We start from the raw sequence: 48451 nt of genomic DNA, 5'->3' as shown, positions 1-48451 counted from the left end.
CCGCCGGAGCAGCAGCTGCGCCGGAGCCGATGACGGCCAGAACGGAGCCGACCTCAGCCGTCTCGTCCTCGTTCACGCGGATTTCCTGCAGGGTGCCTGCAACCGGGGACGGGATTTCGGTGTCGACCTTGTCGGTGGAAACCTCGAGCAGCGGCTCGTCGATCTCAACGGTGTCGCCGACGGCCTTGAGCCAGCGGGTGACGGTTCCCTCGGTGACGCTTTCGCCCAGGGCCGGGAGGGTCACTTCGTGGCCTTCGCCTGCGGGGGCAGTGGCGGCCGGAATGGCAGCTGCCTCGGCGGCCGGGGCTTCCTCCGCGGCGGGGGCGGCGGGTGCAGCTTCAGCGGGTGCGGCCTCGGCAGCGGGAGCAGCAGAGCCGGAGCCGTCGCCGATGCGCACCAGGGGTGCGCCCACTTCGGCGGTCTCGTCCTCAGCGACGAGAATTTCCTCGATGATGCCGGCGATCGGAGAGGGGATTTCGGTGTCTACTTTGTCGGTGGAAACCTCGAGCAGCGGCTCGTCGATCTCTACCCGGTCACCAACCTGCTTGAGCCAGCGGGTGACGGTTCCTTCGGTGACACTCTCACCGAGGGCGGGCAAGTTAACGGATTCAGACATGTCGTCCCCGTTCTCCTTATTGATCTTGTGGATGAATTCTTGGTTCGGTCCGGTGCGTCCGGCAGGTGGGCCGGACGCACCGGACCGTGGCTTGGGTGAAGTCTTAGCCGTGAAGCGGCTTGCCCGCGAGGGCAAGGTGGGCTTCGCCCAGGGTTTCGTTCTGCGTCGGGTGGGCGTGAACCAGCTGTGCGACGTCCTCCGGGTATGCTTCCCAGTTCACGATCAGCTGCGCTTCGCCGATCTGCTCGCCCATGCGGGAGCCGATCATGTGGATGCCGACGACGGGGCCGTCCTTCTGGCGGACAACCTTGACGATGCCGCCGGTGCCGAGGATGGAGCTCTTGCCGTTGCCGGCCAGGTTGTATTCCTGGGTCTCCACCTGGTCGTCACCGAACTTTTCCTTGGCGCCCTTTTCGGTGTAGCCGACGGTGGCGATTTCGGGCTCGCAGAACGTGACCTTGGGGATGTTCACGTCTTCAACGATGGTGGGGTTCAGGCCGGCGATTTCTTCGGCGACGAAGATGCCCTGCTGGTAGCCGCGGTGGGCCAGCTGAACGCCCGGGACGATGTCGCCCACGGCGTAGATGTTGCCTACGCCGGTGTGCAGTCGCTCGTTGGTGATGACGAAGCCACGGTCCAGCGTGATGCCGGCTTCTTCGTAGCCGAGGTTCGCGGTGACGGGGCCACGGCCGACGGCGACCAGGAGCAGCTCTGCTTCGAAGGTCTTGCCGTCAACGAGGGTGACCTTGACGCCGTTCTCGTCCTGCTCAACGCCCTGGAAGAAGATGCCCGTGCTGAACTTGATGCCGCGCTTCTTGAAGGCGCGCTCCAGGTTCTTCACGATGGAGGCGTCCTCGTTCGGGACGAGGGAGGGCAGGCCTTCAATGATGGTGACGTCCACTCCGAAGGACTTCCAGACGGAAGCGAACTCGACGCCGATGACGCCGCCGCCGAGCACGATGGCGCTCTTGGGGATGTAGTCCATCACCAGGGCTTCGTCGGAGGTGATGACCTTGCCGCCGATTTCCAGGCCGGGCAGCGAGCGCGAGTAGGAGCCCGTGGCCAGCACGATGTTCTTGCCGGTGTAGGCGGTGCCGTTCACAACAATGGTGTTGTTGCCCTGCAGCTTGCCCTCACCTTCGATGACGGTGATGCCCTTGGACTTGATGAGTCCCTGCAGGCCCTTGTACTTGCCGGCAACGATGCCGTCCTTGTACGCGTTGACGGCGGACATGTCGATGCCGTCGAACGTGACATTCACGCCGTACTTGCCGGAATCGCGTGCGTGGTCGGCGAGTTCGGCCGAGTGCAGCAGTGCCTTGGTGGGGATGCAGCCGTTGTGGAGGCAGGTGCCTCCGAGCTTCGCCTTTTCGATAAGGCCAACGGTGAAACCAAGCTGTACGGCCCGCAGGGCCGTGGCGTAGCCGCCGCTGCCGCCACCGAGTACCAGGATGTCGAATTCTTGCGCAGTTGCCTGATCGGCCACTTAAACGCTCCCTCGCGTGAATGATGACACGCGACAACGCGTCATCTGGTCTTGGAACTTGTTCTGCCGTGATTATGCCAGCACGAAAGTTCTCTTGCATTTGTGACTACCGTGGTTCACCTTAGCGAACCACCTACCCATGCTCCACCCTCCGCAGGCGTTTGTGGGGCGCTTGTGTCCAGACTCACGTTGAGTTGTGACACGGCAGCCACAATGCCCGCCGTTTCGCGGGTGCCGCAGGGGCCGCGGAGCTGTCCGCAGCCCCTGCGCACGCCCAGGAAGGGGGTCGGGATCTAGGCGGAAACCGCCAGGACGTCCTCCAGATAGGCAAGCAGCGTGCGGACGGTGCAGCCCGTTCCCTGCTTGGGCGTGTAGCCGTAGGGGCTGCCGTTGTTGAACGAGGGGCCGGCGATGTCCACGTGCGCCCACGGGATCTGCTTGCCTGCAGCGTCCTTGCCGACGAACTCGCGCAGGAAGACTGCGGCGGTCATCATGCCGCCATGTTTTTCGCCGATGTTGGCCAGGTCCGCCACCTGGGAATCCAGGCTGGCGCGCAGTTCTTCCGGGAGCGGCATGGGCCAGACCAGCTCGCCCGCGCGGTCGGCTGCCGACTTCAAGGCGGCAGTGACGCTGTCGGAACCCATGACGCCGGCAGTGCGGTTGCCCAGGGCGATCAGCTGCGCGCCGGTCAGCGTGGCGACGTCGATGATGGCGTCCGGCTGCTCGAGGCTCGCGGCCACAAGGCCGTCCGCCATGACCAGCCGGCCTTCGGCGTCGGTGTTGAGCACCTCCACGGTCTTGCCGCCGTAGACGGTGAGGACGTCGGCGGGCCGCTGCGCGGCACCGGAGGGCATGTTCTCGGCGATGCAGAGCCAGGCGGTGACCTTGACGGGCAGGCCCAGTCCGGCGACCGCCAGGACGGTGTTAAGCACGACGGCGGCGCCCGCCATGTCGCTCTTCATGTCACCCATGCCGAGGGCCGGCTTGATCGAGATTCCACCCGTGTCAAAGGTGATGCCCTTGCCCACGAGGGCGATCTTCTTGGTGGCCTTGGCCGGCGCGTACTCCACCTTGACCAGGCGCGGCTGGCGGGTTGAACCCTTTCCGACGCCCAGGATGCCGCCGAAGCCTTCCTTTTCAAGGCGCTTTTCGTCCCACACCGTGATCTTGACGGGCAGGCCCTTGGCGAGTTCCTTGGCAGACTCCGCGAACGACTCGGGGTAGAGGTGGCTCGGCGGTTGGTTGACCAGGGTGCGGGTCGCATTGACGGCACGGCCGAGCAGCCGGGCACGGTCGATGACAGGCTGGGCGTCCTTGGCGGTGACGTCCGTATAGATGACGGCCTTCGCGACGGGGTCCTTCAAGCCATCCTTGCTGGAGCGGTGCTCCGTGTAGGAATAGGCACCCAGGGTGGCGCCTTCGGCGACCGCCGCGACGTCGGCGAGGGCCGCCGTCGGGAAGGCAAGCGTGACAGTGGCGAGCCCGGCGAGCTGGCGGATGGCGGATCCGGCGGCGCGGCGCAGGGCTTCTTCGGCCAGGGCACCGTCCTCCAGTTTGCCGACGCCGGCCAGGACCAGGACACCGGCACCGGTTTCGGGCAGGCCCGGCAGGCGGTGGGCCTGGTCGGCGGCGCCCGTCACGCCCAGAATCTCCAGGGAACCGGCCAGTGTCTCCGCTGCCTTGGCGCTCAACGGGTTCGCCAACAGCACGGGCCCGTCCGCACCTTGCGCCACTCCGATGACGAGCGCGTCACTGGGGGACTTCTTGAGGTCCTTGGCGATAACGGCCAGGGTGATGTCAGTAGTCTTGACCACGAGGATCTGTCCTCACTTCTCTCTGCGTTGCATGGCGGGGGGCTGCATGTTTGGCGCCCGCCCCGGGTGCGCGTCCGCCGTCCTCCTGCGACGACGGCCTTCGTCTTCAGGGCCGCCTGGGCGGCCCGCTTCGATCGTAGTCTCTCGACTGCGCCGGACGGCAATTAAATGAGAGCTGCAGCACATCCGCGCTCAGGAATGCCTGCCCGGCGCATGGCGTTGTAAGAATACATAGAGCTGCGCAGGCCTTCGTCGGTGTGAAACCCAGGCGTGCGGCGGCTACCCCCGAACTTGCCTACGCGAAAGGACCATGCCGTGTTTGAACGGATATCCGGCTCCCTCCTGGACCCCGAGGCGCTCTACGCCAGCAACATCGAACTGTTCCACAGCCCCGAGCTTCGGGGGCTGAACATACTCATGGGATTCACCGGCTTTGCCGACGCCGGGCATGTGGTCAGGCAGATCAACGCCGAACTGCTGGATGGGCTCGACGCCGACGCCGAGGTGGTGGCGGTGTTCGACGCCGACCAGCTGATCGACTACCGCTCCCGGCGCCCGCACATCAGCTTTGTCGAGGACCACCTGCAGGACTACCAGGCGCCGAAGCTGGCGCTCTACCGCCTGAAGGACGGCCTGGGCCAGTCCTTCCTCCTACTCGCGGGCTTCGAGCCGGACCTGCAGTGGGAGCGCTTCTCGCGTGCCGTCGTCGGGATCGTGGAAAAGCTGGACGTCAACCTGGTGACCTGGATCCATTCCATCCCCATGCCGGTGCCGCACACGCGCCCCGTAGGTGTCACGGTGCACGGCAACCGTCCGGAACTCATCGAGGGCATTTCAAGCTGGAAGCCCACGGTGGAGGTGCCGGCGGCCATCGGCCACATCCTCGAGCTCAGGCTCACCGAGGCGGAACGCAACGTGGCCGGCTACGTCATCCACGTGCCGCACTACCTCTCGGAAGCCGAATATCCGCCCGCCGCGGTGGCCGGCCTCGAGTACCTGGGTGCGGCAACGTCCCTTATGCTGCCCACGGACCGTCTCCGCGAGGCAGGACGGGAAGTCGGCCGCCAGATCGCCGAACAGATCGAGGCATCGGAGGAAGTCCAGCAGGTGGTTGCCAAGCTGGAATCCAGCTACGACGAAAAGGCCGAGGGTACGGTCCGCCGTTCGCTGCTGGCTGACGAAAACGATGAACTGCCCAATGCCGAGGACATCGGCGCCGCAGTGGAGGCCTATTTGGCACGAAAGGACTCGCGTCCTTAAATCTGGTTTTAACAGCGGGCTGGCATAATTGAGGGGTGAATGCTCCCCGCGCCTGGCTCATCTGGACAATCGGGGTGTTCGCCTATCTGGTGGCGGTCACCCAGCGGACATCGTTCGGCGTGGCCGGGCTCGAGGCGACCGAGCGCTTCCATGCAAGCGCAGCGGCCATCTCCTTCTTCACCGTGCTGCAGCTTCTCGTCTACGCAGGACTCCAGATTCCCGTCGGCGTCCTGGTTGACCGCTTCGGCTCACGCGCCATGGTGGCCGGCGGAGCCGTGCTCATGGCGCTGGGCCAGCTGCAGCTCGCCCATGCCGACAGCATTCCCGGCGGAGTCATGGGCCGGGTCCTGGTGGGTGCGGGCGACGCCATGACCTTCATTTCGGTGATCCGGCTCATTCCGCTGTGGTTCGCTCCGGCCAAAGTGCCGATCGTAACCCAGCTGACCGGCATGAGCGGTCAACTGGGCCAGCTGTTCAGCGTGGTGCCCTTCGCGCTGATGCTCCAGAGCGTGGGCTGGACACCGGCCTTCCTTGGCCTCGCCGCAATGTCGGTGGTCGCCCTCGTGCTGGTCCTGGCCGTCATGCGCGATGCGCCTCCGGGCCACCCTCCGCGGGAGCCGGGCCAGGGCCTGCGCGCCACCGGCATCTCCCTGTCCCGGGCCTGGAAACAGCCTGGCACCAGGCTGGGCCTCTGGAGCCACTTCACCATCCAGTTCAGCGGCAACGTCTTCGCCATGACCTGGGGGTACCCCTTCCTTATTTCAGCCCAGGGGCTGGACACTGCCACGGTCTCCGGGCTCATGGCACTGTTTGTGGCCACCGCCATCGTGGCCGGCCCTGGCTTCGGCCGCTTCGTGTCCAGGCACCCCATGCGGCGCTCCGCCATGGTCCTGCTGATCACTCTCGCCACGGTGCTGGCCTGGGCGGCCGTGCTGGCCCTGCCGGACAGGGCACCCTTGTGGCTGCTTGCCGTCCTGGTGGTGGTCCTGGCCATCGGCGGGCCCGGATCCATGATCGGCTTCGATTTTGCCCGCACCTTCAACCCCTCCCACCGGATCGGCACGGCCACCGGCATCGTCAATGTGGGCGGGTTCATCGCCGCACTCGTGGCCATCTACCTGATCGGCCTCATCCTCGACGTGCTGAACGCCACGGGCTTCTCAGGCGGAGAGCTCTACGGCCTGGCCCCTTTCCGGATCGCCTTCAGCGTGCACTTCCTGCTTCTTGGCCTCGGCACCGTGCTGATCGTGGTGACCCGCCGCAAGGTGCGCCGGCAGATGGCGGCGCAGGGCGTCCACGTACCGCCGTTGCTGAGCACGCTGCTGGAACAGCGGCGCAGCAGGATTGAACGGCGCCGGATCCGTTCCGACAAGCAGGACAGCCCCACGGCATAGCGGCCGAAGGCGCGGTGTGGCGGCAGGTGGAGGACGCCGGACCCGTCCTCCACAACAGGCTTTCTTTTGCCTTGTCCACATAGGGCGGCTGCAGTCTGTCCGGCCCCGCCGGCGCTGCCGATGCTGGAACCATGACTTCCAAAGAGCGCATGACCATCAGCCAGCCAGAGGACGTTCTGGGTTTCATTCCGCACGTGCTGGGCTATTGGCCCGCCGACAGCCTCGTTGCCATCACCATGCAGGGCAACACTCTGGGCGCCACCTTGCGGGTGGACTTGCCCGCCAGCGGATCACGGAGCATCCTGCCGCTCTTTGCCGCCCGGGTACGGGACTACCTCGCCGCCGATGAACGCGCCGACGGCGTCCTGCTGGCCGTCTTTACTGATGCGGGCTGGCAGGACGGAACCTTGTTGGAACGCAATATGCCCTTGCTGGCGGAGCTCCAGGAAGTGCTCGGCGGCGGACCCTGCGTCCGCGAGGCCTGGTTTGTCGGATCCGAGTACTGGCGGAGCGCGTATTGCACCGACGCTGAGTGCTGCCCGGCGCCGGGACGGCCGGTCGAGCAGATCCGGGACAGCAGGCTCAACGCCGAAATGGTGTACCGGGGGAGCAATGTGGCCGCTCCGCTGTTCACGGGCATGCCGCGTGGCGCGGACCCACGCAGCCGCGGCGCCTTGGATTCCGAGGAGCGGCACCTTCTGCAGATGCTGCGGCGTTGGCGGAGCCGCCGGTCCCTGGACGCCGTGCTGGAGCTCTGGTGCCGGGTCCTCGACGGGCCGGGCGCCCCGTTGACGCCGGAGCTGCTTGGCTTCCTGCGTGCCAGCCTGCGGGTTCCGGCCTGGCGGGATGCCGTGGCGGTGATGGCCGCCGCGGGCACCGCAGCGGCCCGCGGCGGAGCCGAAGCCTTCGGGTACTTCACCGCCACTGACGACGAACCGCCCCTCGACATTCCGGACCTGGCAGGCGCGGGCGAGGCTGCCGGTTCTGAGACCGCCGGTCCCGAGACTGCGGGTGCCGAGACTGCGGGTGCCACGGACGAGGACGCCGGTCCTCTCAGCTACGGAGATGTACTCCTCGGGCTCCGCCCCGACATCCCGGACTGGCCCCGGATGGAACGGCTGGAAACCGTCCTCTTCGGCCTGCGCGACGCCGGTGGTGGCGAAGCCCTCGCCGCAATCCTGACCCTGCAGGGATGGATCCACTGGTGCAAGGGGAGCGGTTCGTTCGCCCACGGCCACTTCGTCCGGGCCGACGCCGAACAACCCGGCTACCGCCTCGCCGAGCTCCTTGGCGAGGTGGTGCGGCGCGGGACGATTTGCGGCTGGGCGCGGCGGCGTGAGGCGGCATGGCGGAAGTTTGGCGGCACGGCCGCCTGAGTTGACGGCCGTGCCCCGCCTTCCGATTCGGAAAAACCGTGAGACAATGGTTGCCGAGACCCGGTTGGGTCCGTGTATCAAGTGCCCGAAATGCCCCTGAACCAGGGAACATTACGGTGCCGTCGGGAGTTCTACTTAGTGGCTCTGCAGGTGGCTCCCGCATTTGATGTTGATCGCGGACTTGACAGGGTCATAGTGGTGTTGCCCGTATGGTGATTCCACAGACCGCCGCTAGAAAGGTTTTCTGTGACCCCGTCTTCCGCCGAGAAGGAACCCGCCGCCCAGGCCGAACTGTCCGCCGAAGAAAAGAAGGCGGCTACGTCTGCGAAGCGCGCGGCGACACGTGCTGCCAACAAGGCTTCCGCTGAAGGCGCCAGCGCCGCGGACAAGCCGGCTCCCAAGAAGCGCGGGCCCAAGCCTGGCGCCAAGGCTGCGGCCGAAGCCGCAAGCAAGTCCGGCGATGTAGACGCCGAGGACGTTGACGTGGAGGACGAGGACTTCGACCCCGCGGCCCCCGATGTCGAGCTCAGCGAGGACGACGTCGAGGAAGGCGCAGCCGCCAAGGACAAGCCTGCCGCCACCGGTTCCGGTTTTGTCTACTCCGACGCCGACGACGACGACGCTCCCGTGCAGCAGGTCATGTCGGCCGGCGCCACGGCCGACCCCGTCAAGGACTACCTGAAGCAGATCGGCAAGGTTGCCCTGCTGAATGCCGAGCAGGAAGTCGACCTGGCCCTTCGGATCGAAGCGGGACTGTTCGCCGAGGAGAAGATCAACGCCGACGACGGTTCGATGGACGCCAAGCTCAAGCGTGAGCTCGAATTCGTCATCCACGACGGCAAGCGCGCCAAGAACCACCTTCTTGAGGCCAACCTGCGCCTCGTGGTCTCGCTGGCCAAGCGCTACACCGGCCGCGGCATGCTGTTCCTGGACCTCATCCAGGAAGGCAACCTGGGCCTGATCCGTGCCGTCGAGAAGTTCGACTACACCAAGGGCTTCAAGTTCTCCACGTACGCCACGTGGTGGATCCGCCAGGCCATCACCCGCGCCATGGCCGACCAGGCCCGCACCATCCGCATCCCGGTGCACATGGTGGAAGTCATCAACAAGCTTGCCCGCGTGCAGCGCCAGATGCTGCAGGACCTCGGCCGCGAACCCACGCCCGAAGAGCTGGCGCTCGAGCTGGACATGACCCCGGAAAAGGTTGTCGAGGTCCAAAAGTACGGCCGCGAGCCGATCTCCCTGCACACGCCGCTGGGTGAAGACGGTGACTCCGAGTTCGGTGACCTCATTGAGGACTCCGAAGCCGTTGTCCCTGCGGACGCCGTGAGCTTCACGCTTCTGCAGGAGCAGCTGCACTCCGTCCTGGACACCCTGTCCGAGCGCGAGGCCGGCGTTGTGGCCATGCGCTTCGGCCTGACCGATGGCCAGCCGAAGACTTTAGACGAAATCGGCAAGGTCTACGGTGTGACGCGCGAGCGCATCCGCCAGATCGAATCCAAGACCATGTCCAAGCTGCGGCACCCGTCCCGCTCCCAGGTCCTGCGGGACTACCTGGACTAGAGCGTCCCGGCTTTGAACGTGTGCGGGTCCCTCCGGAGTTTTCCGGAGGGGCCCGCTCTGTTTTGCCACCGTGATGCGTATTAAAAGCATCAGGGCCCCTCCTGGTAGGAGAAGCCCTGATGCTGTGAAGTTGTGTGCCGGCGTGGTGCGCCGGCGCCATCCCGTCTAGTCGACCGGGACGGGTGCCTTCTCGCTGAGGCGGCCCGTCTCATCGTGCCAGTCGGAGGTCATTGGCCGGAGCGTGGCCTCAACTGCGCGTGCGTGGTGGCCGCAGAAGAGCAGCTCCCCACCGGAGGATTCGAGTACAGCGCGGACATATGCTTGTGCCCCGCAACGATCGCACCGGTCAACTGCGTTGAGCGTGCGGTCTGCAACTGCTGTTGTCATGTCGGCCTCCTTAGTAGTTCTGTATATCCATATAACCAGTATTCGTAGCCAAACCATGCCAAGGATGGATCACGTTCGCTGTCCGCGTATCACATGTGCGTAACGCAGGGAAGTGGCGTCCGGCACGTTCGGGCGTCGCAGCCCATGCCACAAGGCCGGGGCGGCTAGCCTAGTATGAGCACTGTTTGCCTTGATATATCCCTGAAGGAGCGCACCGCGAGTGGCACCGAGTTCTGAATACAACGCCCGGCATCTGTCTGTGCTGGAGGGTCTGGAAGCGGTCCGCAAGCGCCCCGGCATGTACATCGGCTCCACGGACTCGCGCGGCCTCATGCACTGCCTCTGGGAAATTATCGACAACTCCGTTGACGAGGCCCTCGCCGGCTTCGGCCACGACATCAAGGTCATCCTGCACGCGGACAATTCGGTAGAGATCCACGACGACGGCCGCGGCATCCCGGTGGACGTCGAACCCAAGACGGGACTCACCGGCGTCGAGGTCGTCTTCACGAAACTGCACGCCGGCGGCAAGTTCGGCGGAGGCTCCTACACCGCCTCCGGCGGCCTGCACGGCGTGGGCGCCTCGGTGGTCAATGCCCTTTCCGGGCGCCTCGACGTCCAAGTGGACCGCGGCGGGAAGACCTACCAGATGGCCTTCCGCCGCGGCGAGCCCGGCCGCTTCAAGGACACCGGCTCCAAGCCGAACCCGGCCGCGCCCTTCGAGCCGTTCGTCGAAGACTCCGTGCTCGACGTCGTCGGCAAGGCCAAGCGCGGCGTCACCGGCACCCGGGTGCGCTACTGGGCGGACCGGCAGATCTTCACCCCCGACGCCAAGTTCTCCTATGACGAGCTCGCGGCCCGCGCCCGCCAGACCTCCTTCCTGGTCCCCGGCCTGAAGATCACGGTCCGGGACGAGCGCAGGCTGCCCGGCACCCCGGGCGAACACGGCAGCCACGAAGAGGTCTTCCACCACGACGGCGGCATCTCGGAGTTCGTCGAATTCCTCGCCGCCGACGCGGGCGTGACGGACGTCTGGCGGCTGCACGGCGCAGGCAAGTTCAAGGAGACCGTCCCCGTCCTGGACGAAAACGGCCACAGCAAGATTGCCGAGGTCGAGCGTGACTGCGAAGTGGACATCGCGCTGCGCTGGGGCATCGGCTACGAGACCACCATGCGCAGCTACGTCAACATCATTGCCACGCCGAAGGGCGGAACGCACCAGGCCGGCTTCGAGGCGGCGCTCCTGAAGACGTTCCGCAAGGCCGTGGAAACCAACGCCCGCAAGCTCAAGGCCGGCAACGACAAGATCGAAAAGGACGACGTCCTGGCCGGGCTCACCGCCGTGCTGACGGTCCGCCTGGCCGAGCCGCAGTTCGAGGGACAGACCAAGGAAATCCTCGGCACCTCCGCCGTCCGGGCGATCGTCGCCAAGGTGGTGGAGAAGGAGATCACCACCCGGCTGAACTCCGCCAACCGCAACGACAAGGCCCAGTCGGCCCTGCTGCTGGAAAAGATCGTCAGCGAAATGAAATCGCGCATCTCGGCGCGCGTCCACAAGGAAACCCAGCGGCGCAAGAACGCCCTGGAAACCTCCTCAATGCCCACCAAGCTTGCAGACTGCCGCACGGACGACGTCGGACGTTCGGAACTGTTCATCGTGGAAGGCGACTCGGCCCTGGGCACGGCCAAGCTGGCCCGCTCCTCGGACTTCCAGGCCCTGCTGCCCATCCGGGGCAAGATCCTTAACGTCCAGAAGGCGTCGGTGGGCGACATGCTCAACAACGCCGAATGCGCCGCCCTGATCCAGGTGGTGGGAGCGGGATCCGGCCGCAGCTTCGACATCGACGCCGCCCGCTACGGCAAAGTCATCCTCATGACCGACGCCGACGTCGACGGCGCCCACATCCGCACCCTGCTGCTGACGCTCTTCTTCCGCTACATGCGTCCCATGGTGGAGCAGGGCCGCGTCTATGCCGCCGTGCCGCCGCTGCACCGCGTGGAGGTCATCAACCCGGGCCAGAAGGCCAACGAGATGATCTACACGTACTCGGAGGCCGAGCTGCACGTGCTCCTGGCCAAGCTTGCCAAGGAAGGCAAGCGCTACAAGGAGCCGATCCAGCGCTACAAGGGCCTGGGCGAAATGGATGCGCAGCAGCTCGCGGAAACCACCATGGATCCGCGCCACCGCACGCTGCGCAAGGTGGGCATCGAGAGCGCCCAGCGGGCCGAGGAAGTGTTCGATCTGCTGATGGGTTCCGACGTCGCCCCGCGCAAGGAATTCATCATCGCCGGTGCGGCAACCCTGGACCGGGAACGCATCGACGCCTGACGGCTTTCCCGCGGGGTCCCCGATGTCGGGCCGGCGCGGCCGGGTCAGCCCAGCAGGCCGGGAACGATCAGCAGAGCCGTGGGCACTGCCAGCAGCATCGCCGACGCCGCCAGCACCAGGGCGCGCAGCCCTCTGGCAAGCGGCGGCTTCGGTGAGAGCAGGCGGCTGACGCGTGACGCCGTCGTACGCGGTGAATCGGCGCCGCCGGTGGCGCTCAGGGCGCTGTCCTCGACGCCGGTTCCCGCCATTGCCAGCGGCCCCCGCTCCGCGCCCGGTGCCGGGGAGCCGCTGGCGACGATGGCGATGGCCTTGATGAGCGTGCCTTTGCTTTCGGTCCGCAGCGCGACGTCGTCGGCGAGCATTTCGATCAAGGAGTTGACCGCCGTCTGGGCCAGCCGGGTGGTGGGGAACCAAGGAAGCGCCTGCCGCCAGGCAGCGAAGGCCCAGAGCAGGAGGTCGTGCCGCTGGCTCAGATGCGCGTTTTCGTGGATAAGGACGGCGCGGAGTTCGTCCGGCTCCAAGGCGGCCATGAGCCCGTCCGAGAGGACAGTCACTGACCGTGCGCCGCCCGGCAGGCAGTACGCCACGGGGGAGTCGTGGTTGATGACCACGGTGCCCGGGCCGTCGTCGGACGGTGACGCGAGCAGCTCCAGCAGCTGCCGGTGCCGGCGGCGCTGGCGCTCGATCTTGTAGTAGGTGAGCAGCAGCGTGAACACAAGGTGCGCGCTGAGCAGGGCCGCGGCCGACAGGGCGAAGAGGTGCCAGAAGCCCAGCGCGGTGGTGGGCTCGTTGCGCAGGACCATGCCGGCGAGTCCGCGGAGCCCGGCGATGAGGTTCTCGCCGATCGGTTCAAGCCCGTAGACGAGCATGGCGCCGATCATCGAGAGCCCACCGGCCAATGCGATCGCTTGCCACAGCACCATGGCCGTAAAGGGGGAACGTGCCGGCCATTGGGCCCGCGATAAAAGCACGGGCACAGGCCACGCCAGAATCAATGCCAGGACCGCCAGGAAGTATGAGGTCCAGAACATAGTGGCTAATTGTAGCCGAGCAGTTTGCGCAGTGTTGCGGCTTCGCCTTCCGTGACGGAACCGATGAAGCGGGCCAGTACGGCCTCGCGGTCCGGGGCGGATCCCAGGACCTCGTGCATGAGTTCGGCGGTGTGGTCTGCCCGGCTGGACACGGCCTGGTAGCGGTGCGGGCGGGTGCCCCGTTCGCGCTCCACCAGGCCCTTCTTCTCCAGGCGGGACAGCACCGTCAGCACGGTGGTCACCGCAAGATCCTTGCCCTGGTGGCCGGCGTTGCCGTCCACCGCGGCGGAGTCCTGCGCCAGCAGGTCGCGGAGAGTATTGGCTGTCGCGGCCTCGTGGCCTGCCCAGAGCAGGTCCATGACTGCCCGTTCCAGTTCGCCAAGACTTGCCATCTATACGTCCCTACCTTCCGTCTCCCGGGGCCGTTCCGGCCGCCCAAGAGGCGATGATCCAACATTCCACCATCAATCTACCGCTTTTCGGCCGTTGATTCTACGCGAGGTAGAACCATCGGCGTGGCGAGGGCGGGTTCGTGGCCCGCAGCGGCGGCCTCCGCCCGGCAATGCCTCCGCCCGCCCCCCTTGCGGCACTGTGACACCGCTTGAAGAATGGTAAGCGTGTGACGGCATTTGTTCTACACTGTGTAGAAGAGTAGTTTTCTACGTAACGTAGAAATAGGGAGGCCGCACTTCGGTCCACCGGACAAAGGACAGCCATGGACGCCTTGGAAATTGCACGCTGGCAATTCGGAATCACCACCGTCTACCACTTCATGATGGTGCCGCTGACTATCGGCCTGGGGCTGGTGGTTGCCGTGATCCAGACCATTTGGTACCGCACGGGCAGGCCCGAATACCTCCGGATGACCAAGTTCTGGGGCAAGCTCTTCCTGATCAACTTCATCATGGGCGTGGCCACGGGCATCGTGCAGGAATTCCAGTTCGGCATGGCCTGGAGCGAGTACAGCCGCTTCGTCGGCGATGTTTTCGGCGCACCGCTGGCCCTTGAAGCCCTGCTGGCCTTCTTCGTCGAATCCACCTTCCTGGGCCTGTGGATCTTCGGCTGGAAGCAGCTCAAACGCGGCGTGCACCTCGCGTGCCTGTGGATTGCCGTGGTGGGCTCGATCTTCTCCGCCTACTTCATCATCGTGGCCAACTCCTGGATGCAGCACCCCGTGGGCGTGGAAATGGTCAACGGCCGGCCCGTCATGACCGATGCCTGGGCCGTCTTCACCAACAACACAGCACTGGTGGCCGTGCCCCACACACTCTTCGGCGCCCTCGGCGTGGCCGGGGCCTTCCTGCTCGGCATTGCCTGGTACCACCTGTGGCGCCGCCGCCATGACGGCATCGACACGGTGGGCGCGGACGGCCGGGCCATCCCCGGCGAAACCGCCATTCCGGGCCGGGACACGACCGACTACCAGGTCTGGATCCGCTCCCTGCGCATCGGCGCCGTGGTCGCCATGATTTCCTTCGCCGGCACAGCACTCACCGGTGACCTGCAGGGCAAACTGATGTTCGAACAGCAGCCCATGAAGATGGCCGCCGCCGAGGCCGCCTGCCATGACGGCACCGGCTTCTCCGTCCTGAGCGTCGGCAACCTGGGTGCCAAGAACTGCGACGACATCGTGGCCGTCATTGAAGTACCGGGCATCCTCTCCTTCCTGGCCAAGGGCGACTTCACCACCGAGGTCAAAGGCGTGAACAGCCTGCTGGACCAGTACAAGGCCGACTACGGCACGCACCTCCCGGACAACCCCCTGTACGGCGAGCGCGCAGGCCAGGAAATCCAGTACGTTCCCGTGATGGAAGTGACCTACTGGGGCTTCCGCATGATGATCGGCTTCGGCGGAATCGCCGCGTTCGCCGCACTGCTGGCGCTCTGGGCCACCCGCAAGGGCGCTGTCCCGCAGTCCCGCTGGCTCATGCGCCTTGCCGTCTTCGGCATCCTGGCCCCCTTCGGCGCCAATGCGGCGGGCTGGATCTTCACCGAAATGGGCCGCCAGCCCTTCGTCGTGGCACCCAACCCGGATGCGAACGGCATCGACCAGGTCTTTATGTTCACCGCCGCCGCGGTCTCGCCGGGAGTCGGCCCCGGCGAGCTCATGACCTCGCTGGTGGTCCTGACCGCCATCTATGCAGTGCTGTTGGTGGTCGAGGTCCGGCTGCTGGTCAAGTACGTGCGCGGCGGCGTGGTCTCCGCGATGCCGGAGCTCGGCCATGGCCCGGAGGCGGCCGGCGACGGCGGAACGCCCGGCGCCCCGGGGCAGCACAAAGACGACGTCCTGGCATTCGCCTACTAGGAAGCAGAGGAATCTCGAATGGAACTGTTGCCTGCCATCTGGTTCGTGGCCATCGCCGTGCTCTGGACCGGCTACCTCTTCCTGGAGGGTTTCGACCTCGGCGTCGGAATGCTCATGAAGCTGTTCGCCCGTGACAACACGGACCGGCGCGTGCTGCTCAACACGATCGGCCCGGTGTGGGACGGGAACGAGGTCTGGCTGCTGACCGCCGCCGGCGCCACCTTCGCCGCGTTCCCGCTGTGGTACGCCTCGCTGTTCTCGGCCCTGTACCTGCCGCTGCTCTGCGTGCTGGTGGCGCTGATCTTCCGTGCCGTGGCCTTCGAATACCGGGGCAAGGTGGACACTGCGCGCTGGCGCACCGTCTGGGACTGGGCGATCGCCGTCGGCTCCTTCGTGGCCGCCTTCGGCATCGGCGCCGCACTGGCCCTGACCACCACAGGCCTCCCGCTGGACGCCAACGGCGACCGCAGCGGCGGACCCTTCGCCTGGTTCAGCGGCTACGCGCTGCTGGGCGGCCTCGGCGTGGTGGCCTTCGCCCTGGTCCATGCGCTGGCGTTCCTCGCACTGAAGACCGACGGCGATGTCCGGCACCGGGCACGCCGCTGGTTCGTGCGGCTGGTCCCCGTTGCCGTGCTGCCCATGCTGGGCTGGATGGTTTCCGTGCAGCTGCTCAGCGGCAAGCCCTGGACATGGGCCCTGGTGGCAGCCGGTGTGCTGGCCGTCTCGGCTGCGTGGATCCTGGCCCGGAAGGGCGCTGAGGGCAGGTCGTTTGCCGCGCTGGGCGCCTTTGTGGTCTGCGCAACGGCATCGATCTTCGGGGCAGCCTTCCCCGTGGTCATCCCGTCCACCCTGGACGCGGCCTTCAACCTGACCATCTCCAATGCCTCGTCCTCGGACTACACGCTGGGCCTCATGAGCATCGTGGCCGCGTTCGGCCTTCCCCTGGTGATCGCCTACCAGGCCTGGACCTACTGGGTGTTCCGCCGCCGTGTCAGTGCCGCCCACATCCCGCCGGCCCACGGCTTCCTCCCGGCCATCGCGGCCAAGGTCCTGGTGGCGAAGCCCGCGGCACCCGGCACCGGCGCCTCGGAGTAGCCCATGAAGCCCGAGTTCCCCGCCGGACCGTCCACCCGCGCCGCCCTGTACCTGCTGGGCCTGCTCGCCGCGCTCAAGGCCTTGTCGCTGGTCCTCATGGGCCAGGCCGTGGCCGCGATGCTGGCCGGCCTCGCCGGCGGGGGAGCCGGGTGGCGGGAGCAGCTCGCCTGGGGTGCCGCCGGTGCGGTGCTGCGCTCCCTCGCCGTGTGGGGCCAGGGTGTCGCCTCGCGCCGCGGGGCCCTGGGGGTCAAGGAGGAACTCCGCTCACGGCTGCTGGAGCGCTCGCTGCACAGCGGCGCGGCGGACGGTCGCGAGGGGATGAGCGACGGCGGACTCGCAGTCCTCGCGACGCGCGGCCTGGACGCGCTGGACAACTACTACACCCAGTTCCTGCCGGCACTGGTCAACTGCGCCGCCGTGCCCCTGCTGTTGGGGGCCCGGATCCTGTTCGCCGACTGGGTCAGCGCCGTGGTCATCGTGCTCACGGTGCCCCTGGTGCCGCTCTTCATGGTGCTGATCGGCCGCCACACCGAAGACCGCGTGCGTGAGGCCCAGGCCACCCTCCGCCGCCTCTCCGGGCACATCCTGGAACTGGCCAAGGGCCTGCCGGTCCTGGTGGGGCTGGGGCGGGCCAGCGATCAGCGCGCCGCCCTCGAGGACATTTCCGAGCAGTACCGCACCCGCACCATGGGCACGCTGCGCACGGCCTTCCTCTCCGCCCTGGCCCTGGAGCTCATCGCCACGATCTCCGTGGCGGTCGTGGCCGTGTTCATCGGCGTGCGGCTGGTAGCCGGGGACATGGGCCTGGAGGCCGTGCTGCTGGCACTGATCCTCGCCCCGGACTGCTACCTGCCCCTGCGTGAACTCGGCACGGCCCACCACGCCAGCGACGACGGCCGGGCCGCGCTCGCCGCCGCCAACGGCGTCCTGGACACCCCCCGCGCCCGGCGGCTGGAGTCCGCTTCCGGCACGCCCGACGACGGCAGGCCGGCCGGCGTCGACGTCACCGGGCTGTCCGTGAGCTACACGGGGAGGCGGACGGCCGCCGTCGGGCCTCTCGATTTCCACGCCCCGGCGGGGCGGATCACTGCCCTCGACGGGCCCAGCGGCGCTGGGAAGAGCACCGTACTGGGAGTCCTGGCCGGCACCATCGGCGACGGAGCGGGCGCCGCCGTGACGGGCCGGATCACCGGGATCAGCGAAGGCGCCGTGGCGTGGGTTCCGCAGCACCCGGCCATGGTCGCCGGCACGGTGCTCGAGGAGATCGTCCTGTATCTGGGTGGAGGAGACGAGGGCGGGGATGACGAGGCCGGGCAGCGCGGGGGCGCAGGCTCCGGCGACGCCGCGGCCAGGGCGGTCCTGTCCAGGGCGTCGGCGGCCCACCTGGCGGCGAAACACCCCGCGGAACTGAGCCCCGGCGAGCTGCGCAGAGTGGCACTGGCCCGCGGGTTGGCCCGCCTCGACGCCGGTGCCACTGTGCTGCTGCTGGACGAACCCACGGCCCACCTGGACCACGAATCCGCCCAGGCCGTGCGCTCGGCCATCGAGTCGCTGCGCGGCACGGCCACCGTGATTCTGGTGGCCCACGACGCGGAGACCAGGGCGCTCGCCGAGCACGTGGTAACGCTGGGCGCCGTCCCGGGCGGGACGTCCGGCACCGCGCAGGCCGTCCCCGCACGCGACGCTGTATCCCGAACGCTCCCTGCCGGGACCTCCTCCGCCCCGGCCACGGATTCCGCGGCGGCTGCCCTGGTCACGGCAGTGCCAGGCGCCGGACGGAGCCTGGCACGCATCCTCGGCCCGCTGTGGCTGCGCTTCACCGGTGCCGGCGCCGTGGGCGCGCTCGCGGCACTGTTCGCCGTGGCACTGTCCGGCCTGTCCGGATGGCTGATCATCCGCGCCAGCGAACAGCCGCCCATCCTCTATTTGCTGGGCGCGATCGTCGGCGTCCGGTTCTTCGGCATCGGCAGGGCCGTGCTCCGCTACTGGGAACGCCTCCTGACCCACGACGCCGTCTTCGCCGCCATGACACGGCTCCGCGGCTCGCTGTGGGCCACGCTCAGCCGCCGCGCCCTGTCCCTCCGGCGCCTGCTGCAGGGCGGTAATGTGCTGGGCGCGGTGGTGGACGACGTCGACACGCTCCGGGACCTGCTGCCCCGGGTGGTGCTTCCCCCGCTGACGGCGCTCGCCGTCGCGGCCTCCGGCGTCACCGCTGCGGCCCTGCTGGTGCCGGCCGCCGTGCCTGCCGTCGCCCTTGCCGCGCTCTGTGGGCTGGTGGTGGCTCCCGTGGCCGCACTGCTTGCGGACCGGAACGCGGCCCGGGCCGAACAGCAGCTCCGCTCGGTGGTCCTGGATGGCGTCGCCTCCGCCCTGGACGCCCGGGCCGAACTCAGCGCCAACGGCGTTGCGGCCCCGGTCCTGCGCCGGCTCCGCGGCAGCGACCGTGCCGCCACGGCAGCAGCCCAGCGCTCGGCCTGGGCCGAGGGGCTGGGCCAGGCAATCACGGTGCTCGCGTGTTCGCTGGCAGCCCTCTGGGCGGGCCTGCTCGCCGCGCCGGCCGTGGAAGGCGGTACAGCAGCGCCGGCCATTGCCGCCGTCGTGGTCCTCATGCAGCTCGCCCTCGTGGAACCGTACGCCGCCGTGGTCACTGCCTTGCGCCAGGCGCCGGCCCTCGCGGCGGTCCTCAATCGCGTGGCCGGCTCGGGCGCCCTGGAGGCTCCCGGCCGCAGCATCCCCGACGCCGGCGTCCGGCCCCTGCCCGACCGCCCCGGCAACGTCTCCGGGCTGCGGTTCGACAACGCCGCGGCGGCCTGGCCCGGGGGTCCGGCCGTGTTCAGCGGGCTCAGCGCAGAGGCGGCCCCGGGCCGCTGGCTCGCCGTCACCGGACCGTCCGGCTCCGGCAAGTCCACACTGCTCTCCGTGATGCTGGGCTTCCTCCCCGTGCAGGAAGGCACCACGCAGCTCACTGGCACGGCAGCCTGGTGCCCGCAGGAGGCCCACCTCTTCGACTCCACCATCCGCGGCAACCTCCTGCTGGCCCGGCCCGCCGGCAACAAGCCCGGCGACGACGCCATGCACCGGGCGCTGGCCGCCGTCGGGCTCTCCGCCCTGGTGGCGGGAATGCCCGGCGGGCTGGACGCGCGGATCGGCCCCGGCGGGGCCTTCCTCAGCGGCGGCGAACGGCAGCGGCTCGCCATGGCCCGGACCCTCCTCAGCGGAGCTTCGGTCCTGCTGCTGGATGAGCCCACAGCGCACCTGGACGCCGCCTCCGCGCGGACCATGATGGCCGAACTCCGTGCGGGACTGAAGGACGTCACGGTGGTCCTGGTGACGCACAACCCGGCGGACATAGACCCGGCGGACGCACGCCTGGACTTGGCTTCCCTGGATGCCGCTGTCCCGTATGCCGGCGGCGGTACGCCAGGCGCGCCGGAGCTGGTGGGACAGGGTACTTCTCAGTAGCCTGTTGGCATGTCTTCCACAGAGCAACCGTTCACTGCGCAACCGTTCACTGCGCAACCGTTCACCACGCACGCCAGGAAAGAAGCCTTCGCCGGGGCGGAATATCCGGACTCCGCTGCAACAGGACTGGACTGGCGCCCCGCCACGGCCTCGGACTTGGACGGCTGGGCCGCCCTGATTGCTCGCGCGGCCGCCGTCGAGCATCCCGTCTGGTTCGACAAGCACGCCGACCTGGTCCAGGTCCTGGAGAACAGCAAGAACGATCCGCGCACCCACACCGTGCTGGGGACCGACGGCGACGGCGTCCCGCGCGCCTATGGCCGCCTTGCCAAGAACCCGGACGGTGACAAGGCCCAGGGCATGGGATGCGTGGACCCCGGCTGGCAGCGTAGGGGCATCGGCACCGCCATTGTGGCCTGGCAGGAGCGGCTCGCCGTGGCGCGCTTTGCCGCGGACGCGAGCCCAGGTCACGCGCCGGTGCAGGCCAGGCTGCGGATCTTCAACGAGGAGGGCCAGCGGGGCCGTTCGGCGTTGCTACAGCGGCTGGGCTACACGACGGTCCGCTGGTACAACGAAATGCACCGGTCCTTGGCGGTCCCTCTCCCGGAAGTGCCAGTGACTGAAGGGCTGGAACTCGTCACCCTGGAGCCCTCGCTGCATGAGGCCGCGCGGCTGGCCCACAACGACGCCTTCCGGGACCACTGGGGGAGCGAGCCACGGGATGAGGAATCCTGGCGTTTCACGCTGGAGCACCCCCTGCTCCGGCCTGACTGGAGCACCGTGGTCCTTGACCCAGCCAGCGGCGAGGTGGCCGGCTACCAGCTGGCGAGCTTTGATCCGGACACGGCAGCCGAACGTGGCTTTACGGAGGGCTACACCGAACTCCTGGGCGTCCGGCGTTCCTACCGGGGGCGCGGGATCGCCCAGGCGCTGCTGGCCGATGCCATGCGCCGCTTCGCCGGCTCCGGCATGGACGTGGCCTCGCTGGACGTCGACTCGGAAAACCCCACCGGCGCCCTGGCCCTGTACATGGGCATGGGCTATACGGCGGTCAACCGTTCCATGTCGTGGGAGAAGCTGCTTTAGCCGTCCACCTTCAGCCGTCCACGTCGTGCAGGTGGTGGACCACATCGTGCAGGAAATACTGCCCGAACGTCAGCACCGTGAAGGCGGAGCCGTTGCTCCGGGTTCCGGTCCGCTGCCATTCGTCCTCGACGACGGCGGCGAACGTCGCGGCGATCTGCTCGCCTTCGGCCTGCAGCTGGTCCGCGACGGCACGGGCATCCGCGCCGGCGTAGTCGCCGTCGATCGCTGCCTGGTCCTGGTCCCAGTCGGCGAACGTGGCGCCCTCCTCGCTGAGCATCAGGTTGAGCCGCTGGTCGAACAGGCTGAAGACATCGCGCACATGGCAGGCGTACTCCAGCGCGGACCAGGTGTGCCCGTTGGGCCGCACGGCGACATCCTCGCGGCGCAGCACCTGGCGCCAGCGCGGCAGCATGTTGGTGACAGTTCCCGGCACGGTGGAAGGGGTGACGGTGGTGGCGTCGAAACCGCATTCGGGGCACGGCCGGGACAGCACCCAGGTCCAGTCTTTGTCGTCAGGCATGATCGGCATGCGCCCAGTCTAGGGCCCGCCTGCGCCGAACGCCGGGAGCCCGCAAAGTTGAAGCAATTTGCCCGGTACTTGCAGCGTCGTCAGGAGTAAAGTTCATCCCGGGGCAGAGCCCGGAAAGTGAACAGCCATGCTCAAGGATCTAAGCGTCGCGGCCGTACTGCCGGCCAGCGACATCAGCCGCGCCCGGGACTTTTACCGGGACAAGCTCGGCCTGGAACCGGACAATCCGGAAGCCACTGACAACCTGATGTACAAGTGCGGAAACGGCACGGCCTTCATGATCTATCAGACGCCCAACGCCGGGACCGCCAAAAACACCCAGATGGGGTGGCAGGTTGCCGATCTCGACCAGGAAATGGCCGATCTCAAGTCCCGTGGCGTCGTCTTCGAAGAATACGACTTCCCGGGGCTGAAGACGGAGAACGGCGTCGCCACCATGCCGGACGGCGAACGCGGCAGCTGGTTCCTCGATTCGGAAGGAAACATCCTCAGCATCGCCACGATGCCCTAGAAAGCACCAAGAGGCACAGGAACGGCAAGGCGGGGGCCGGCGGCAGAACCGCCGGCCTAGGCCTTTTATGCCGTGCCCCTAGCCCTCCGCCCCGGGGGCTCCGGTCTCCGCCCAGGCCATGCTCGGCCCGATTTCCTCCACGGGCTGGGACAAGGGGATGCCGGAGCCGTCGCGGCGGCCGTGTTCCTGCGGCAGGGCGCGCGCGACGCCGGCCGATGAGGAGGCCTTCGCGGGGCCGTGCCCGGCCCAGGCCAGCAGCAGCATGTCTTCGCCCTTGAGGAAGCGGTGCGCCCGCACGCCGCCGGTGGCGCGGCCCTTGGCCGGGTACTCGTCGAAGGCCGTAACCTTGGCCGTTCCCGGCGCGGTGCCCGGCAGCGCGCCTCTGGTCCCCGAAATGGTCACGACGACGGCGGCGGGGTCGTCCGCGCGGACGGCGCCGAAGTGGATGGCCTCGTCGCCGGCGGCGAGCTTGATGCCCTGCATGCCGCCAGCGGTGCGGCCCTGCGGGCGCACATTCGAGGCACTGAACCGCAGCAACTGGGCCTGCTGCGTCACGAACACGAGTTCGACGTCGTCGTCCTGGGCGGGCTCCACGGCGAGGACGGTGTCCTTGTCCTTGAGCGCGATGATCTCCCAGTCTTCCCGGTTGAGCGGGTAGTCCGGCTGGACGCGCTTGACCACGCCCTGGACCGTTCCGAGGGCCAGGACCGCGTCCAGCGGCACGAAGGCCACCAGCGTTTCGCCCTTGAGCAGGGTGATGAAGTCCTTGGCAGGCACGCCGCCGGCCAGGTTGGGGACACCGGAAACCGGGGGGAGCACCGGCACGTCCATGACCTGCAGCCGCAGCATGCGCCCCTGCGAGGTCACGGCACCGATTTCGCCGCGTGCGGTGGTCCTGACCACGGAACGGAAGACATCGTGCTTGCTCCGGGGCCCGGCTTCGGCCAGGGGATCCTGGGTGGAGGTGCGGGCAATCTGCCCGGAGGCACTCAGGAGCGCCCAGCAGGGATCGTCCGGAATTTCCATGGGCAGCGCGGCGGCCTTGCCCTTGGCGCCGGGGGCCGCGGCGAGCGCTGCGGCGACGGTGGGGGAGACGGCCTCGGACTCGAGCAGCACCGTGCGCCGCGGGGTCCCGTACTTCTCGGAGATCTCGGCGAGCTCGCCGGACACCAGCTCCCGGAGCAGCTCATCGGAGTCCAGGATGGCCTGGAGGGCGGCGATGTCCAGGCGCAGCTGCTCCTGCTCCTTTTCCAGCTCGAGGCGCGAGTACTTGGTCAGCTGGCGCAGGCGCAGTTCCAGGATGTGGTTGGCCTGGATTTCGCTGAGGTCGTAGATCGACATCAACCGTTCCCTGGCCGCGGAGACCTCGTCGGAGGAACGGATGATCTGGATGACCTCGTCTATGTCCACGATCGCGATCAGCAGGCCCTCCACCAAGTGGAGGCGGTCCCTCTTCTTGCCCAGGCGGAAGGTCGTGCGGCGGCGCACCACGGACAGGCGGTGCCCCACGTAGACCTGCAGCAGCTCGAGCAGCCCGAGGGTCTGCGGCTGGCCGTCCACCAGAGTGACGTTGTTGATGCCGAAGGAGTCCTCCATCGGCGAGTACCGGTACAGCTGCTGCAGGACGGCGTTGGGGTTAAAGCCGTTCTTGAGCTCGATGACGAGCCGGAGCCCGTGGTTGCGGTCGGTGAGGTCCACGACGTCGCTGATGCCGGTCAGCTTCTTTGCGTTGACGGCGTCCTTGATCTTCTCGATGACCTTTTCCGGGCCCACCATGTACGGCAGCTCGGTCACCACCAGGCCGGTGCGGCGGGCCGTGAGCTGCTCCACCTCCACCTTGGCGCGGGTCTTGAAGGAGCCGCGCCCGGTGGCGTAGGCGTCGCGGATCCCGTCCAGGCCCACGATGCGCCCGCCGGTGGGCAGGTCCGGGCCCGGAACGAACGCCATAATGTCCGCCAGCGTGGCATCCGGGTTCGCGATCAGGTGCCGTGCGGCCGCGATGACCTCCACGAGGTTGTGCGGGGCCATGTTGGTGGCCATGCCGACGGCGATGCCGGTGGCGCCGTTGACGAGCAGGTTGGGGAACGCTGCCGGCAGGACGTCGGGCTGGGTCAGCTGGTTGTCGTAGTTGGGGACGAAGTCCACCACGTCTTCGTCGAGGTGGTCCGTCATGGTCAGCGCAGCGGCCGCGAGGCGCGCTTCGGTGTACCGCGGCGCGGCCGGGCCGTCGTCGAGCGAACCGAAGTTGCCGTGCCCGTCGATGAGCGGCAGGCGCAGCGAGAAGTCCTGCGCCATGCGCACCATGGCGTCGTAGATGGCCGTGTCGCCGTGCGGGTGCAGCTTGCCCATGACCTCGCCCACCACGCGGGCGCTCTTCACATGGCCGCGGTCCGGGCGCAGGCCCATGTCCGACATCATGTACAGGATGCGTCGCTGCACCGGCTTGAGACCGTCGCGGGCGTCCGGAAGGGCGCGCGAATAGATCACCGAATACGCGTACTCCAGGAAGGAACCTTCCATCTCGGACGTGACGTCGATGTCGACAATGTTCTCGGTAAAGTCCCCTGCGGGTTCGCCGGTGCGTGCGGGGTTTTGGCTGCGGGCCATGGGGTCGGTGGATCCTTAAAGATGTACTGCGGATGTTTTGGCTAGGCTAAGCCTATGGTGGATCAGCCCGGCGTCGGCATTTATCCGGAATATTGGGAGGCCGACGTCGTCCTGCGCGATGGCGGAACGGCGCATCTGCGGCCGATCTCGCCAGCGGACGCGGAGGCCCTGCAGGCCTTCCATGCCAGCCAGTCGCAGGCCTCCATCTACATGCGCTTCTTCTCCTTCAAGCCCAAGCTGAGCGGCAAGGAGCTGCGCCGCTTCACCGAGGTGGACCACGTTGACCGCGTGGCGTTCGTCATCACCATCGGCGGCGAGATCCTGGGCATCGGCCGCTACGACCGCCTCGAGGACCCCAGCGAAGCCGAGGTCGCGTTCAACATTTCCGACGCCCACCAGGGCCGCGGCATCGGCTCCATCCTCCTGGAGCACCTGGCCGCGGCAGCCCGGGAGAACGGCATCCGCCGCTTCACCGCCGAGGTCCTCCCGGACAACCGCAAGATGCTGATGGTGTTCGCCGACGCCGGCTACGACCTCAAGCGGCACTTCGACGACGGCGTGGTGAGCGTTGAGTTCAATGTGGACCCCACCGAAAAATCCCGGGGCGTCATGGAGTCCCGGGAGCACCGCGCCGAGGCGCGCAGCGTGCGCGACCTTCTGGCGCCGTCGTCGGTGGCCGTCATCGGTGCGAGCCGCAAATGGGGGACCATCGGCTACCAGCTCCTCGAACACATCATCGAAGGCGGCTTCACCGGCCCCGTCTACGCCGTCAATCCTGAGGCCTTCGAGCTGGCCGGCATGCTGTCCTTCAGCCGGATCTCCGAGGTCCCAGGACCCGTGCAGCTCGCTATCATTGCCGTGCCCTACGCGGAGGTGGCCAAGGTGGTGGACGACTGCGCCGCCGCCGGCGTCAAGGGGATCGTGGTGGCAACCGCAGGATTTGCCGAAGACGGCGAACGCGGACTCGCGAATCAGCACGAACTCGTGCGGCGGGCCCGGGCCAACGGGATGCGCGTCATCGGACCCGAGTCGCTGGGCATCCTGAATACGCACCCGGCCGTCGCCCTGAACGCCTCGATGGCGCCCAGCATGCCCCGGCGTGGTGTCCTGGGCCTCTTCAGCCAGTCGGCAGCCATCGGCGTCTCCCTGTACGCCGCCGCGAGCCGCCGCCGCCTGGGCCTGTCCTCCTTCCTGTCCGCTGGGAACCGGGCCGACGTGTCCGGCAACGATGTCATGCAGTTCTGGGAGGATGACCCGGACACCGCCGCCGTTGGCCTCTACCTCGAATCCATCGGCAACCCGCGAAAGTTCTCCCGGCTGGCCCGCAGGCTCTCGCGGAGCAAACCGGTGATCGTCGCCAAATCCGACGTCACCGGGCTCCGGCTGCCGCCGGGCCACGAGGTCCGGACCACCCAGGCCCCCGCGGCGGCACTGGACGCGATGATGCGCCAGGCCGGGGTCATCCGTGTGGAGACCATCGAGGAGCTCATGGACGTGGCCCAGATCGTCTCCAGCCAGGCGCTGCCCAAGGGCCCGTCCATTGCCGTGTATTCGAACTCCGTGGCCTTTGGCAAGGTGGTGGCCGACAGCGCCGGCACGCACGGCCTGGACGTGGACCGCATCGAAACCGGCGTGGACCTCGACGCCGGCATGTCCCTGGCGCTGCCGGCCCTCCGCGCCAGCCTGCAGGCCACCCTGGCGGATGAGGCCGTGCACGCCGTCGTCGCGGCCCTGCTGCCCGCGCGCGGGCTGACCGTGGAGGCGCTGGCCGCTGTCCTGTCCGAATGCGCCGCGGAGGCGGGCAAACCGGTGGTGGCGGCCTTCTCCGGCATCCTGGACCCTTCGATCCTGGTGGAGGGCCTGCTTGGCGGCGACGGCGGCCAGCCGCTTTCGCTTCCGTGCTACTCGAACCCGGGAACAGCCGTGGCGGCGCTCGCAGCCGTGGTCCGCTACGCACACTGGCTGGACCGCGACCAGGGCATGTTCGTGGAACCGGAGGGCTGCGACGCCGAGGGGACCCGGGAGGAGTTGGACCGGCTGCTGGCCGCGGTGACCGGCGAAAAGCTCGTCAGGCTCGACGCCGGCGCTGCCGCCGGGCTGCTGGCCCGCTACGGCATCGCCGTGCTTCCTTCGCTCGGATTCGGCACCGAGGACGAGGCCGTCGAGGCGGCCGGGCACCTGGGCTGGCCCGTGGTCCTGAAGACCACGGATCCGGCCCTGCGCCACCGGCTGGACCTGGGCGGGGTCCGGCTGGACATCCAGGACCCCGCATCGCTGCGGCTGAACATCGCCCAGATGCGGCGGGCGCTGGAGCCCTTCGGCTCCCCGTCGCTCGAAGTCCAGGCCATGGCCCCCGTGGGCCAGGCCTGCACCTTCCGGGCCATCGAGGACCCGCTGCTGGGGCCCGTGGTCTCCTTTGGCCTGGCCGGCGACGCCGTCAACCTGCTCGACGACTGGGCGCACCGCGTCCCGCCGCTGTCCTCCGCGGACCTCCACGACTTCATCCGGGCACCCCATGCGGCCCGGAAACTGTTCGGCTACCAGGGCCTTCCCGCGGTGGACACCGCAGCCCTGGAGGACCTCGCCTCCCGCTTGGCGCGGCTCAAGGACGAGCACCCGGAAATCGCCCTGGTGGAGTTCAATCCGGTCCTGGCAGGCCCGTCCGGCGCGAAAATCCTGGCGGCCGAGGTGTGGATCGGAAACGCCGCACAACGCACGGACAGCGCCCGCCGCGCCATGCGCGGCTAGTCCCAGCCGCCTCCCTAGCCTTGCTTCGCTGCGGCCAGGGAACCTTGGCGCCGTGGGCCCAGCCGTCGGGCGCCACGCGGTTATGAAGTCCATGGCCGATCTGTGAAAATGGGGGATATGAGCACCAAGTCCCCGACGCCTCAGTCCCGCCCTGTCAACGGGCACCACACAGCGCACAACCACAGTTCGCAGGGACAGAGCCTGGACCAGGCCCTGCAGCAGGCCGGTTTCTACCCGCGGCTCGTGGCCGACGTCGTCGAGGACGCCCTGGACGGGCGCGACTGCCTGTCCCACCTGGTCCACCTCGAGACGCACTTCGACCGCGCCGAGGTCCGCCGCCACATCACCGTCCTGGTGCTCACCGAGGACATGCTGGTAATCACCCACGTGGACGACCAGCAGCTGGACGAGGCCGGTGAGCAGACCGTGGCCCAGATTTCCACGGAATCCGTTCCCGTGGCCCAGATCCGCTCCGTGGTCCTGAGCTACATGTACTCCCAGCCGCAGGACTACAAACCCTCGGATCCCGTGCGCGAGCTCACCGTGTCCATCGCCTGGTCCGGCGGCCAGCGCCTGGACATGGGCCCGGCGAGCTGCGGGGACCCCCAGTGCGAAGCCGACCACGGCTACAGCGGCACCATCGCCCAGGAAGACATCGTCCTGCGCATCAGTGCCGAAGCAGACGGGCTGCAGGCAGTCCAAGACGCCAAGGTGTTCGCCCGGGCGCTGCGTGCCGTCAACACCGGCACGGCGGCCCCCGCCCAGCACGCCACCCTCCCCGCGCCGCGACCGCGTTCCGGAGTCTTCGGTAACAGGCTCAGCCGCGGACACCAGCGCTGATGGGGCCCGCGCAGAGTCAGGCGCAGGAGACCGTCGGAGCGCCGGTTGCCGCGGCAGCAGCTGCTGAGCTGCCCGCTCCGCCGCTCTACGGCAGCAAGTCCATCGCGGAAGTCTTCACCAGTGCTGCGGCAAGCCTTGGGCTCCCCGGCTTCGGCAATGCCCTGAATCTGCCGGCAAGCCAGCGTGTGTGCGTGGTCCTCGCGGACGGCCTCGGGCGCGGCCTGCTCAAGCAGAAGGCCTCCCACACGCCGTTCCTGCGCTCCGTGGTCGCCGCGGGCCAGGGCGCGGTGCCCGTCTGGCTGGACTCGGCCTTCCCCAGCACCACCGCGGCCTCGCTGGCCAGCCTGGGCACCGGCCGCACCGCAGGCGAGCACGGCATGGTGGGCTACGACGTCCTGGACCCGGCCCAGGACAAGGTGGTCAACCTCCTGGGCAACTGGGACGCCGGCGTCGATCCGCAGCAGTGGCAGCCGCACCCCACGGTGTTCGAACGCGTTGCCGCCGAGATCGACGTCGTCACCATCAGCCTGCCCCAGTTCGGCAACTCGCCCATGACGCAGGCCGCCCTGCGCGGAAGCCGCTTTGTCGGTGGGACCTCGCTGCACGCGCGCACCGCCGCAGCGGCCGAGGCCATGTCCGGCGGGGGCCGTTCCCTCATGTACTTCTACGTCAACGAACTCGACAAGGCCGGGCACCGCTACGGCTGCCAGTCGGAGCGCTGGGAGCACCAGCTGGAGGAAGTCGACTCGACTGTCAAGAGGCTCTCGGCAAGTCTTCCGGCCGGCACCACCATCCTGCTGACCGGCGACCACGGCATGCTCGACGTCCCCGAGTCCCAGCGCCTCGACTACTCGGCGGAGCCGGCCCTCATTGACGGTGTCCGGCACACGGCGGGCGAGCCGCGCATGGTCCACCTGTACATGGAGCCCGACGCCGGTGCTTCCCGCCGTGACGCCCTGCTGGACGCCTGGCGGAGCCGCTTTGGGGAGCGGATCTGGGCGTTCACCCGTGAACAGGCCATCGACGCCGGCCTGTTCGGCACAGTACAGGCCGGGGTGGCACCCCGCATCGGCGACGTCATGATCGCGGCCCGGGACACCCTGGCCCTCTATGACACGCGCCGCGTCCGCCCCACGGCCATGGAAGTCGTGGGGCAGCACGGCTCCCTGACCAAGGCTGAACGCGAGGTGCCGCTGCTCTGCTTCCAGGCCGGAGGCAAGAAGGGCCGGCGTGGCTGAGCTCATCGTCTTTTCCGGGACCCTGGACTGCGGAAAGTCCACGCTGGCCCTGCAGATGGACCACAACCACCGGGCCCGCGGCCGGGGAACAGCAGCCGTTCAGCCGTAACGGCCGGGCTTCAGTCGCCGCGCGCCCCGAAGACGATTTCATCCCAGCTGGGGATGCTGGACCGCTTGGGCCGGGAGGGCTGGCGCTCGGCCGGGGCAGCCTCGCCCGGCTCCGTGTCCGCCTTGGCCTCGGGGCGCATGGCACCGCCCAAGAGCTCGTCCAGGCCCACGCGCTGGACGCCGTCCGGCGTCGTGACCGTTTCGGCGTCGGAATCTTCCGCCACGCCATCGTCGAGATCGGCCGCGGCTTCCCGGGGTGATCCGCCGCCAATCCGGTCAAGCAGCCCGGTCACGGGCCGCACGGGCCCGGCAGCGACCGTGATTTCGCGCGTGTCGGTGCTGACGCCGTCGTGAAGCCGCAGGGCCTCGTCCTCCGGGAAATCGTCAAGCCGCGGGGCCAGCGTCAACCGCGAAAGAATCGAAGGACGGCCGTCCTTGCGGCGTTCCCCGGCGTCCGTCCCCGACGCGGCCGGTGCGGCGTCGGGGACGGAACCGGCATCGTCAGCCGCGTCGGCGTCGTCCACGGCGCGGGGGTGGGCCGCCGGCACGCCTGTGCTCAGCAGCGCGGCGAGGGCGTCGTCGCTGTCTTCATCCATGCCCAGGCGCTGTCCGCGGCGCGAACGCAGCATGTCCAGGAGACTGTCGGAGTCCTTGTTCCCCGTGGCGGCACGGGCTGCGGATTCGGCGTCGGTTTCAAAATCAAAGGGACGGTCGGAAACCGCGGCCAGGCGGCGGGCCGGCACCGGGCCGTCCAGCGGCTCAAGTTCGCTGAGCTGCTGTGCCCAGCGGTTGGCGTTCTGCAGCGACTTGCGCGACGGGCTGAACGTCCACATCGCGGGCGGCTCCTCGCCGATGCTGTCCGGCGCGCCCAGGACGGTTTCAAAGCGTGCGACGACGGTCCAGGAACCGTCCGCGCGGCGCCACGAGTCCCACTCGACCGTGGAAGAGTCGATGCCGTGGGCTGTCAGGCGGTGGGCCACCATCTCGCCAAGGGTGGCGGGGTCATCGCCGAACGTGGAGCGGTATACATCATGGCCGGGTGCCGGGGAAGCAACCTCGACCTTGCGCGCCTGCTGGGCCACGTATTCACGCTCGGCCAGCACGGGTCCTTCGTAGCGCTGCACATTGGCCAGCGGCAGCCCGGACAGTTCGGCGACTTCCGCGGCCGTGGCCCCGGCCCGGATCCGCGACTGGATGTCCCGGGGAGACACGGCGATGGGGGTGATCGAGGCGCGGGCAGCCACCTGGGCGGGGGTCCGGCTTGCTGCGGCGCGCAGCGCCTCATCGATCGGGAGCCGGAACATTTCACCGCCGGTACCGCTCAAGAGGAGATGACCGCCGTCGTCGTGGACGCCTACCAGCCGTAGATCCTGCATAACACCCTCCACCATGGCATAACTGACATTCGAAACTCTGCCATCCGCAGGGGCCATTTCCTACTAGGACAAAGGGCGTGCCGCGATATTCCGCGAAAAGCAGCCGGGGGAGTGGGAGCCCCGCGTCACGGCCCCGCCGTTCGGAGCTATGGACTTTCGGGTGTCAGGAGAGCACAATGTGGCCGATATCGGGCACAAATCCGGGGCTTCCGGCGTTACACCGATACACCGGCGAGCGGGCGCAGGCCCGGTCCCGCCGGCTTCGATCCTAAGTGAAGCGGAGGACAGGGAAGCACCATGGCCACGGACTACGACGCCCCTCGGAAAACCGAGGAAGACGTCAGCGAAGATTCCATTGAGGAACTCAAGACACGCCAGGCCGGCAAGCAATCCTCGAGCGTCGACGTCGACGAGGCAGAACTGGCGGACGGCTTTGAGCTGCCCGGCGCGGACCTGTCCGGCGAGGAACTCCTGATACGGGTCCTGCCGCCCCAGGCCGACGAATTCACCTGCTTCAACTGCTTCCTGGTCAAGCACCGCTCACAGATCGCCCGGGAAAAGGACGGTCATCTCTACTGCAAGGAATGCGAAAGCTAGGACTTCGCCGGCGCGGTCAGGGCGGCGACGAGTTCTTCCGGCCGCCGCGAGGACGCAAGCCAGTAGGGGGTGCGGTCCGAAGGATCCGTGATCTCGATCTTGACCACGGCGTCGATCCAGCCGCGGAAGCACATGAAGGCGAGCCCGTTCAGGCGGGGCCCCCGTTCGGCGGTGGCTTCTTCCTTGCGGAAGGCCTCAACGGAACCGACGAAGCGGCGCTCGATGGTGGCCCGGCCCACCCGCAGCGTGTCCGGGGTGACCGAGATGGTGGGCGTGGACAGCACCAGCATGATGGCCATGATCGCGAACAGGACCGCTGCAGCCGTGATGCCGACGCCGAAGCTGATGGGCGAGAACATCAGGATGCCGGCCCCGGACAGGCCCACCACCACAACCCAGATCCAGGCCGAGGGCCAGAGTTTCTCGGTGTACAGCACCGTGGATGCGCTGGCGGGGTCGTTCCGGGCAGGGACGGGTGCGGCGGGGTCAGGCGTAGGCATGGTCCCAGCTTATCGGCACGGGCCGTGGCCCTGTGCCGCCCCCTTCGCGGGCCCGCGTGCGGCCACGTAGAATGGGTGACTGTGAGCAACGAGACCGCAGTGATCAACACCGATGCCGAAACAAGCGCAGCCTACGGCACGCCCACCCTTGAAGTGCAGCTGAAAATGCTCGACGCCGGGCTGGAAGCGCCGTCATACGCGCACCCCGGCGACGCGGGGGCCGACCTCCGCGCCCGTGAGGATGTGGTGCTGGCTCCGGGCGAGCGCAGCCTCGTTCCCACCGGGGTGTCCATCGCACTGCCCAACGGCTTTGTGGCACTCATCCACCCGCGCTCGGGCCTTGCCACCAAGCACGGGCTGACCGTTGTCAACGCCCCGGGAACAGTCGATGCAGGCTACCGGGGCGAAATCGCCGTCACGCTCCTGAACACGGACCAGAACCAGGCGATCGAACTCAAACGCGGCGATAGGATTGCCCAGATGGTGATCCAGCGCGTTGAATACGCGCAGTTCATCGCCGTCGACGAACTCTCCGACTCCGTCCGTGGAACCGGCGGATTCGGCTCCACCGGGGGATTCGCCACGCCCGTGGCGTAGCAACGCGGGCGGGCTTCCGGGCGCAGGGCAGCCGATGAGGCCCGCAGCATTCCCGTTGTCCGCCCTGCGTGCGGTTTACTGGGGACAGACCACTACTAAGGAGACAATCCGATGCTTTTTGGGCGCGGCAAGAAGTCCAAGGCTGAACGGCCGGAATCCGCTGCTGCTGACGCCGCCGGAGCGGACGTTGCGGAAGCAGGCACGCCCGGATCCGGCGAAAGCACTGCCAAGGGCGATTTCCGGATCGTCAAGGGGCCGCTGGATATTACGGAGATCGACAGCCAGGACGGCTACGTCGATCTTGGGGCACTGTTGATTGCCCCGGCCGAGGGCCTGCAGTTGCGCCTCGAGATCGAAGAGGCCACCCAGCGGGTTGTCGCCGTCACCCTGGACCTCGGGGCGTCGAGCCTGCAGCTCCAGGCCTTCGCCGCTCCCCGTTCGGAGGGGCTGTGGGAGGAGATCCGCGAACAGATCGGCCAGTCCGTGGCGAGCCAGGGCGGCGAGGTCGAGGAAATCGCCGGGACCTTCGGGCCCGAACTCGTGGCGAAGCTCCCGGCCGAGGCTGCCGACGGAAGCCGCGGCTACCGTGCCGCCCGCTTCATGGGCGTGGACGGTCCGCGCTGGTTCCTCCGCGGCGTGCTCGGCGGCGAAGCCGCACTGGAGCGTGACGCCGCGGCCGGGCTCGAAGACCTCTTCCGCCGTGTGGTGGTGGTCCGCGGCGACAACCCCATGCCGCCACGCGAACTTCTGCAGCTCCGCCTGCCCAAGGACGCCGCAGTGCCGGGCCAGCAAGGTGCACCCCAAGGCGGGCCCTCACTGGAACAACCCGAACGCGGGCCGGAGATTACCCAGATTGGCTGACCAGCCTCTCTCAAGCATGCCCGAGGGAAGAAACAAAACCCCCGGGCTGCGCATCAGCGGGCTCCCCGCCAGGGGCAGGGCAAGCTGCATGGGTTTCGTCGAGTCCGTCACCTACCAGCCCGCCAGTGAACAGCCCTTCTTCTCGGCCATCGTCGTGGACACGCAGCAGCGCAGTGCCGGCGGCGGCCGTCCCGCAGCCGCGGCACGGCTGCTGGTCATCTGGTTGGGGCGCCGGCGCGTCCCCGGCATCGAGGCCGGCGTTGAAGTCCGCCTCGACGGCATGGTGACCGTCCGTGACGGGCTGCCGGCCATGTTCAATCCACGCTATGAAATACTGTCCCGCCAGGAGCACCTATGACCGCCGCCAACGGATCCGATCCGCACGAAACGCCGACGCCGGACGCCGCCGTGCCTGACGGCGCCGCAGGCACTGACACCGCAGGCGTCCAGGGAACGGGCAAGGGCACCGGCCCCCAGAGCACTGGCCCCCAGGGTCCCTCGGTCGCGGAGCTCGCCGCGGGCTACGCCGAAAAGGCCGGTGTCCACCGCAACAGTGCAGGCCACGTGGACATGCTGAAGACGGCCGGGGGCATCCAGGGCATCGCCGAGAGCATCCTGCCGGGGCTGGTTTTCCTCATTGCCTTCACCATCACACGGGAACTGACTCCCGCGCTGTTTGCCGCCCTGGCCGCAGCAGCCGTCTTCACCGTGGCGCGGCTGGTGCAGCGGCGGCCCCTGACGCAGGCACTCGCCGGGATCGCCGGCGTCGGGATCTCCGCCTGGCTCGCCAATTCCACCGGCAAGGCCGAGGACTTCTATGTCCTGGGCTTCTTCACCAACATCGCCTACATTGCAGGCATGGTGCTCTCGATCGTGCTGAAGTGGCCCATCGCAGGTCTCCTGTTCGGCTTTGTCCGCAACGAGGGACTCGAGTGGCGCAAGGACCCCGAGAGGCTGCGCGTCTACAGGCTCGGAACCTGGGTGGTGGTTGCCGTGCTGGCTCTGCGGCTCGTGGTGCAGGTCCCGCTGTATTTCATGGGCGAGCCCGGCCTGGCCGCGCTGGCCACCACGCGGCTGCTTATGGGCGCGCCGCTGTACATCCTGGGCCTCTGGGTGGCCTGGCTGCTGACCAAGCCCGCTGTGCAGGCCAGGCCCGCGGACTAGCCAAGCCAGCGGTCCAGGCCGAGACCATGGATCAGCCGTCGAAGCCGTCGTCCTCCGCCGCCTGATCGGCAGTTTCCTCGTCATCGCCGCGGGGGCCCTGGCCGGCCATTGACGCGGGGGACAACAAGGCCCTGAGCCCGTCCTCGGCCGCGATGGTGGTCACGAAGAACAGTTCGTCGCCGCCGTCGAGCACGTCGTCCCGGCTGGGCGTGATCGGCGCTTGGTCGCGCAGGATGGCCACCAGCGTCGCGTCTTCGGGCCAGTCGATGGCCCCGACGGTGCTGCCGATGACGTGGGAATCGTGCGGCACGGTGAACTCCACGATCGACGCCACACCTGTCTGCAGGGTCAGCAGGCGGACGATGTCGCCGATCTCCACGGCCTCCTCCACCAGGGCGGTCATCAGTTGCGGCGTGTTGACCGCGACGTCGACACCCCAGGAATCGTTGAACATCCAGTCGTTCTTGGGGTTGTTCACGCGGCCCACGGTGCGGCCCACTCCGAATTCGGTCTTGGCGAGCAGGGACACCACCAGGTTGACCTTGTCGTCGCCGGTAGCGGACACCACGACGTCGGCATCCTCAAGTTTCGCGTCCTGCAGCGTGCTCAGTTCGCAGGCGTCGCCCACCAGCCAGCGTGCTCCGCGCAGGCCGCTGCGGCCGATGACCTCGGGCTTGAGGTCGATCAGCAGGATCTGGTGGTTGTGGGCCAGAAGCTCCCGTGCAATGGACGAGCCGACGCTGCCTGCGCCAACGATGACAACTTTCACTAAGACTCCTTGGCGGGTGCTTTGGCGAGGATGCGTGCGATCTCGGACGTCCGGTCAAGGGGCACCATGGCATGGACCGTGTCGCCCTCCTGGTACGCCGTCCCCGGCTCCGGCAGCATGCCCTCGCCGAAGCGGGTGAGGAACGCGATGCGGATGCCGGCGGCGGCTTCGATGGCGGACAATGAATGACCGATCCAGTCTTCGTTCAGGTCCACCTCGGCCAGGACCAGGCGGCCGGACGGTTCGCGGTAGTCTCCGGCGAGGTGCTGTTCGGGGAGGATCCGGCGGAGGACCTGGTCCGCGCTCCAGCGCACTGCTGCCACCGTGGGGATGCCCAGCCGCTGGTAGATCTCTGCCCGGCCGGGATCGTAGATGCGGGCCACAACATGGGCAACGTGGAAGGTCTCGCGCGCAACGCGCGTGGCAAGAATATTTGAGTTGTCGCCGCTGGAGACGGCCGCAAAGGCGTAGGCCTCTTCGACGCCCGCCTGTTTCATGGTGTCGCGGTCGAAGCCCACGCCGGTGACCTTGCGCCCGGTGAAGCTGTTCCGCAGGCGTCGGAAGGCCCGCTCATCCTGGTCGATGATGGCCACAGAGTGCCCGGCATCTTCCAAGGTGTGCGCCAGGGTTGCGCCCACCCGGCCGCAACCCATGATCACGAAGTGAGCCATCATGCCTCCTTAAACTCTTGTCTATTTCACTTCGTAAGACTTTACCGGGGTAAGTCGCGGAAGTCGGAGTCCGCCGTCATGACATCGCGGGGGAATCAGAGTAGCTTTGCGGAGTGCTGACAATTCTGAAGCGGATAGTGGTGGGTCGGCCGTTCCGGAACGAACGCCTGTCCCACACGCTCCTGCCAAAACGCATCGCCTTGCCGGTTTTCGCCTCGGACGCGTTGTCGTCCGTGGCCTACGCCCCTGATGAAATCCTGCTGACGCTGGCCCTGGCCGGTGTCAGTGCTGTGGCGTTCTCGCCGATGGTGGGCCTTGCCGTCATGGTGGTGTTGCTCACGGTGGTGGCCTCCTACCGGCAGAACGTTCACGCCTACCCCTCCGGCGGCGGCGACTACGAGATCGCCAACGTGAACCTCGGCAAGTACGCCGGGCTGACCGTGGCTTCGGCGCTGCTGGTGGACTATGTCCTCACAGTCGCGGTGTCGATGTCCTCCGCCGCGACCTACCTGACCACGGCGGTGCCCGCCCTGCACGGCCAGCAGGCCCTCATTGCCACGATCGGTGTCATCATCCTGGCCCTGGTCAACCTGCGCGGCGTCAAGGAAGCGGGCTCCGTGTTCGCGGTCCCCACCTATATCTTCATGGCATCCATCCTGGGCATGACCCTGGTGGGCGTCATCCAGGCCATCACGGGCCAATTGGGGGAGGCGCCGTCGGCGCAGTTCACCATCGTGCCCGAGGAAGGCTTCGATGAAGGGCTCGTCGGCATTGCCGGCGCGTTCCTCCTGTTGCGGGCGTTCTCCTCCGGCGCCGCCGCGCTGACCGGCATTGAGGCCATCAGTAACGGTGTGCCGACCTTCCGGAAACCGAAGAGCAAGAACGCGGCCACCACTCTGCTGCTGCTCGGCGTAATCGCCTCGTCCATGCTGGCCGGCATCATCTTTCTGGCCAACGCCACCAAGGTGCACATCGTGCTGGATCCGGCGACGGAATTCCTGCTGGACGGCATGCCGCTGCCAGAGGATTACATCCAGAGCCCGGCCATCAGCCAGATAGCCCAGACCATCTTCGGCCCGGGATCAATCCTGTTCTTCATCGTGGTCGCTGCCACAGGCACCATCCTGGTGTTCGCATCCAATACGGCCTTCAACGGCTTCCCGGTCCTCGGTTCGATCTTGGCGCAGGACGGCTACCTGCCGCGCCAGCTGCGCACCCGCGGTGACCGGCTGGCCTTCAGCAACGGCGTTCTTGCGCTGGCAGCCGGGGCCTTGGTACTGATAATCGCCTTCAACGCCGACGTCACCAAGCTCATCCAGCTCTACATTGTGGGTGTCTTCATTTCGTTCACGATTAGCCAGCTCGGCATGATCCGGCACTGGGGCCGCGAACTGAAGCTGGCACGGGACAAGACCGTGCGCCGCAGGATGCTCAGGTCGCGCACCATCAACATGGTCGGCTTCGGAATGACCGCGCTCGTCCTCATGATCGTGCTCATCACTAAGTTCGAACAGGGCGCGTGGATCGCGCTGCTCGCCATGTTCGTGCTCTTCCTCATCATGTGGAGCATCCGTGCCCACTACGACAACGTGGCCAAGGAACTGGCCGTGGATGAGGACGCGTCCCCGCGCGCACTGCCCAGCCGCGTCCACGCCGTCATCCTGGTGTCGCACGTGCGCAAGCCCGTGCTCCGCGCCCTGGCCTACGCCCGGGCCTCCCGGCCGTCCAGGCTCGATGCCATTACGGTGGACATCAACACCGAGGAGACCGAGCACACCGTCAGGGACTGGGAAAAGCTGGACATCCCCGTGCCCCTGACCGTGCTCGCCAGCCCCTACCGCGAGACCGTCACCCCCATCATGGAGTACGTCAAGAACATGCGCCGTGACTCGCCCCGGGACCTGATCGTCGTCTACATCCCCGAATACGTGGTCGGCAAATGGTGGGAACAGCTCGTCCACAACCAGACAGCACTCAGAATCAAGACAAGACTTCACTTCGAATCCGGAGTCATGGTGGCAAGCGTCCCGTGGCAGTTGAAGTCGTCCGAAGAAGCAAAGGCCCTGCAGGATACCCAATGACCTCCCCCACACATGAGCACACCGAACACCACGGAGGCCAAGGCGCGCCGGGTACGGAACTGGTGGTCGACGTCGGCCCCATCGCCCACGGCGGCCACTTCGTCGCACGCCACGAGGGTCGCGTCATCTTTGTCCGCCATGGCATCCCGGGCGAGAAGGTCCGCATCCGGCTGACCGACTCCGGCGAGGCCTCGCGCTTTTGGCGCGGGGACGTCGTCGAGGTCCTGGAGGCCTCGGAAGACCGCGTCCGGCACTTCTGGAAGCAGGCCGACTCGCTTGCTGCGTGGAAGCAGGGCGGCCCGCCCGTGGGCGGAGCCGAACTGGGCCACATCTCCCTGCCGCGGCAGCGGGCCCTGAAGGCCGAGGTGCTGGCCGAACAGCTCAAACGCCTTGCCGGCGTCGAGCTTTGGACCGAGATCGAAGCGGTGGGGGACACCCCCGACGGCGCCGGGCTGGGCTGGCGGACCCGCGCCAGCTTTGCCGTCACGGACAAAGGCAAGCTCGGCATGCACGCCCACCGCTCCGACGTCGTTGTTCCCGTCCAGGAGATGCCGCTCGCCGCGGCGGGCATCAACGAACTGAAGCTGTGGGACATCGAGCTGCAGGGGATCGCCCGCGTCGAGGTCGCGGCTCCGTCCAACGGCTCCCGGCCGCTGGTGCTGCTGGCTCCGGAAGAGGGCACCACGCCCAAGCGGCTCCATTCGATCCTGTCGCAGCTGCCGCAGGATGTCTCCGTGGCCTCCTTCGACCCCGCCAAGGGGGAGGTGCTGCAGTTGCGCGGCCGCACCTGGGTGCAGGAATCGGCGGCGGGCCATGAATACCGGGTCACCGGCGAGGGATTCTGGCAGATCCACCGGGATGCGCCGGACACCCTGGTCAACGCCGTCACGGGTTTCCTGCACGACGGCGGATACCTTGAGCCTGGTGCCGCCGTGGCCGATCTGTACGCCGGCGCCGGCCTGTTCACGGCACCCCTGGCCGATGCCGTGGGCGTCACCGGTTCGGTGCTCTCAGTGGAAGGCGCGCCGGGCACCAGCCGGGACGCACGCAAGAACCTGCACGGCCAGCCCCAGGTGGAAATCGTCCAGGGCCGCGTTGAGCGCGTCCTGCACCAGCGCAGCCGCAGCTTCGACGCCCTGCTCCTGGACCCGCCCCGGGCCGGTGCCGGAAAGGCCGTCGTCAACCAATTGATGGCCTCCGGACCCCGGGCCATCGCCTATGTGTCATGCGATCCGGCTTCCTTTGCGCGTGATCTGGGTTACTTCCAGCGGGGCGGCTGGCGCCTCGAGGCCCTGCGGGGCTTCGATCTCTACCCGAATACGCACCACTTGGAAACCGTCGCGCTGCTGGTTCCCGCCGCGTAACTCCGCCACTGCCCGCCCCGGGCCCCCCGGGGCGGGCGGTGACCAAAGCCAATTCCTGCCACTACGATGGGCGTGTCGGTCCCGTGTCGCGATTCGGGATCATCACCAAAGACGTGCCGCAAGGTTTAGTAAGGCGTGCCTAACTGGATAGCGGCCAAACGCGCGACAAAGATGAAACTGTTGCGAGAGGAGTCCTGCCATGAGCACTGTGGACAGCTTCGGTTCCAAAGGCGTACTTAATGTAGCCGGCACCGATTATGAAATTTTCCGGTTGAACTCCGTAGAAGGCGCAGACAGCCTTCCGTTCAGCCTCAAGGTATTGCTTGAGAACCTCCTGCGGACCGAGGACGGCGCCAATATTACGGCCGACCACGTCCGCGCCCTGGCCGGCTGGGACCCCACCGCCGAGCCCGACACCGAGATCCAGTTCACCCCGGCCCGCGTCATCATGCAGGACTTCACCGGCGTTCCCTGCGTCGTTGACCTGGCCACCATGCGTGAAGCTGTCAAGGACCTTGGTGGCGATCCCAAGCGCGTCAACCCGCTGGCCCCGGCCGAAATGGTTATCGACCACTCCGTCCAGATCGATGCCTTCGGCAACTCCGGCGCGCTGGAGCGCAACATGGAGATCGAATACCAGCGCAACGGCGAGCGTTACCAGTTCCTGCGCTGGGGCCAGACGGCCTTCGATGACTTCAAGGTTGTTCCTCCGGGAACCGGCATCGTCCACCAGGTCAACATCGAATACCTGGCACGCACCGTCATGACCCGCGAGATCGACGGCGTTCTCCGGGCCTACCCGGACACCTGCGTCGGCACCGACTCCCACACCACCATGGTCAACGGCCTGGGCATCCTGGGCTGGGGCGTCGGCGGCATCGAAGCCGAGGCCGCAATGCTCGGCCAGCCGGTCTCCATGCTGATCCCGCGCGTCGTGGGCTTCAAGCTCACCGGGTCCATCCCGGCAGGCGCCACCGCCACCGACGTCGTGCTGACCATCACCGAACAGCTGCGCAAGCACGGTGTTGTGGGCAAGTTCGTCGAGTTCTACGGTGAGGGCGTCGCGGCTGTGCCGCTGGCAAACCGCGCCACCATCGGCAACATGAGCCCGGAATTCGGTTCCACGGCAGCCATGTTCCCGATCGACGACGTCACCCTGGACTACCTGCGCCTCACCGGTCGCTCCGAGGCCAACGTTGCCCTAGTCGAGGCCTACACGAAGGAACAGGGCCTCTGGCACGATCCTTCCCGCGAGCTGCGCTTCTCCGAGTTCCTTGAGCTGGACCTGTCCACGGTTGTTCCCTCCATCTCCGGCCCGAAGCGTCCCCAGGACCGCATCATCCTCTCGGAGTCCAAGGACCAGTTCCGTCAGGACCTGCGTAACTACGTGAAGGAAGAGCTGGCCGACGGCAGCCTCGACGAGGCGATCGACGAGAGCTTCCCCGCCTCGGACTCGCCGTCGTTCACGGACCCCGCGAGCCACGTGGCAGACGTTGCCCCGCACCCGCACGGCCCCAAGTCCAACGGGCGTCCGTCGAACAAGGTTCAGGTCACGACCGCCGACGGCCGCGAATTCGAGCTGGACCACGGCGCGGTGTCGATCGCCTCGATCACCTCCTGCACCAACACCTCCAACCCCTCGGTGATGCTGGCAGCAGCCCTGCTCGCCCGCAACGCCGTCAACAAGGGCCTGGCCGCCAAGCCGTGGGTCAAGACCTCTGTTGCGCCGGGCTCGAAGGTTGTCACCGACTACTACGAGAAGTCCGGCCTCACCCCGTACCTGGAGAAGCTCGGCTTCTACATCGTCGGCTACGGCTGCGCCACCTGCATCGGCAACTCCGGCCCGCTGGAGCCGGAGATCTCCGAGGCCATCCAGGCCAACGACCTCTCCGTGACGGCTGTCCTGTCGGGCAACCGCAACTTCGAAGGCCGCATCAACCCGGACGTCAAGATGAACTACCTGGCCTCCCCGCCGCTGGTCATCGCCTACGCCCTGGCCGGCACCATGGACTTCGACTTCGACACCGATGCCCTGGGCACCGACTCCGAAGGCAACGAAGTCTTCCTGAAGGACATCTGGCCGAACCCCGCCGAGGTCCAGGAAGTCATTGACTCCTCGATCGACGAGGCCATGTTCGCCAAGGGCTACGAAGGCGTCTTCGACGGCGACGAGCGCTGGAAGGCACTCGACACCCCCGCCGGCGACACCTTCGCCTGGGCCGAGGACTCCACCTACGTCCGGAAGCCCCCGTACTTCGAGGGCATGAAGGCACAGCCGGACCCCGTCAGCAACATCGAGGGCGCCCGCGTCCTGCTGAAGCTCGGCGACTCCGTCACCACCGACCACATCTCCCCGGCCGGTTCCTTCAAGTCCGACACCCCCGCCGGCCAGTACCTGCTGGCCAATGGCGTGGAACGCAAGGACTTCAACTCCTACGGCTCGCGCCGTGGCAACCACGAAGTCATGATCCGCGGCACCTTCGCGAACATCCGCATCAAGAACCAGCTGCTGGCTGACTTCAACGCTGGCGCGGGTGTCGAGGGTGGCTTCACCCGCGACTTCAGCCAGGCGGATGCGCCGCAGGCCTACGTCTACGACGCCGCCCAGAACTACCAGGCAGCCGGCACCCCGCTGGTGGTCCTGGCAGGCAAGGAATACGGCTCCGGCTCCTCCCGTGACTGGGCAGCCAAGGGCACCGCACTCCTGGGCGTCAAGGCCGTCGTTGCCGAAAGCTACGAGCGCATCCACCGCTCCAACCTCATCGGCATGGGCGTCCTGCCGCTGCAGTACCCGGTCGGCGAATCCGCCGCAACCCTGGGCCTGAGCGGCACGGAAACGTTCTCCGTCGAGGGCGTCACCGAGCTGAACAACGGCACCACGCCGAAGACGCTCAAGGTCACCGCAACGGCCGAGGACGGCACCGCCAAGTCCTTCGACGCCGTCCTGCGCATCGACACCCCGGGTGAAGCAGACTACTACCGCAACGGTGGCATCCTGCAGTACGTCCTGCGCCAGATCTCGGCAAACTAGCCGGTTCTGCCCCGCGGGGCAGGAGCGCTAGATCCACGGCAGCCCCGGCTGGTCACTGACCAGCCGGGGCTGCCGCTGTTCCGGCAACACGGCAGCAGACTACGCGCTAGAGTTAACAAGCATGTCAATCACCCTAAGGAGGGGCCGTTGGGACTCTTGGAATCAATCAAGAACCCGCAGGACCTGGGCAATCTGTCCGGCCCGGAGCTGGACCAGCTAGCCGGTGAGATCAGGGACTTCCTCATCACCAACGTCTCGCAGACAGGCGGACACCTCGGGCCGAACCTGGGCGTCGTGGAACTCACCCTGGCCGTCCACCGGATCTTCGAGTCGCCGCGGGACAGCATCGTTTTCGACACCGGGCACCAGTCCTACGTCCACAAACTCCTGACCGGCCGGCAGGACTTCAGCACCCTCCGCCAGCAGGGCGGCCTGTCCGGCTACCCGGACCGTGCCGAATCAGAACACGACATCGTCGAAAGTTCTCACGCCTCCTCCTCCCTGTCCTGGGCCGACGGCATCTCCCGGGCCCGGCAGCTGACCGGCGAGGGCGAACGCTACACCGTCGCCGTGGTGGGCGACGGCGCCCTCACAGGCGGCATGGCCTGGGAAGCGATCAACAACATTGCGGCGGACAAGCGCCGGCGCGTGGTGATCGTTGTCAACGACAACGGCCGCTCCTACGCGCCCACGGTGGGCGGCTTCGCCGATTACCTGGCCTCGCTGCGCCCCACCATTGACTCCTTCCGCACCGCCGCGGCCTACGAAGGCACGCTGGAATGGTGGAAGAAGAAGTTGCAGAACGGTGGCCCCGTCGGCCAGTTCACCTACAAGAGCCTGCATGCCATGAAGAAGGGCATCAAGGACTGGTGGGCACCCCAGGGCATGTTCGAGGACCTCGGCATGAAGTACATAGGCCCCGTGGACGGCCACAACCTTCAGGCCATGGAAAACGCGCTGACGCTCGCCAAGGCGTACGGCGGACCGGTGATCGTGCACGCCATGACGGAGAAGGGCCACGGCTACGGACCGGCCCTCGCCAACGAGGCCGACCAGTTCCACGCCGTCGGCATCATCGACCCGGAAACCGGCGAGCCCACCGAAACACCTGGCGCGAAGTCCTGGACCTCGGTGTTCGCCGAGGAAATCGCCGACATAGCCGATGAACGCCCGGACATCGTGGGCGTCACCGGAGCCATGCTCATTCCCGTGGGCCTGCACAAGTTCGCCGAGCGGCACCCGGAGCGGGTCATCGACGTCGGCATCGCCGAGCAGCACGCCCTCACCTCCGCGGCAGGCATGGCGTTCGGCGGACTGCACCCCGTGGTCGCCGTCTACGCCACTTTCCTGAACCGCGCCTTCGACCAGCTGCTCATGGACGTCGCCCTGCACAAGGCCGGCGTCACGGTGGTCCTGGACCGCGCGGGCGTCACCGGGCCGGACGGCCCCAGTCACCACGGCATGTGGGACATGGCCATGGTCCAGATCGTCCCGGGCCTGCACCTGGCCGCCCCCCGCGACGCCACCCGGCTCCGCGAGGAGCTCCGCGAGGCCGTCGCCATCAGCGATGCGCCCTCGGTGGTGCGTTTCTCCAAGGGCAGCGTCGGCGCCGAGATTGAGGCGATCGAACGGCTTCACGACGGCGTGGACATCCTCGCGCGCCGCCCGGAAGGCTCCACGGAGAACGACGTCCTGATCGTGAGCGTGGGTGCCATGTCCGAGCTCGCCCTCGACGTCGCGTCGCGGCTCGGCGCGCAAGGCATCAGTTCCACGGTGGTGGACCCGCGCTGGCTGCTGCCCGTGCGCCGCTCCATCATCGCCCTCGCGGCCCGGCACCGCCTGGTCATCTGCATCGAAGACGGCGTCCGCGCCGGCGGTGTGGGTTCGCGGATCCGCCAGGAAATGCGTGCGGCCGGAGTGGATACGGCCCTGAACGAGGTGGGCCTCCCGGTCGAGTTCCTCGTCCACGGCACCCGGAGCCAGGTCATGGAGCGCGTCGGGCTGACTGCCCAGCAGATTACGCACGACGTCGTGGCACAGGTTCTGGGCACGAAGGTACCGTTCGCCCGGCCCCTGCCGGGACAGGAACACCCCACCACCGGCAGTCTGCCGAAACTGTGAGCCCACATCGCGAGCCGGGTGCCTTGCAGCCCGGCGACCTCGTGGTGGCCCGCAACCGGAAATGGAGCGGCAAGGCCCACTGGGTGGTCCCCGGGCAGTATCTGGGCGAGGACATCCACGGCTGGTGGGTCTTCCAAGGCGCCAGGGAGTTCTGCTCACGGCCCGGTGCGGCCTTCTACACTGCCTCGGACGCTATCCTCCTGGTCCCGCGGACAGGTGAGTGGGTGGCAACGTTCTATGACGACAGCTACCCGGGCGATTTCAGGATCTACGTGGACCTCGCCACGGGCCACGGCTGGAACACCATCAGGAGCGGTGCCACCGAATTCCACGTGATCGACATGGACCTGGACGTTATCCGTTCCGTGGATCGCGGCGTCTTCGTGGACGACGAGGACGAGTTCGAGGAACACTGCACCACCATGGACTACCCGGCCGGAGTCGTGGAGTCCATGCGCAGGGAATGTGGCCGCCTGTTTGAAGCAGTGCGGGACAAACAAGCACCGTTTGACGGCACAGACGCCGAATGGTTCAGGAAAGGACGGGCATGAGCGGCATCATCCGTACGTACAAGCGCGACGACGAAGGGGTACTCCACTTCCGGGAGGCCTGGTACGACGAGGAATTCCAGCAGCTCGTGGTGAACCACGGCGTGGCGGGCCACCAGAGCAAGACCGACGAGACCGACCTCGACGACGAAGCCGCCGTGGAGGGCCTCATGGCGGCCTTTGCCGCCCAGTGCGAGGAGGACGGCTACGCCGAGATCCCCGAGTCCGAGCAGTTCTGGGTGGTTGCCCAGATCGCACTGAAGACCAAGGACGGGACCGAGCGCGACCGCTACCTCGAGCGCAAGGCCAAGGCCGCGCTGACCAGCGAACTGGCCTGGCGGGGCCTGGGCATTGTGGACCGTTCCGAGATCGGCAACTCCCGGCTCAACATCTTCTGCCTGTGCCCCGACGTCAACAAAGCCGTCAACGCCATCAAGGTGTGCATCCGCGGAGAGGATCTGGACTTCACCAAGCTCAGTATCGGAGCCGCTCCGCACGGCGATTCCATGGCATTCAGGCTCAAGTACTCGCCGAAAGCGGGTGCGGGCTTTACGCTCTAAGAAAGACCCCAAAGCACGAAGGAGGACACTGAATGTCGCCGAAGAGCAATTGGCCCGGACATACGCCGCTGCCCAAGGGACTGGCTGTGCCGGCCCGCCGAGCTCTGGCCCATGAGGGGATCGAAACCCTTGAACAGCTGGCTGATTTCGGTGAGCGAAAGACCGCCAGCCTGCATGGTATGGGTCCTGTGGCCATGGCCCAGGTCCAGGAGGCCATGGAGGAGTCCGGCATCGGCTTCGGACCCGCCTAGCCGACATATTAGCTGCGGCGGACCCTGCCGCTGCCCGGTCTTCCGCTGTGTGATGATCCCTGCCGGAACCGCCGTATAGGCTAAAAGGCATGACTGAATACCGACGCCTTGGCAATTCCGGACTGACCGTTTCCGTCGTGGGATTGGGCTGCAACAATCTCGGCCGGGCCAACACACCCACCGAATCCCAGGAAGGCACGGACGCCGTGGTCCACGCGGCACTGGACGCCGGAGTGACCCTGTTCGACGTCGCGGACACCTACGGCCGGGAACCAGGCCTGAGCGAAACCATGCTGGGCCGGGCCCTTGCGGGCCGCCGCGACGACGTGGTGGTGGCCACCAAGTTCGGCATGGACATGCACGGCGCCAACGGCAACGACTTCGGGGCGCGCGGGTCCCGGCGGTATATCGTCAAAGCGGCTGAGGCGTCACTGCGCCGGCTCGGGACCGATTGGATCGACCTCTACCAGTTCCACACCCCGGACCCGCTGACGCCCATCGAGGAAACGCTGTCCGCGCTCGATGACCTCGTGCGCAGCGGCAAGGTCCGGTACATCGGCCACTCGAACCGTGCCGGCTGGCAGATCGCCGAAGCCGAGTACGTGGCCCGGATGCAGGGCGGCGCACGCTTCATCTCCGCGCAGAACCACTACAACCTCCTGGACCGCCGGGCCGAGCTTGAAGTGCTCCCCGCGGCGCAGGCGTTCGGCCTCGGCGTGCTGCCGTACTTCCCGCTCGCCAACGGGCTGCTCACCGGGAAGTACGCCCCCGGCACGGCTCCCGAGGGGTCCCGCCTCAGCCACACCCGCACCCACATGGTGGACGACGCCGACTGGGAGCAGCTGAACCGTTTCCGGGACTTTGCCAAAGCACGCGGGCTGAGCGAGGTGCAGCTGGCTTTCTCCTGGCTCGCAGCCCAAGCCGGCGTCAGCAGCGTCATTGCCGGCGCCACCCGGCCCGCGCAGATCACCGAGAACGCCGAAGCCGTCTGCTGGGTCCCCAGTCAGGAAGAGCGCGCCGAGCTGGACGCGATCTTCCCCAGGAGCCCCAAAGTGGCGCTTTTCTGATGGAGGCGTTGCCCTGATGGAACTGGTGCCCCTGGCGGAAAAGCCGCAGGTCAGCCTGCTGCTGGACTGCGACACCGGCATCGACGACGCCTTGGCCCTCGTGTACTTGTGCAGCCAGCCGCACGTCGAGCTGGTGGCCGTGACCAGCACGCCCGGAAACGTCGATGCAGACCAGGTGGCCCGGAACAACCTCGCCCTGCTGGAGCTGTGCGGCCAGCCAGGGATCCCCGTGGCAGTTGGAGCGAGGACGCCCTTGCGGCGCCCGTTGGTGACCACACCGGAGACCCACGGGCCGCAAGGCATCGGTTATGCCGAATTGCCCGATCCGTGCGCGGCCGCCCAGACGCGCGACGCCGTCGAGCTTTGGGTGGAGGCTGCGCGGGCACGACCAGGGGAGCTCACCGCGCTGCTCACGGCGCCGCTGACAAACTTCGCCCGCGCACTGCGCGCCGAGCCGCGGCTGCCGGAGCTGCTGCGCGGCGTCGTCATCATGGGCGGGAGTTACTACCACCAGGGCAACACGACCCCCACCGCGGAATGGAACACCCATGTGGACCCGCACGCCGCGGCGGAAGTCTTCGCCGCATTTTCCGGCCAGCCGGAGGAGCGGCTTCCTGTTGTCTGCGCCCTTGAGATGACGGAACGGATCGAAATGCATCCGGAGCACCTGGCCGTCCTCGCTGCAGAGGCCGGCTGCCTGGAACCCGAGCTCGTCCTGCCGGGGCAGCCTGAAGGGCGGCGCAGCCGGGCCTCGCGGGAGCTGATCCGGCACCTCAGCGACATGCTGCGCTTCTACTTCGAGTTCCACAGTGCCCACGGCCAGGGCTACCTGGCACATGTCCATGACTACTTCGCCGCATGCGTCGCGGCAGGGACTGCGCGCTACGGCGCCCGGACGGCCACCGTCCACGTGGAAACGGAAGCGGCCCGGCTGATGGGCACAACGTTTGCCGATTTCCGTGGACTCTGGGGCGAAGCGCCAAACGCCCGGATCGTGTCTGAAAACCATCCGGAAGAAGCCTTCGCGGAACTTACCCGGGCTGTCGGGTCCCTGGCCCGGAGGGTGAACCAACGGCCCCCAGGGTGAACCAAAAGAGACCGGCCGTGG

General features: G+C 67.6%; 39 protein-coding genes and 1 pseudogene. 28 read left to right on the top strand and 12 right to left on the bottom strand.

Annotation, left to right across the window (positions count from 1 at the left end; genetic code table 11):
• The 3 genes from J1902_RS15680 to J1902_RS15670 form a co-directional block, all read right to left on the bottom strand.
• A partial coding sequence (locus J1902_RS15680; protein ID WP_307794471.1) for a biotin/lipoyl-containing protein occupies window positions 1–616 on the bottom strand: 616 nt, incomplete at its 3' end.
• A 103-nt stretch (window positions 617–719) separates the two neighbouring features.
• Window positions 720–2102 (bottom strand): dihydrolipoyl dehydrogenase, encoded by a 1383-nt coding sequence (lpdA, locus tag J1902_RS15675; protein WP_207617246.1) that lies wholly within the window; start codon window positions 2100–2102, stop codon window positions 720–722.
• A gap of 293 nt (window positions 2103–2395) precedes the next feature.
• Entirely contained in the window at window positions 2396–3916 is a 1521-nt protein-coding gene (locus J1902_RS15670) for a leucyl aminopeptidase (RefSeq protein ID WP_207617245.1), read from the bottom strand.
• A gap of 315 nt (window positions 3917–4231) precedes the next feature.
• Here J1902_RS15670 and J1902_RS15665 point away from each other — a divergent pair, with 315 nt between their 5' ends.
• From J1902_RS15665 to J1902_RS15650, 4 genes are all read left to right on the top strand, one after another.
• The gene (locus J1902_RS15665) at window positions 4232–5176 is read left to right on the top strand and encodes a proteasome assembly chaperone family protein (RefSeq protein WP_207617244.1); all 945 of its coding nucleotides are present in this window, start codon (window positions 4232–4234) and stop codon (window positions 5174–5176) included.
• Between the two features lie 35 nt (window positions 5177–5211).
• Entirely contained in the window at window positions 5212–6570 is a 1359-nt protein-coding gene (locus tag J1902_RS15660) for an MFS transporter (protein ID WP_207617243.1), read from the top strand.
• A gap of 131 nt (window positions 6571–6701) precedes the next feature.
• A complete protein-coding gene (locus J1902_RS15655) occupies window positions 6702–7946 on the top strand; it encodes a DUF4192 family protein (protein ID WP_207617242.1) in 1245 nt (414 codons plus the stop codon).
• Window positions 7947–8192: 246 nt separating this feature from the next.
• Window positions 8193–9509 carry an RNA polymerase sigma factor gene (locus J1902_RS15650; RefSeq protein ID WP_207617241.1) on the top strand — a complete coding sequence of 439 codons (1317 nt, stop codon included), beginning with the start codon at window positions 8193–8195 and terminating at the stop codon, window positions 9507–9509.
• A gap of 165 nt (window positions 9510–9674) precedes the next feature.
• Here the strand turns inward: J1902_RS15650 and J1902_RS15645 are convergent, their stop codons facing one another.
• Window positions 9675–9896, bottom strand: a complete 222-nt coding sequence (locus J1902_RS15645; protein WP_207617240.1) for a DUF7455 domain-containing protein — start codon at window positions 9894–9896, stop codon at window positions 9675–9677.
• Window positions 9897–10116: 220 nt separating this feature from the next.
• Between J1902_RS15645 and J1902_RS15640 the strand changes: the two genes are divergently transcribed.
• On the top strand, window positions 10117–12225 hold the full coding sequence (locus J1902_RS15640; protein ID WP_207617239.1) for a DNA gyrase/topoisomerase IV subunit B: 2109 nt from the start codon (window positions 10117–10119) through the stop codon (window positions 12223–12225).
• 44 nt (window positions 12226–12269) lie between these two features.
• Here J1902_RS15640 and J1902_RS15635 read toward each other — a convergent pair whose 3' ends face one another.
• Window positions 12270–13256, bottom strand: a complete 987-nt coding sequence (locus tag J1902_RS15635) for a M56 family metallopeptidase (protein ID WP_207617238.1) — start codon at window positions 13254–13256, stop codon at window positions 12270–12272.
• A 5-nt stretch (window positions 13257–13261) separates the two neighbouring features.
• The gene (locus J1902_RS15630) at window positions 13262–13648 is read right to left on the bottom strand and encodes a BlaI/MecI/CopY family transcriptional regulator (protein ID WP_207617237.1); all 387 of its coding nucleotides are present in this window, start codon (window positions 13646–13648) and stop codon (window positions 13262–13264) included.
• Window positions 13649–13971: 323 nt separating this feature from the next.
• On the opposite strand from J1902_RS15630, the gene J1902_RS15625 reads away from it, so the two are divergent.
• Genes J1902_RS15625 through J1902_RS15610 form a run of 4 tightly spaced genes read left to right on the top strand, consistent with a single transcriptional unit; the run spans window position 13972 to window position 21204 of the window.
• Complete coding sequence (locus tag J1902_RS15625; RefSeq protein ID WP_207617236.1) at window positions 13972–15561, top strand: cytochrome ubiquinol oxidase subunit I; 1590 nt, start codon at window positions 13972–13974, stop codon at window positions 15559–15561.
• A gap of 18 nt (window positions 15562–15579) precedes the next feature.
• The gene (cydB, locus tag J1902_RS15620) at window positions 15580–16656 is read left to right on the top strand and encodes a cytochrome d ubiquinol oxidase subunit II (protein ID WP_207617235.1); all 1077 of its coding nucleotides are present in this window, start codon (window positions 15580–15582) and stop codon (window positions 16654–16656) included.
• A gap of 3 nt (window positions 16657–16659) precedes the next feature.
• Window positions 16660–20118 (top strand): thiol reductant ABC exporter subunit CydD, encoded by a 3459-nt coding sequence (gene cydD / locus J1902_RS15615; RefSeq protein WP_207617234.1) that lies wholly within the window; start codon window positions 16660–16662, stop codon window positions 20116–20118.
• A gap of 9 nt (window positions 20119–20127) precedes the next feature.
• A complete protein-coding gene (locus tag J1902_RS15610; RefSeq protein WP_207617233.1) occupies window positions 20128–21204 on the top strand; it encodes a GNAT family N-acetyltransferase in 1077 nt (358 codons plus the stop codon).
• Window positions 21205–21214: 10 nt separating this feature from the next.
• Here the strand turns inward: J1902_RS15610 and J1902_RS15605 are convergent, their stop codons facing one another.
• Window positions 21215–21733, bottom strand: coding sequence for a DinB family protein (locus J1902_RS15605; RefSeq protein ID WP_207617232.1), 519 nt, complete (start codon window positions 21731–21733; stop codon window positions 21215–21217).
• 127 nt (window positions 21734–21860) lie between these two features.
• On the opposite strand from J1902_RS15605, the gene J1902_RS15600 reads away from it, so the two are divergent.
• Window positions 21861–22244, top strand: coding sequence for a VOC family protein (locus tag J1902_RS15600; protein ID WP_207617231.1), 384 nt, complete (start codon window positions 21861–21863; stop codon window positions 22242–22244).
• Between the two features lie 78 nt (window positions 22245–22322).
• On the opposite strand, the gene J1902_RS15595 is transcribed toward J1902_RS15600, so the two are convergent.
• Window positions 22323–24851 carry a DNA gyrase/topoisomerase IV subunit A gene (locus J1902_RS15595; protein ID WP_207617230.1) on the bottom strand — a complete coding sequence of 843 codons (2529 nt, stop codon included), beginning with the start codon at window positions 24849–24851 and terminating at the stop codon, window positions 22323–22325.
• Window positions 24852–24905: 54 nt separating this feature from the next.
• Here J1902_RS15595 and J1902_RS15590 point away from each other — a divergent pair, with 54 nt between their 5' ends.
• The 4 genes and pseudogenes from J1902_RS15590 to J1902_RS19820 all read left to right on the top strand — a co-directional run.
• The gene (locus J1902_RS15590; RefSeq protein WP_207617229.1) at window positions 24906–27599 is read left to right on the top strand and encodes a bifunctional acetate--CoA ligase family protein/GNAT family N-acetyltransferase; all 2694 of its coding nucleotides are present in this window, start codon (window positions 24906–24908) and stop codon (window positions 27597–27599) included.
• Window positions 27600–27716: 117 nt separating this feature from the next.
• Window positions 27717–28439: a DUF5998 family protein gene (locus tag J1902_RS15585; protein ID WP_207617228.1), complete on the top strand. Its 723-nt coding sequence runs from the start codon at window positions 27717–27719 to the stop codon at window positions 28437–28439.
• The gene (locus J1902_RS15580; RefSeq protein ID WP_207617227.1) at window positions 28439–29677 is read left to right on the top strand and encodes an alkaline phosphatase family protein; all 1239 of its coding nucleotides are present in this window, start codon (window positions 28439–28441) and stop codon (window positions 29675–29677) included. Before J1902_RS15585 ends, J1902_RS15580 begins: the two co-directional genes overlap by 1 nt.
• Window positions 29670–29765: pseudogene (locus J1902_RS19820) on the top strand (thymidine kinase); the annotation flags it as partial. The gene J1902_RS15580 and the pseudogene J1902_RS19820, both read left to right, overlap by 8 nt.
• Window positions 29766–29796: 31 nt before the next feature.
• Here the strand turns inward: J1902_RS19820 and sepH are convergent.
• Entirely contained in the window at window positions 29797–31161 is a 1365-nt protein-coding gene (gene sepH / locus J1902_RS15570; protein WP_207617226.1) for a septation protein SepH, read from the bottom strand.
• Window positions 31162–31458: 297 nt separating this feature from the next.
• Here sepH and J1902_RS15565 point away from each other — a divergent pair, with 297 nt between their 5' ends.
• The gene (locus tag J1902_RS15565) at window positions 31459–31758 is read left to right on the top strand and encodes a DUF4193 domain-containing protein (protein ID WP_207617225.1); all 300 of its coding nucleotides are present in this window, start codon (window positions 31459–31461) and stop codon (window positions 31756–31758) included.
• On the opposite strand, the gene J1902_RS15560 is transcribed toward J1902_RS15565, so the two are convergent.
• Window positions 31755–32258, bottom strand: a complete 504-nt coding sequence (locus J1902_RS15560) for a DUF3093 domain-containing protein (protein WP_207617224.1) — start codon at window positions 32256–32258, stop codon at window positions 31755–31757. The genes J1902_RS15565 and J1902_RS15560 overlap by 4 nt on opposite strands.
• Window positions 32259–32339: 81 nt before the next feature.
• Between J1902_RS15560 and dut the strand changes: the two genes are divergently transcribed.
• From dut to J1902_RS15540, 4 genes are all read left to right on the top strand, one after another.
• Window positions 32340–32855: a dUTP diphosphatase gene (gene dut / locus J1902_RS15555; protein WP_207617223.1), complete on the top strand. Its 516-nt coding sequence runs from the start codon at window positions 32340–32342 to the stop codon at window positions 32853–32855.
• Between the two features lie 111 nt (window positions 32856–32966).
• A complete protein-coding gene (locus tag J1902_RS15550) occupies window positions 32967–33716 on the top strand; it encodes a DUF3710 domain-containing protein (RefSeq protein WP_207617222.1) in 750 nt (249 codons plus the stop codon).
• 16 nt (window positions 33717–33732) lie between these two features.
• Window positions 33733–34074, top strand: coding sequence for a hypothetical protein (locus tag J1902_RS15545; protein ID WP_207617221.1), 342 nt, complete (start codon window positions 33733–33735; stop codon window positions 34072–34074).
• Window positions 34071–34880 (top strand): DUF3159 domain-containing protein, encoded by an 810-nt coding sequence (locus J1902_RS15540; protein ID WP_207617220.1) that lies wholly within the window; start codon window positions 34071–34073, stop codon window positions 34878–34880. Before J1902_RS15545 ends, J1902_RS15540 begins: the two co-directional genes overlap by 4 nt.
• A 31-nt stretch (window positions 34881–34911) precedes the next feature.
• Here the strand turns inward: J1902_RS15540 and J1902_RS15535 are convergent, their stop codons facing one another.
• Together J1902_RS15535 and J1902_RS15530 are read right to left on the bottom strand one after the other, a co-directional pair.
• Complete coding sequence (locus J1902_RS15535; protein WP_207617219.1) at window positions 34912–35649, bottom strand: potassium channel family protein; 738 nt, start codon at window positions 35647–35649, stop codon at window positions 34912–34914.
• Window positions 35649–36320: a potassium channel family protein gene (locus tag J1902_RS15530; RefSeq protein WP_207617247.1), complete on the bottom strand. Its 672-nt coding sequence runs from the start codon at window positions 36318–36320 to the stop codon at window positions 35649–35651. The genes J1902_RS15535 and J1902_RS15530 overlap by 1 nt, the downstream gene beginning before the upstream one ends.
• Before the next feature lie 113 nt (window positions 36321–36433).
• Here J1902_RS15530 and J1902_RS15525 point away from each other — a divergent pair, with 113 nt between their 5' ends.
• The 9 genes from J1902_RS15525 (at window position 36434) to J1902_RS15485 (ending at window position 48430) form a co-directional block, all read left to right on the top strand.
• Window positions 36434–38401 carry an APC family permease gene (locus J1902_RS15525; RefSeq protein ID WP_207617218.1) on the top strand — a complete coding sequence of 656 codons (1968 nt, stop codon included), beginning with the start codon at window positions 36434–36436 and terminating at the stop codon, window positions 38399–38401.
• Complete coding sequence (locus J1902_RS15520; protein WP_207617217.1) at window positions 38398–39765, top strand: class I SAM-dependent RNA methyltransferase; 1368 nt, start codon at window positions 38398–38400, stop codon at window positions 39763–39765. Before J1902_RS15525 ends, J1902_RS15520 begins: the two co-directional genes overlap by 4 nt.
• 199 nt (window positions 39766–39964) lie before the next feature.
• Complete coding sequence (locus tag J1902_RS15515) at window positions 39965–42796, top strand: aconitate hydratase (protein WP_207617216.1); 2832 nt, start codon at window positions 39965–39967, stop codon at window positions 42794–42796.
• Between the two features lie 147 nt (window positions 42797–42943).
• Window positions 42944–44917, top strand: coding sequence for a 1-deoxy-D-xylulose-5-phosphate synthase (gene dxs / locus J1902_RS15510; protein WP_207617215.1), 1974 nt, complete (start codon window positions 42944–42946; stop codon window positions 44915–44917).
• A complete protein-coding gene (locus tag J1902_RS15505; RefSeq protein ID WP_207617214.1) occupies window positions 44914–45468 on the top strand; it encodes a DUF402 domain-containing protein in 555 nt (184 codons plus the stop codon). The genes dxs and J1902_RS15505 overlap by 4 nt, the downstream gene beginning before the upstream one ends.
• Window positions 45465–46025, top strand: coding sequence for a hypothetical protein (locus tag J1902_RS15500; protein ID WP_207617213.1), 561 nt, complete (start codon window positions 45465–45467; stop codon window positions 46023–46025). The genes J1902_RS15505 and J1902_RS15500 overlap by 4 nt, the downstream gene beginning before the upstream one ends.
• Before the next feature lie 32 nt (window positions 46026–46057).
• A complete protein-coding gene (locus J1902_RS15495) occupies window positions 46058–46276 on the top strand; it encodes a helix-hairpin-helix domain-containing protein (RefSeq protein ID WP_207617212.1) in 219 nt (72 codons plus the stop codon).
• Window positions 46277–46365: 89 nt separating this feature from the next.
• On the top strand, window positions 46366–47343 hold the full coding sequence (locus J1902_RS15490; protein WP_207617211.1) for an aldo/keto reductase: 978 nt from the start codon (window positions 46366–46368) through the stop codon (window positions 47341–47343).
• A 16-nt stretch (window positions 47344–47359) separates the two neighbouring features.
• Window positions 47360–48430 (top strand): nucleoside hydrolase, encoded by a 1071-nt coding sequence (locus J1902_RS15485; protein WP_207617210.1) that lies wholly within the window; start codon window positions 47360–47362, stop codon window positions 48428–48430.
• Window positions 48431–48451: the final 21 nt, after the last annotated feature.

The organism is Arthrobacter cavernae (assembly GCF_017368795.1).
Lineage (GTDB): Bacteria > Actinomycetota > Actinomycetes > Actinomycetales > Micrococcaceae > Arthrobacter > Arthrobacter cavernae.
Note: the sequence above shows the minus strand (reverse complement) of the source record. Positions and strands in the feature narration are given on the sequence as shown.

Bases quoted from the DNA above. Each gene is read 5' to 3' on its own strand.
- J1902_RS15655 (WP_207617242.1), top strand. From the start codon at position 6,702: ATGACTTCCAAAGAGCGCATGACCATCAGCCAGCCAGAGGACGTTCTG.
- J1902_RS15645 (WP_207617240.1), bottom strand. From the start codon at position 9,896: ATGACAACAGCAGTTGCAGACCGCACGCTCAACGCAGTTGACCGGTGC.
- J1902_RS15635 (WP_207617238.1), bottom strand. From the start codon at position 13,256: ATGTTCTGGACCTCATACTTCCTGGCGGTCCTGGCATTGATTCTGGCG.
- J1902_RS15630 (WP_207617237.1), bottom strand. From the start codon at position 13,648: ATGGCAAGTCTTGGCGAACTGGAACGGGCAGTCATGGACCTGCTCTGG.
- J1902_RS15625 (WP_207617236.1), top strand. From the start codon at position 13,972: ATGGACGCCTTGGAAATTGCACGCTGGCAATTCGGAATCACCACCGTC.
- cydB (WP_207617235.1), top strand. From the start codon at position 15,580: ATGGAACTGTTGCCTGCCATCTGGTTCGTGGCCATCGCCGTGCTCTGG.
- cydD (WP_207617234.1), top strand. From the start codon at position 16,660: ATGAAGCCCGAGTTCCCCGCCGGACCGTCCACCCGCGCCGCCCTGTAC.
- J1902_RS15610 (WP_207617233.1), top strand. From the start codon at position 20,128: ATGTCTTCCACAGAGCAACCGTTCACTGCGCAACCGTTCACTGCGCAA.
- J1902_RS15605 (WP_207617232.1), bottom strand. From the start codon at position 21,733: ATGCCGATCATGCCTGACGACAAAGACTGGACCTGGGTGCTGTCCCGG.
- J1902_RS15600 (WP_207617231.1), top strand. From the start codon at position 21,861: ATGCTCAAGGATCTAAGCGTCGCGGCCGTACTGCCGGCCAGCGACATC.
- J1902_RS15595 (WP_207617230.1), bottom strand. From the start codon at position 24,851: ATGGCCCGCAGCCAAAACCCCGCACGCACCGGCGAACCCGCAGGGGAC.
- J1902_RS15590 (WP_207617229.1), top strand. From the start codon at position 24,906: ATGGTGGATCAGCCCGGCGTCGGCATTTATCCGGAATATTGGGAGGCC.
- J1902_RS15585 (WP_207617228.1), top strand. From the start codon at position 27,717: ATGAGCACCAAGTCCCCGACGCCTCAGTCCCGCCCTGTCAACGGGCAC.
- J1902_RS15580 (WP_207617227.1), top strand. From the start codon at position 28,439: ATGGGGCCCGCGCAGAGTCAGGCGCAGGAGACCGTCGGAGCGCCGGTT.
- sepH (WP_207617226.1), bottom strand. From the start codon at position 31,161: ATGCAGGATCTACGGCTGGTAGGCGTCCACGACGACGGCGGTCATCTC.
- J1902_RS15565 (WP_207617225.1), top strand. From the start codon at position 31,459: ATGGCCACGGACTACGACGCCCCTCGGAAAACCGAGGAAGACGTCAGC.
- J1902_RS15560 (WP_207617224.1), bottom strand. From the start codon at position 32,258: ATGCCTACGCCTGACCCCGCCGCACCCGTCCCTGCCCGGAACGACCCC.
- J1902_RS15550 (WP_207617222.1), top strand. From the start codon at position 32,967: ATGCTTTTTGGGCGCGGCAAGAAGTCCAAGGCTGAACGGCCGGAATCC.
- J1902_RS15545 (WP_207617221.1), top strand. From the start codon at position 33,733: ATGCCCGAGGGAAGAAACAAAACCCCCGGGCTGCGCATCAGCGGGCTC.
- J1902_RS15540 (WP_207617220.1), top strand. From the start codon at position 34,071: ATGACCGCCGCCAACGGATCCGATCCGCACGAAACGCCGACGCCGGAC.
- J1902_RS15530 (WP_207617247.1), bottom strand. From the start codon at position 36,320: ATGGCTCACTTCGTGATCATGGGTTGCGGCCGGGTGGGCGCAACCCTG.
- J1902_RS15520 (WP_207617217.1), top strand. From the start codon at position 38,398: ATGACCTCCCCCACACATGAGCACACCGAACACCACGGAGGCCAAGGC.
- J1902_RS15515 (WP_207617216.1), top strand. From the start codon at position 39,965: ATGAGCACTGTGGACAGCTTCGGTTCCAAAGGCGTACTTAATGTAGCC.
- J1902_RS15500 (WP_207617213.1), top strand. From the start codon at position 45,465: ATGAGCGGCATCATCCGTACGTACAAGCGCGACGACGAAGGGGTACTC.
- J1902_RS15495 (WP_207617212.1), top strand. From the start codon at position 46,058: ATGTCGCCGAAGAGCAATTGGCCCGGACATACGCCGCTGCCCAAGGGA.
- J1902_RS15490 (WP_207617211.1), top strand. From the start codon at position 46,366: ATGACTGAATACCGACGCCTTGGCAATTCCGGACTGACCGTTTCCGTC.
- J1902_RS15485 (WP_207617210.1), top strand. From the start codon at position 47,360: ATGGAACTGGTGCCCCTGGCGGAAAAGCCGCAGGTCAGCCTGCTGCTG.